Source organism: Kitasatospora sp. NPDC054939 (assembly GCF_053610105.1).
Map to the genome: position 1 here is coordinate 1 of NZ_JBSGXP010000066.1, position 42,250 is coordinate 42,250.

A 42,250-nucleotide genomic window follows, 5' to 3' on the forward strand; every position below is an offset into this window, starting at 1 on the left:
GGTGTCCCCGCGCGGCGGTGGGGCGCCCCGGGGGGGGCGGGTCAGGCGGCGGGCCGGCCGACGCCGGCCGGGACGCGCGGTTCGGCGGTGTCCTCCAGCGGTTCGGGGCCGCGGCCGCGGGCCGGTCCGGCGCCGCGGCGTCCGGTGGGCCGCGGGCCGTCCCGGCGGGCGTCGAGCAGCCGGTCGGCCTCGGCCTGGATGGCGTCCTTGTCGCCGATCTCGGCGTCGGGCAGGGCGTCGGGCAGCAGGTCCTCCAGCAGCCGCAGCGGGCGGTAGGCGAGGCCGAGCAGGCCCCAGACGGCGAGGACGCCGCCGGTGAGGACGAGCAGCAGTCCGGCGCCGCGGCCGGGTCCGGTGCCGAGGACGAGGCCGGCCGAGTCGGCGAGCGCCCCGCCGGGCCGCATCAGCGGTTCGAAGACCCGGTCGGAGAGCGGCCCTGCGGTGAGGAAGCCGAGCGGCATCATCGACATGGCGAGCATCTGGTTGGTGGCGAGCACCCGGCCCTGGAGCTCCATCCCGACCTTGGTCTGGATGAGGGCCATCCAGTGCGAGTTGAGGATCATCAGGGCGGCCCAGAGCAGGAAGAGGCCGCCGGCGACCACCGCGGGCTGCGGGCGGCTGCCGGCCAGCACGGCGGCGACGCCGACCACCGAGGTGAAGCCGATCATGCCGACGGTGCGTCGCCGGGTGCCGCCCCACAGGGCCATCACCAGGGCGCCGGCCATCGCGCCCAGGCCGCCGAGCGCGGTGACGGCGCCGAGCTGCACGGCGCTGCCGCTCGCCAGCACCATCGGGGTGACGAGGACGGTGGCCACCGCGAAGAGGTAGTTGAACACGGCGAAGAAGACCACCATGGCGACCAGGCTGTGCCGGCGGGCGATGTAGCGCCAGCCGGTGACGACCTCGCGCAGCAGCGGCTCCTCCTGCCGGTCGAACATGGCGTCGGGGAAGCGCACCGCCAGCAGCGCGGTGACGCCGATCAGGAAGGTCGCGGTGTCGAACAGCACCACGCCGTGCAGGCCGACCAGCGAGACCAGCACGCCGCCGCCGAGGACGGCCAGCATGTCCCCTGCCCCGGTGCCGAGTTGGGCGAGGCCGTTGGCCTGGCCGAGGTAGCGTTTCGGTACCAGCTGGGTGATCGCGGCGAGGTAGGCGGGGCGCTGGAAGGCGGAGCAGACCGCGCCGACCGCGGCGACCACGTAGATGTGCCAGACCTGGAGGCCACCGGCCCAGTGCAGGGCACCGACGGCCAGCATGCCCACCGCGGCGGTGCTGTCCGTGACGATCATGATCCGGCGCCGGTCGACCCGGTCGGCGAGCGCCCCGGCGATCGGCAGCAGCAGCACCGCGGGCAGCACCGCGACCATCGAGATCAGCGCGAAGTCGAGGGCGGAGCCGGTCCGTTGGTACACCCAGACGCCCAGGGCGAAGGTGGACAGGCTGGTCCCGATCATCGACACGAACTGCCCGACGGCCACCGTGCCGAAGGTGGCGAGGTCTGCGCCGGCCGCCTGCCGCTTGTCGGCGACCTCCGCGGCGACCGCCCCGGTGGCGGCGAACTCGGTGATGATGCCCGCGAGTTCGCCCGCCTGGTGCTTGAGGAAGTAGTGCCCGGCGCGCGGGACGACGGCGAGGTCGACCCGGTCGCCGAAGTGCTGCCACTCCGCGTGGCGCTCCTGGTAGAGCTGGGTGGCGCGGTCCTTCTCCCCGACCACGCAGAGGATCGGCGCGGCCAGCGGTGCGGGGCGCGCGTCGCCGTACGCGCGGGTGTAGAAGTCCTCGGCCTGCCGGACGTCGTGGCGCAGCGCCCGGACCAGGAAGTCCTGCTCCTGCGGGTCGTAGACGTCGGTGAAGCCGCCCATGGCGCGCAGGTAGTCGAGGTAGGAGCGGTCGGAGAGCATCCGGTCGCCGGGCAGGCGCCGGGCGAGCCAGTCGGCGAACCGTCCGGGCAGCCGGGCGGCGGGGAAGGTGCCGCCGAGGGCGACGCCGCGCAGGTCGGCGCCGGCCGCCTCCAGCCGCGAGCCGAGGGCGGTGGCGAGCGCGCCGCCGAGACAGTGCCCGTACAGCAGCACGGGTCCTTCGATGCGGGCGGTGATCTCCTCGGTGAGGCGGTCGGCGAGCGCGTCGAGTCCGGCGAGTTCGTCGTCGGGCCGGCTCGGGTCGTGGCCGGGCAGTTCGACGGCGTAGAGCCGGTGGCCGGCCGGCAGGGCGTCGGCGAGCGGCTGGAAGGTGATCGGGCTGCCGCCGCCGTACGGGACGCAGACCACGCTGACCTCGGCGGGGGCGCTGACGCGGGTGAGCCGGTGCAGCAGCCGGCGCGGGCCGTCCTCGGGGGCGGCGCCGGCCCGGGCGTCGATCAGGGCCGCGAGGTCGCGGACGGTGGGCCGCTGGAACAGGTCGATCACCGAGAGGCCGCGGCCGATCAGGCGAACGGTGTGCACGGCGGAGAAGGAGTCCCCGCCGAGGGCGAAGAAGTCGTCGGCGGCGCCGACCCCGCCGAGGCCCAGGACCTGCCGGTAGGCGGCGGCCACCGCCTCCTCGGTGGGGCCGGTCGGGTCGCCGCCGCCGGTGGCCGGCCGGTCGGCGGGTTCGGGCAGGGCGGCCCGGTCGACCTTGCCGTTGGCGTTCAGCGGCAGCGCGTCCAGGACGACCAGCGCGGCGGGCACCAGGTAGTCGGGCAGCCGCTCGCGCAGGGCGGCCCGCAGTGCGGCCGGGTCGACCGGTCCGGCCGCGGGCACCACGTAGCCGACCAGGCTGCGGGCGGCGCCCTCGCCGCGGGTGGTCACCACGGCCTCGCGGATGTCCGGGCGGTTGGTCAGCTCGGCCTCGATCTCGCCGGTCTCGACCCGGAACCCGCGGATCTTGACCTGGTGGTCGATCCGGCCGAGGAACTCCAGGGCGCCGTCGGGGCGCCGGCGCACCAGGTCGCCGGTGCGGTAGGCGCGCCGCCCGGCCACCGTGGTGAAGCGCTCGGCGGTGAGGTCCTCGCGGCCGAGGTAGCCGCGGGCGACGCCGCCCCCGGAGACGTACAGCTCGCCGGGCACGCCGACCGGGACGGGCCGGCGCCGGGCGTCCAGGACGTGGGCGCCGACGTTGCCGAAGGGCAGGCCGAGCGGGGCGGTGGCGGCGTCGCCGAGGTCGGCGGGGACCTCCGCGCCGAGCATCGAGACGGTGGTCTCGGTGGGCCCGTAATGGTTGTGCAGCAGCAGGTCGGGGCGGGCGGCGCGGATCCGGGCCACCAGGTCGGGCCGGAGCGCCTCGCCGGCGCAGATCAGCAGGTGCCGGGGCAGGACCGCCGCCAGTCGGCCGCCGTGCGCGGCCAGGCCCTCCAGGTGGCTGGGCACCAGCTTGACCGCGTCGATGCGGTGCGCGGCGAGGTACCCGGCGAACGCCTCCGGGTCGGTCGCCGCGTCGCGGGTGAGCAGGTGCAGGCAGCCGCCGCCGGTGAGCGCGGCGAACACGTTGGTGGTGCCGAGGTCGGCGGCGAAGGTGGAGACCAGCGCCCAGTTCCAGCCGTCCCGGCCGGGGCCCAGGCGTTCGCCCAGGCCGTGCAGATAGTTGCGGTAGTTGCGGTGCTCCACGGCGACGGCCTTGGGCGCGCCGGTGGAGCCGGACGTGAAGAGGACGTAGCAGAGGTGCTCGGGCCGGACGTCGACGGCGGGCGGCTCGGCGGCGGTGGCGTCGGTGACGAGCACCGCGGGCGGGCCGTCGACCCGTCCGGCCAGGTCGGCGGTGGTGACCACGGCGGCGGCCCCGGCCGCGGCGAGCAGGGCGCGGACCCGGTCGTCGGGGTAGGCCGGGTCGAGCGGCAGGTAGGCCCCGCCGGCCTTGAGGATGCCGAGCATGCCGACGACGAGGGCGGCCGAGCGCTCGGCCAGCAGGCCGACCGGCCGGTCCGGGCCGACCCCGAGCGCCCGCAGCCGGTGGGCCAGGGCGTTGGCCCGGTGGTCGAGTTCGGCGTAGCTCAGGACGGCGTCGGGGCCGTGGACGGCCGGCGCGTCGGGGGTGCGCCGGGCCTGCTCCTCGACCAGGCCGTGCAGGGTGCCGCCGAGGTCCCAGTCGCGGGCGCTCCCGGTCCGGGCGGCGAGCTCGGCCTCCTCGGCCGCGGTGAGCAGCGGGAGGTCGGCGAGCGGGCGGTCGGGGTCGGCGGCCATCGCGTCCAGCACGGTGGTGAGGTGGCCGAACAGCCGCCGTACGGTGGCCTCGTCGTAGAGGTCGGCGCGCCGGACCAGGTCGGCGGTCAGCTCGCCGCCCTGGTCGACCACGGTGACCGACAGGTCGAACTTGGCGGCGACCGCCCCGCCGGGCCGGTAGTCCACGGCCAGCCCGGCCAGCGCGGGGGCCGCCGCGGCCTGGTTCTGGACGTTCAGCATGACCTGGAAGAGCGGGGTGTGGGCGAGTTCGCGCTCGAGGCCGAGGGCGTCGATCAGCCGCTCGAACGGCAGGTCCTGGTGGGCGAACGCCCCGAGCGCGGTGTCCCGCACCCGGTCCAGTAGCCGGCGGACCGTCGGGTCGCCGGACAGGTCGGTGCGCATCGCCAGGGTGTTGACGAAGCAGCCGACCAGCGGCTCGGTCTCGGTGCGGGTCCGCCCGGCGACCGGGGTGCCGACGACCACGTCCGCGGAGCCGGTGTACCGGGCGAGCACGGTCTGCAGGGCGGCGAGCAGCACCATGTAGACGGTGCTGCCGGCGGTCTCGGCGAGGGCGCGGATCCGGCGGCTGCGCCCCTCGCCCAGCCCGAGGGTGATCCGCTCGCCGCGGGTGGCGGCCACCGCGGGCCTGGGCCGGTCGGCGGGCACGGTGACGGTGGCGGCGGCACCCCGCAGCCGCTCCTGCCACCACGCCTCCTGGCGGTCGAGCTCCGCGGCGAGCGCGGTCTGCTGCCAGTGGGCGACGTCCGCGTACTGGACGGCGAGCGGCGGGTACTGCGGCGCCCGGCCCTCCCGGCGGGCCGCCCAGGCGGTCGCCAGGTCGTCGAAGAGCACGCCGATCGACGAGCCGTCGGCGGCGATGTGGTGCAGGACCAGGCTGAGGACGGCGGTGTCCTCACCGGTGCGCAGCAGGGCGGCGCGCAGCGGCGGCTCGGTGGCGAGGTCGAACGGCCGGCGGGCCTCCCGGTCGAGCCATTCCTCGGCCTCCGCGGGTGCCGCGGCGGCGGTGGCGAGGGCGGTCGGCGGCCCGTCGAGCAGGGTGGGGCGGACCTCGCCGTCCACGGTCGGGTAGGCGGTGCGCAGCACCTCGTGGCGTTCGGCCACGTCGGCGAGCGCGGCCGCCAGGACGGCCGGGTCGAGCGCGCCGCGCAGGTGCAGGGCGAGCGGTATGTGGTAGGCGGCGCTGTCGGGTTCGTACTGGGCGAGGAACCACATCCGGCGCTGGGCGGAGGAGAGCGGCGCCGGGGTGCCGGCGGGGCGGGGTGCGACGGCGTGCGCGGCGGGTGCGGCGGTGGTCCGGGCGTCCTTGGCGGCGCGGGCCTGGGCGAGGCGGCGGCGCAGCAGCTCCTGCCGTCTCGCCGCCGGGTCGGGTGCCGTGCCGCCGTCGGCGGCGGGTCGGTCGGTCATGCGGTTTCCCCCGTGAGTGCGTCGTCCGCCAGGTCGGCGGTGTCGTCGAGTGCGTCGAGTTCGGCGAGCAGGCGGTCCTCGATGCGGCGGGCCATGGCGGCCAGGGTGCGCGCCTCGAAGACCGTCCGCATCGGCAGGTCGAGGGCGAAGGTGTCGCGGATGCGCGCGCCGAGCCGGGTGGCCAGCAGGGACTGGCCGCCGAGTGCGAAGAAGTCGTCGTGCCGGGAGACCTGCGGCCGGCCGAGGACCTCCTGCCAGAGTTCGGCGAGCAGTTCCTCGCAGTCGCCCTCGGGCGGGGCGCCGGCGCCGCCGCTGCGCGGGGCGGGCAGGGCGGCGCGGTCGACCTTCCCGGCGGGTGTCAGCGGCAGCGCGTCCAGCGGGACGAGGGTGGCGGGCACCATCCAGTCGGGCAGCCGCGCGGCGAGGTGGGCGCGCAGCCCGTCCTCGCCGGCCGGGCCGACGGTGTAGCCGGCGAGGACGGGCCCGGCCGGGGTCTCGACGAGCCGGGCGGCGGCCGCGGTGACGCCGGGTGCGGCGGCCAGGGCGGCCTCGACCTCGCCGAGTTCGATCCGGAAGCCGCGCAGTTTGACCTGGGCGTCGGTCCGGCCGTGGTACTCCAGCCGGCCGTCGCGGCGGCGGCAGGCGAGGTCGCCGGTGCGGTACATGGGCGCGCCGTCGGGGCGGCCGGGCTCGGGGACGAACCGTTCGGCGGTGAGGTCGGGCCGCCCGTGGTAGCCGAGCGCGACGCCCGCGCCGGCGATGCACAGTTCGCCGATGCCGTTGACCGGGACGGGCTGCCCGGAGGCGTCCAGCAGGTGGAGGCGGGTGTTGGCGATCGGGGTGCCGAGGGCGACCACCCCGCCGAGGGCGGCCAGTTCGGCGTCGACCCGCTGGGCGGTGGACCAGACGGTGGTCTCGGTGGGGCCGTAGAGGTTCCACAGCTGCCCGGTGCGGTCGAGCAGGGCCCGGGCGAGGTCGGCGGTCAGGGCCTCGCCGCCGCACAGGGCGGTCAGTCCCGGGAGCCCCGGCCAGTCGGCCTCCAGCAGCATCCGCCAGGTGGCGGGGGTGGCCTGGAGGACGGTCACGGCGCGCTCGGCGAGCCAGTCGGCGAGGGCGCGGCCGTCGGTGGCGGTGGCCCGGTCGGCGATCTCCACCCGGGCGCCGGTGACCAGCGGCAGCCAGAGTTCCAGGCCTGCGATGTCGAAGGTGACGGTGGTGACCGCGGCCACCACGTCGCGTTCGGTGAGGCCGGGTTCGCGGCCCATCGAGGTGAGGAAGTTGACGATCGCCCGGTGCGGCACGGCGACGCCCTTGGGGCGGCCGGTGGAGCCGGAGGTGTAGAGCAGGTAGGCCGGGTCCTCCGGGCCGACCGCGACCGGCCCGTCCTCGCCCACCGGTTCGGCGGCGGTGCCGGGTCCGTCGACCAGGACGGCGGTACGGCCGTGGAACAGGTCCGTCCCGGCGGTGGCGCGGTCGCCGACCAGCAGGGCGGCGCCGGCGTCGTCCAGCACGTCCCGGTTGCGGGCGGTCGGCTGGTCGGGGTCGACCGGCAGGTAGCCGGCGCCGCTGTGCAGCACGCCGAGCAGGGCGACGGGCAGCAGTCGGCCGCGCCGGACGGCCACTCCGACCAGGCGGCCGGGGCCGGCCCCGCGGGCGCGTAGTTCCCGGGCCAACCGGCGCGCGGCGGCGTCGAGTTCGGCGTAGCTCAGGGTGCCGTCGGCGGCCGAGACGGCGACCGCCTGCGGGGTGCGGGCGGCCTGCGCGGCGACCAGTTCGTGCAGCCGGGCGTCGGGCAGCTCGGCCTCCGGGCCGGTGGCCGGTCCGGTGGCCGGGAGCATCGCCAACTCGGCCAGCGGGCGGTCGGGTTCGGCGACGGCGCGGGCGAGCAGGGCGAGCAGCTGGTCGAGGACGGCCCGGACGGACTCCTCGTCGTAGCGGGCGGTGCGGTACTCGGCGGAGAGCAGCGGCCCGTCGGCCGGGAACTCGACGAACAGCGAGAGGTCGGTCTTGGCCGTGCCGTTGCACGCCTCGGCGACGAACTCCAGGGTGAGTCCGGGGAGTTCGACGGCGGCGGCGGGGTGGTTCTGGACCGCCAGCAGGACCTGGGAGACCGGCGAGGCGGTCAGTCCGGGAGGCGTCCCGAGCCGGCGGACGTGTTCCAGGAACGGCAGTCCGGCGTGCTCGGCCGCCTCCAGCACCAGGGGCCTGACCCGGGCGACCAGTGCGCGGAAGGTGTCGCCGCCGGCCACCTCCCACCGCAGGGCGACGGTGTTGATCAGCGCCCCGAGGACCTGCTCCAGCGCGGGGTCCGGGCGGACCGCGAAGGGGCTGACCACGGCGAGGTCGGTGCGCCCGGTGCAGCGGTGCAGCACCCCGCCGAGTGCGGCCAGCACCGCCATGTAGAGGCTGGCGCCCTCCTGGGCGGCCCAGCGCTCGACGGTGCGGACCAGGTCCGGGTCGAGCGGGCGGGCGATCCGCCGGCCGGTCACGTCGTGCGGGTCCGGGTGCGGGCGGTCGCCGGGCAGGTGCTGGTCGAGGTCGAGGCCGCGCAGCCGCTCGCCCCAGCGCAGCGCGTCCGCGCGGGCGGCGGTGTTGGCGCGCTGCTCCCAGCGTGCGACGTCGGAGAACTGCAGCTCCGGGGCGGGGAGTTCGTCGCCCCGGTAGGCGGCGGCGAGTTCGCCGAGGAACAGCCCGGTGGCCCAGCCGTCGATCGCGGCGTGGTGGACGGTGATCAGCAGCTCGTGCCGCCGGGGCCCGGTGCGCAGGGCCAGCGCACGGACCAGCCGGCCGGCGGCGAGGTCCAGCGGGCGGGCGGCCTCGGTGCGCAGCACGGCGTCCGGGCGCGGCCCGTCGGCGCCCGCGCCGGGCCCGGTGAGGTCGACCACCGGGACGTCCACGGTGTACGGCGGGCGGACCTCGGCGTGCAGGTCGCCGTCGCGGCCGGTCAGCGCGGTGCGCAGCACCTCGTGGCGGGCGACCACCGCGGTGAGGGCGCGGCCGAGCGCGGCGGGGTCGAGCGCGCCGGTGGCCCGGATGTGCAGCGGCACGTTGTAGAGCGCGGTGCCGGGGTGGACGGTCTCGTGCAGCCACAGTTCGCGCTGGAACTCGCTCGCCAGCGCGGGCAGGGCGGGCTCGCGGCGGGGCGGCTCGACGGAGCGGCGGCCCCCGCCGCCGTCGGCGACCCGGCGGGCCAGCGCGGCGACGGTCGGTGCGGCGAAGAACTCGCCGAGCGGCACCCGGGTGGCGAACTCGCGCTCGATCCGGGCGAGTACCGCCCCGGCCAGCAGGGAGTGGCCGCCGAGGTCGAGGAAGACGTCGTGCACGCCGACCCGCTCGACGCCGAGCACCTGGCGCCAGAGCCCGGCGATCCGCTCCTCGACGGGGGTGCGCGGCGCGGTGTACACCTCGCCGGCGGCCCGGCTGCGGGCGACCGGCGGCAGCGCCTTGCGGTCGGTCTTGCCGTTCGGGGTGAGCGGCAGCCGCTCCAGCACGCCGACGGCGAGCGGCACCATGTACCCGGGCAGGGCGGTGGCGCAGTGGGCGCGCAGTTCGGCCGGGTCCGGGGTGCCGGCGCCGGCCGCGGGCTGGACGAAGGCGGCGAGGTAGTCGCCGGCGGCGTCCTGCTGGACGACCGCGGCGGCCGACTCGACGGCCGGGTGGCCGGCCAGGACGGCCTCGATCTCGCCGAGCTCGACCCGGAAGCCGCGCACCTTCACCTGGTGGTCGACCCGGCCGTGGTACTCCAGCTGCCCGTCGGGCAGCCGGCGCACCAGGTCGCCGGTGCGGTAGCAGCGCTCCCCGGCGACGGTGACGAAGCGTTCGGCGGTGAGGTCGGGCCGCCCGTGGTAGCCGCGGGCCAGCCCCTCGCCGGCCAGGTACAGCTCGCCGATGCCGCCGTCCGGGACGGCGGCCCGGTGCTCGTCCAGCACGTACCCGGTGGTGCCGGCCAGCGGGCGGCCGATCAGCGGCTCGCCGGGTTCGTCGCGGCCGACCAGCGACCAGGTGGAGTAGACGGTGTCCTCGGTGGGCCCGTACAGGTTGTAGAGCCGTTCGACCTGCGGCTGGGCGTACACCTGGTCGGCGAGCCGGCGCGGCAGCGTCTCCCCGGCGAGGTTGACCACCCGGACGCCGCCCGGCAGACCCCCGCCGCCGGGAAGGCCGTCGCCGCGCAGCAGGGCCGCCATGGCGCTGGGCACGGTGTTGACCAGGGTGACCTCGTCGCGGGCCGGCAGGTCGGGCAGGGCCAGGACGTTCTCGGCCACGACCACGGCGCCGCCGACGGCGAGCGGGAGGAACAGCTCGTACACCGAGATGTCGAAGCAGACCGAGGTGCCGAACAGCACCCGCCGCAGGTCGGCCGGCCGGTAGGTCCGCGCGGCCCAGCGGAGCATCGCGTTGACGCCGCGCTGGGTGACGGCGACGCCCTTCGGCCGGCCGGTGGAGCCGGAGGTGTACAGCACGTAGGCGAGCGGGTCGTCGCCGCCCGCGGGCGCCGGGTCGGCGCTCTGGCCCGTCCCGTCGACGTCCAGCAGGGTGGCGGCGGACCCGTCCAGCAGGTGGCGGCGGGCGCGGTCGGTGATCACGACGGGGGCGTCGGCGTCGCCGATCACCAGCTCCAGCCGGTCGCGCGGGTAGGCCGGGTCCAGCGGGACGTACGCGCCGCCCGCGCGCAGCACCGCGAGGACCGCGACCACCAGCTCCGCCGTACGCGGCAGGCAGACGCCGACCAGGGTCTCCGCCCGGACGCCCGCGGCGGCCAGCCGGCCGGCCAGGGCGTCCACGGCCGCGATCAGTTCACGGTAGGTCAGGTGCCGCTGGCCGTCGATCACGGCGGTGCCGTCCGGAGTCCGTCGGGCCTGCGCTGCCACCAGCTGTGCGAGGGGCGCTGCGGGATCCAGCGGAGGAAGTCCGGTCGATGTCATCAACTCTCCTGAGGGATGCCACTTCACCGGCTTGTGGCCGGTGGGGGACGGGGCGGTGTGCCCTCGGAGATGGTGGGGTAAAGACCTTCGAATCGCCAGCACAATTCCACTACACGTTCGATATGCCGGAAAGATCACGCCATGGTGACCGCTCATCGGCACGCTTGCGTGACAATTCGTCGGGGATTTCTCACGGACCGTCAGCAGCAGTGACATTTCGACGGGTCGGCAGTACGTTCAGGGGCACAGCCTGCGGGTCAATCGATGTGTACATGACGAACTGTCATGCGCCGAACAATTCTTGGCGCACATTGTGCCTCCACGTAGTGCGCACACACCGGGGTGAGTACGCACACGGCGGTGGCCGGAAACGTACCTGCACGTCACCGCCGGCGGAATCCGCCCCGGACGGCCTCAGCCGCCGACGGGCACCGCACCGGGCCTCCCCGCGCCCGACCCGACCGCGCCGGCGCCCGCCCGGGCCACCTGCAGCGCGGTCAGCCGACGCACGAGCAGCAGCGCCAGCACGGCCGCGACGACCGTCAGCCCGTCCGCCACCAGATTCGCCAGCACGGCCGCGCGGAAGGCCGGCAGGTCCGCGAGGCCGCGGTCCGAGGCCAGCACACCGCCGCCCACCGACACCGCCTGCGAGCCGACCCACACCACCCACCACCACGTCACCGGGCGCAGCGACAGCACCTGCCGCACACCGTCCGCCCCGAGCGGCGCACTCCCCCGCCAGCAGTCGGCCACCAGCCGCCACGGGAACCACAGGTGCACCACCGGCGTCAGCCACGCCCCCACCACCCAGCCGCGGCGCAGCCGGTGCCTGTCCGGCGCGAACCACTCGGCGTTGCGGCGCACCCGGTGCAGCCAGACCAGGAACCCCACGCCCGTCGCCACCAGGACCGCCACCGCGACCGCACCCAGCACGGCCGACACCATGAAGAAGTCGTCCCCCAGCCCGTACACCGCCGCCACCTGCGCCGGCGGCACGTCACCGTACGCGCGCAGCCCCCACAGACCGGTCAGCAGCTGCGCCACCGCCAGCAGCCCGCACCCCGCCAGCAGCACCGACACCACGGTGGCCGGCGACTCCGGCGACCGGTAGCCGTCGGCACAGGCCGGGCACGGCCCGTCCGCCGCCGCGCTCCACCGCAACCCCGCACACTCCCCACACAGCACCACTGCGCCCCCTCGCACACTCCCGGGCCCGACCCCGGGTCCGCCGCATCCTACGGGCGCACCGGCACCCCGCCACCGCCCGTCCCCACCCCGCCCGTCCATCCGGTCGGGACCGCCCCCGCGGCGGGGGGAGAATGGGCGCATGTCCCGACGCCGCACCCCCGCCGCCCCGACCGCCCCCGCCGTCACCGACGCCTCGCCCTGCCCCTGCGGGCTGCCCGCCGCGTACGGGCAGTGCTGCGCGCGGCTCCACCGGGGCGAGGCGGCGGCCACCACCGCCGAGCAGCTGATGCGCTCCCGGTTCAGCGCCTTCGCCGTCCGGGACGCCGCCTACCTGCTGCGCAGCTGGCACCCGGACACCCGCCCGGCCTCCCTCGACCTCGACCCCGCGCTGCACTGGGTGCGCCTGGAGGTGCTGGGCGCCACCGAGGGCGGTCCGTTCCACAGCGAGGGCACGGTCGCCTTCCGGGCGCACTGGCGCGAGGGGCGCGAGGAGGGCGTCCTCGCCGAGAACAGCCGCTTCCTGCGGGACGGCGGCGCCTGGGTCTACCACGAGGCGATCGGCGGGTAGCCGGGGGCCGGTAGACGAGGGCCGCACGGTACTCGCCGCCGGTGCTCAGAGGTAGTCGTCGAGCCGGGCGAGGGCGAAGCCCTGGGCGGTCACCTCGTCGAGCACCCGGCGCAGCAGGTCCGTCATGGTGCCGTTCCACAGGTCCGGGCCACGGAAGTGGGTGAGGACGATGTCGCCCGGGTGCAGTCGGCGGTCCAGTTGGCGGTAGTCGAGCCGGTCCGGGAACGCCTCCTCGTTCCAGAGCGGCACGGCCTCGATCCCGCAGGAGGCCGCGGCCCGCAGGGTGTCCTCGTTGTACTCGCCGTACGGCGGCCGGAACAGCCGGGGGCGGACGCCGACCGCCCGCTCGATCCGGTCCTGCTGGCCGCAGATCTCCTCGCGCTGCTGCTCGTAGCCGAGCAGCTTGAGGTTGCGGTGGTTGACGCTGTGGTTGTTCACCGCATCGCCGTTGGCGGCCAGGTCGCGGAAGTAGCCGTAGTCGGCGCGGGCCAGGTAGTCGGCGACGAACGAGCTGATCGGGATGCCCAGTTCGTGCACCATGCGGATGAACTCGGGGTCCTTCTCGGCACCGTCGTCGACCGTCAGGAACACCACCTTCTCGTCGGTCGGCACCCGGTACACCACCGGCGGCAGCCCCGGGGTGCGCTTCACGCCCTGGGTGCCCTCCGGGGCCCGCTCCAGCGGCGCCCTGACCGCCGGGCGCGCGGGCGCCGTCAGCGGCACCTGGGCCAGTCCCCACTTCTGCGCCGCGGCCCGGGCCGTCCGCGCGGCCGCCTGCCGGCGGGCGACCGCCTCGCTGCTGCTCTCCTCCTCCAGCCGCGCCAGCCCGGGCAGCGTCAGCGGCACCGCGGGGGGCCGGGGCGCGTCCCGGTCGGCGGCCTCCGCGGTCCGGGCGGCCGAGGTCGCCGCGGCCGGGGTTGCGGCGTTCGGAGTCCCCGCGCCCGGGGTTGCCGCGGTGGCGGCCGGCAGCGCGGACGGCGCCGGGGCGGGCGCGGGGCCGGCGGCACAACCGGAGAGCAGCGCGGAGAGGCCGAGCACCGCCCCGATCCCAGCATTAGTACGACGATCTGATGATGTGGCCATTCCCCACTGCTCCCCCACCCCTCCCCGCACCCAATCCCCCCACCCCCCGCCCCTCACCCGCCCGGCCTACCCCTGCCACCTCGGACGATGCCGAATAATGTGGTGCGCGGGCCGGTCGCGGGGCCGCAGAATGGGGGAATGTCGATCACTGCGCCGCAGGGCGCCCAGCTGTGGCGGGTCGAGGCGGCCGAGGTCGCCTCGGAGGAGGCGGAGGCGCTGCTGCGGGAGTACTTCACCGACGTCGCCAACCGGTGGTACCGGTTGCACCTCGGGCGGGACGGGACCGCCGAGGAGATCGAGACCGGCCTCGCGGATGCGCCGAGTGACGACCTCGCGCCGCCGACCGGGCTGTTCCTGATCGGGCATCACGACGGCCGCCCGCTGTCCTGCGCCGGGCTGCGCCTCCTCGACGCCGACACCGTCGAGCTGACCCGGGTCTTCGTGCGGCCCGCCGCCCGGGGCACCGGCGGCGGCGGGCAGCTGATGGCCGCCGTCGAGGCCGCCGCGCGCGGGCTGGGTGCCCGGCGGATCGTCCTCGACACCCGGCTCGACCTGGTCGAGGCCCGTGCCCTGTACGTCCGCCACGGCTACCGGGAGATCCCCGCCTACGGCCGGAGCCCGTACGCCGAGATCTGGTACGGCAAGTCGCTCTGACGGCGGCGGCCCGCGGTCCGGCTTATCGTGGGACTGCGGGAGGTGATCACCGTGACGCTCCGTACGGACCCTGCACGCGGCCCGCGAGGACGGCCGGCCGGCCTCGCACTCGCCTCGGCCGTCGCGCTCGCGGCCCTCGCGGTCTCCTGCGGGGAGGACGACGGCTCCGCCACCGGCACGCCCTCCCCGGCCGCCACCTCCCCGGCCGCCCCCACTGCCTCCGCCTCCCCCGGGTCGCCCGGGTCGCCCGAGGGGAGCTTCGTCGGCACCGCCAACGCCTCCGGCTTCTACGCCCGGGTCGTCCCGGCCGGCGCCGACCGGTACCAGGTGATCTGGACCGAGCAGGAGGCCCGCGGCACCGATCCGGCCGGGTGCGCGCACGAGTACGGTCCGGACGTCCCCGCCGCGTCCGTCGTGGTGAGCGGCGCCGGCCCGCGCTACGAGGGGCAGATCCTCTCCCTCGCGCTCACCGGCGGCAAGTGCTTCTACGGCGTCCAGGCGGGCAGCATCGAGGTCGGCGCCGCCGGGGAGAGCCTGCAGATGTGCTTCCCGGACGCCGAACGCTGCCTGCCCTACACCCGTGCGGCCGGATGACCGGGGCCGGCGGGAGCAGCCGCCGCCAGGGCCGCCCGGAGTTCGGCGGCGTCCGGCGGGTTGGCACCGGCCCGGGCGACGGTGAGGGCGGCGGCGGTGGCGGCCTCGGCCAGGGCCTGCCCCAGTTGCTGCGGGTCGGTCGGGCAGGCCCGCACCGGCCCGTCCGCGTGGAGCGCCCGCAGCAGGGCCGCCATGAAGGCGTCCCCGGCGCCGACGGTGTCGGCCACGTCCGCCGGTACGGCCGGCACCGCGGTCCGCCCCTCGGGGGTGACCGCGAAGGCGCCGTCCGCGCCGCGGGTGACGACCACGGCGCGGGCGCCGAGGTCCAGCCAGCGTTCGGCGACCGCCTCCGGGGCCTGCCCGGTGTGTAGCCAGGCGCAGTCCTCGTCGCTGGCCTTGACCAGGTCGCTGAGCGCCACGCACCGCTCGACGCGGCGCACGGCCTCGGCCCGCTCGCCCATCAGCGCGGGCCGGACGTTGGGGTCGTAGCTGATCAGGGCGCTGCCGCGGAGCCGTTCGGCCAGGGCGAGGACGGCCGCCGCGCCGGGCTCGGTGACGGCGCCGATCGAGCCGAGGTGCAGGTGGTCCGGCCGGCCGGCCGCGCGGAGGGCGCCGGCCGCGGCGCCGCCGGTCAGCGTCCAGGCGATGTCGAAGGCGTACCTGGCGCGGCCGTGCTCGTCGAGCCGTACCCGGGCGGAGGGCGTCCGCTGCACCGGTTCGGCGTTCACGACGACGCCGGGCCGCTCCAGGTGAGCCCGGACGAGCCGCCCGTACGGGTCGCCGCCGAGCTGGGTGAGCAGCGTGGTGGGCAGGCCGAGCCGTGCCAGCCCGTACGCGACGTTGGCGGGGCTGCCGCCGGGGTGCGCCCGTTCCGTGCCGTCCGCGCCGGGGAGGATGTCGGCCACGCACTCGCCGACCACCAGGATCCGGGCCGGGCCGCCCGCCGGCCGGTGCACCACGGCGCTCACGGGCGGAGCTCCGCAGCCGCGCAGCGGTCGGCGGGTACATCCGCGAAGCGGTCCTCGGGCACGGCGGCTCCCCCGGGTCGGTGGCCAGGAGGTCCCAGCCTAGAACGCCCCCGCCGGCAGCCGCGTGCGGGCATGAGTACGGCCGCCGGACCTGGCCAGGTTCTCCGACGGCCGTGTGCCCGCCCGTCAGGGGGCGAGGCGCTTCCGACGTTATGGCAGCCCGCGGCCGGTGCGCCACCACCGTGGGCCGTCCGGGGGAGGCCCCGCGTGTCGCCGGACGCGGCACCGTCCGGGCCCGGATCGCCCGGGGCTTCGGCTACGATCCGTGCCCGGACGGTCACAGAAACGTAGCCGCCGCATGCACGGAAGTGGTGATCCCCCTGCCCAGGCCCTGTTCCAGCCCCGCCCTCGCGCTCTCCTCGGTGCTGCTCTGCCTCACCGCGCTGACGCCGCCCGCCACCGCAGCCGCCCCGGTCGGTCTGGGCGACCCGGTGTACCCCGCGCTCGGCAGCCCGGACTACGACGCGGTCTCCTACGACCTCTCCTTCACCTACCGGCCCGATTCGCGGACGGTCGACGCCACCACCGTGCTCACCGCCCGGGCGCTGACCGAGCTGGACGCGGTGGAGCTGGACGCGGCCGGGCTCGCCGTGCACCGGGTGGAGGTGGACGGGCGGCCGGCCCGGTTCGAGGAGCACGGGGAGAAGCTGCGGGTCGTCCCGGCCGCGCGGGTGCCGCGGGGCGCGCCGCTGGTGGTGTCGGTGGGCTACACCGCGGACCCGGCGGCCGCCCCGGGCCGGGCGGGCTGGGTGCCGACCCCGGACGGCTTCGCGGTGGCCGCCCAGCCGGACGGCGCGCACCGGGTCTTCCCGTGCAACGACCACCCGAGCGACAAGGCCAGGTTCACCGTCGCGGTGACGGCGCCGGACGCCCTGCACGGGGTCGCCAACGGCACGCTCACCTCGACGGACCGCGACGCGGGCGGGCTGACCACCCGCCGGTACGGTGCGGCCGAGCCGATGGCGACGGAGCTGGTGCAGGTGTCGGTCGGCTCGTACACCGTGCGGGAGCGCACCGGCCCGCACGGGCTGCGGCTGCGCGACGTCGTCCCGGTCGCGCGCGCCGAGGCCCTGGAGCCGGCCCTCGCCCTGACGCCCGGCCAACTGGAGTGGGCGGAGCAGCGGCTCGGCCCGTACCCGTTCGAGACGTACGGGCTGATGCCGGCCGACACCGACGATCCGCAGGCCTTCGACTTCACGGGGCTGGAGACGCAGACCCTGACGATCTACAAGCCGAACTTCCTGCTGAAGCCGGAGTCGCAGATCGGCTCGCACATGATGCACGAGCTGGTGCACTCGTGGTTCGGCAACAGCGTCACGCCCGCCGCCTGGGCGGACCTCTGGCTGAACGAGGGCCACGCCGACTACTACGGCCTGCTGTACCGCTACGAGCGCGGCTGGGCGGACTCGGCGGGATTCACCACGATGGAGCAGCGGATGCGCGACGTGTACGCCAAGGGCGACCAGTGGCGGCGCAGCTCCGGCCCGGTCGCCCTGCCGACCGCGGCCACCCTCTTCGACACCCAGCGCTACACGGGCGGGGCGCTGGTGCTGTACGCGCTGCGCGAGCGGGTCGGGGCGGCGGCCTTCGAGCGGATCGAGCGGGCGTTCCTGCGGCTGCACCGGCACGACACCGCCTCCACCGCCGACTTCGTGCGGATCGCCTCGGCGGAGTCCGGCGAGGACCTGCACGGGTTCCTGACGGACTGGCTGTACGGCGAGCGGACCCCGGCGATGCCGGGCCACCCGGACTGGACGGTCGACGCCGTGCCGCCGGCCGCGCAGGTCGGCCGCGGAACGGGCAGCGCACCGCGCGGCAGCGGCACGCTCTGACACCGGCGGGGCCGCCGACGTCCCCGCGGGCCCGTCGGCTGCCCCGACCACCCGTACGCCCCGGCCCCGACCGCCCGTACGCCCCGGCGCGCCCCGACCGTGCGCCGGGGCGCCGCCGACGCGCCGCTGCGCGGCCGGGCCGGGCGGGGGGATCGTGGTCCCCACGGCCCGCCCGCCGCCCGGCCGAGTCCCGGCCGGCTCGCGGGCCGTCCACTCTCCCGGACCCGTTTCTCCGGAACCTCGCGGTCCTCCCCGTTCGCCCCGGCCCCGCCGCACCGCCGTCCGCGCCGCCTGGGAGAATTCCCTCCCGTCGGCAGGCAACCCGTTCGGTCTCCCATCGCGTTCAGCTGCCGTGAGAACGACACGACCGACGGGAACACCATGGCGGGGGCGGCAGGATGAGGGACGCGACACCGGACTTCGAGGAGTTCGTCGCCGCCCGCAGCCCGCGCCTGCTGCGCATGGCCTGGCTGCTGACCGGCGACCCGCACCTCGCCGAGGACCTGCTGCAGACGGCGCTGGCCAAGGTCTGGCCGAAGTGGGACCGGATCTCGATCGACCGGCCCGAGGCGTACGTCCGCAAGGTCCTGGTGAACTCCCACGTCTCCTGGTGGCGCCGGCGGTGGAGCGGGGAACTGCCGCACGGCGAGCTGCCGGAGCAGGCCTCGCCCTCGGACCCGTTCGAGGAACTGGTGGTGGGACAGGTGGTGGCCGACGCCGTGCGCTCCCTGCCGCCCCGTCAGCGGGCCGTGGTGGTGCTGCGCTTCTTCGAGGACCTCAGCGTCGAGGAGACGGCGGAGACCCTCGGCTGCAGCAGCGGGACGGTCAAGAGCCAGACCTTCCGGGCCTTGCAGACCCTGCGCGGCAGGCTGCCCGCCCCGGAACCGGCCTACGGCGGTGGACACCGTGACCGGTGACCCCTTCGACGACCGGCCGTGGGCCGACGACGGCGGGCTGGAGCAGGAGCTGCGCGTCCTGCTGCACCGCGCCGCCCCCGAACTGCCCGCGCCCGACGACCGGATGGACCGCGTCCTGGCCCGCGCCGACCGCACCCGCCGGCGCCGCCGGACCGCGGCCCTGACCGGCGGGCTCACCGCCGGCCTGGCCGCGGCGGTGCTCGCCTCGGCCCCGGCGACCGCTCCGGGGCCTCCCCCGGGTGCGCTCCGCTCGGTCCCGGCCGCGGCACCCTCCGCGACCGAGACCGCCGTCCCGCCGACGCCCACCCGGTCCATCCGGTTCCCCGACCTGAACCTGACGGTCGCCGTGCCCGTCGACTGGTACCGGACGCTGCGGGCGGGGTGGGACGACTCGCGCACCACCCTCTACCTCGCCAGCCAGCCGCTCTCGGACAAAGCCGCCTGCTCGCCACCGCTCGACGCACTCTGCGCCTCGGCCGCGCCGCTGGCCGAGAGCGGCGCCGGGCCGCTGGCCGAGGACGGCGTCCTGGTCTCCGTCCGCGTCGACCCCGGCCGGATCATCGGGGACACCCCGGCGCCCCTCCGACCGGGGGTGATGACCGAGCTGCCGGTCGACAAGAGCTGCGCCCTGCACCGCGGCACCCGCTTCCTGCGGGGCGAGCGCACCGACCTCCCGGTCAAGGCGCCCGTCCGGGTGGAGGCCTGCCTGAACGACCCGAGCCCGGCGACCGTGGCCCAGGTCCAGGCACTGCTGGACTCGCTGCTACCCGCCTCCGAGCCGGAGGTCGCCACGCCGTCCCCGACGGACCCGACCGGCCCCGGCGCCCCCAGCAGCGGGCCCTGAGCCGCCGCGGAGGAGCACACCTGCGACGCGGCGGCGGTCAGCCCTCCTCCGGGCGGGCCTGCCGGAAGGTGCGCGCCGCCATCGCGGCCCGGCGCACCTCGTCGTCGAAGAGGTCCGGCCCGACCGGCGTCCCCCGGGCCGCCCAGCTCCGGTCGACCCCCCGCGCCGCCGCGAGGCCCTCCCAGGCGGCGCGGTCGCCCGGGCCCCACGGCTGGAGGGCGACCACCCAGCCGGGCAGGTCCTGCCCGAGTTCCCGGAGCAGGGCCTGCCCGCGCTCGTCCAGCAGTGCGAAGCCGTCCAGAAGCAGCAGGGCGGGCGCGTCCTGTGGCCCGCCGCCGTCCGCGCCCAGTTCCTCGACCGTCGGCCGGTAGCCGAGCGAGCGGACCGCCCACGCCACCCGGTCGGCCAGCGAGCCGGTCGCGGCCGGGCCGAACGGGTTCCAGTCGGTGCGGCGCTCGCCGTAGTGCCGGGGGTCCCGGCCGGACGGCAGCTCCGCCCGCCGACAGGACAGCACCAGGATGCGCAGCTCGTTGTGCGGCCGGGGCGCCGGGAAGGCGCTCGGCAGGTCGGCGAGGTCCAGGCTCCGGCCGACCGGGACGACCGTGCTCTCGGCCACCTCGACGATCCGCCGGGCCAGCCGGTGCAGGGCGACCTCGTACGAGGGGCGGTAGTAGCTGAGCCGCATCAGGGCGTTCATGCCCTCGGTGCCGTAGTCCGGGCCGAAGCCGACGTGGCTGAGCTGGAGGGCGGAGGCGACCGGCGGCAGGCGGAGGCGAGCGGGCGGCGCCCACAGCACCGGCACGATCGCACTGGTGCGCTCCGCGCCCACGCTCGACGGGTACACCGGCCGCCGGGCGAACGCCTGCCACTCCTTGCCGCACAGCTCGCTGCCGAAGTAGCGCGGCGAGAACAGCGGCACGAACACCCGGCAGGTGGCCAGCTCCCGGGCCCGCTCCCGCCACCGCTCGCCGAGCTCCGGCGAGTCGTCCATGACCCCGACCGGTGCCCCGGCGGGCACCGTGGTGAGCTGCAGGATCTCCTCGCAGAGGTCCAGGAAGAGCCGGCGCTCCCAGTGCACCGAGCCCTCGCCGGTGCGGGGGGTGTGCGCGTACGAGAGGTAGAAGTACGGCCGGGCCGAGCCGTCCTCGCGGTCGGCGGAGCCCGTCCGGGCGAGCCTGGTCCGGCGGCGCCGGGCCGCAGTCAGGGCGTCGGCGTGCCGCCCGAGGCCGCGGCGGCCGGCCTCCGCGGCCAGCGTCGGCAGGTACCCGGGCTCGGCGGACTTGGCCAGCGCCTGCCAGAGCTGGTCCGGCGGGTCGACCGGTTCGCGGGCCGGCCCCCACCAGGCCAGGACCGCCGGGTGCAGGGTGCACAGGGCGTCGCCGACGCCGGCCGTGCCGACCACGGTCAGCAGCCCGGGGCTCCCGGCCACCGGCGCCGCGGCGTACCCGACGGCCGTCTCGAACCAGTCCGCGGGCCGGTCGGCCAGCTCCGCGTCGGGCACGTAGCCCAGCGAGCCGCTCCGCAGCAGGGCCAGCGGCAGCGGCTGGCCGTGGCCGAGCCGGACCGCGTCCACGGCCGCGGTCAGCACGGCCCGGGCGGCCGAGGGCGCCCGCTCCAGGCTGCGGCGCAGCAGCGGGACCGCCGCAAGCAGCGGGAAGACCTCGCCGCCCCGGGCCGACCCGGGCCGGTCGGCCAGCGCGGCGGCCTCGGCGAGCCGGGGGTCGAGCTGCGCCGCCGCCGCGGCATCGGCCCGGGTGAGGTCCGCCGTGAGGTGCACCAGGTGGTGGCGGTCGAAGCCCGGCAGCTCCGTCCGGCGGTCCTCGCCGGCGGTGGTGCGGGCGGTCGCCAGGATCAGGCGGGGGGCCGCCGGGCCGGGAGCGGCCAACTCCTCCAGGGCGGTCACGGCCTCCTCGAACCGCGGGTCGTCGGGGTCGAGCAGGGCATCGACGTCGTCGAGCCAGACGACGGTGGCGGGGTCGAGGTCCGGCGGCGCGGCGAGTTCGGCGGTGGTCGCGGGGCACCACAGCAGCCGGTCGTCCGGGAGCCGGCGCAGTGCCTCGAGGCAGGCCCGGGTCTTCCCCGCTCCCGCCGGTCCGGTGACCAGCACCGGCACGAACTCGCCGGTCCGCGCGGCCTCGACGGCCCGGCCCAGCGCCCCGTCGGGGGCCCGCTCCAGGTAGGGCGTCAGCTCCGGGAGCCCGGGCAGTTGTTCCGGCAGCAGCACGCCCAGGGCCGACGGGTCGGCGAGCGCCGAACGGAGCGGGAGCAGCGCCCCCGGGTCGGGCTCGGCCGGGGCCTGCGGCGCGGCCGGGTGCTGTTGCGCGGCCGGGGACTGCGACTCGGTCGGGGACTGCGGCGCGGTCGGGCCGGATTCGGCGAAGGGCAGCGCGGCGCCGTCCACCTCGCGGTCGCCGACCGCGTCCGGGCCGGTGCGGGCGGCCGGGAAGTCGGCCAGCGCGTGCCGGTGGGCCGCCAGGTACGCCCCGACCTCGCGCCGGACGAGCTGCTGCAGCTCGGCGAAGTCGGCGCGGCGCTGCGACCCGAGCAGGGCCTCCCGCACGCCGGGCAGGAACTCGAACTTCAGCAGGTCGGGGTCGGTGCCGGGGGCGGGTGCCGACCAGGGCCGCAGGAGGCCGCCGAGCAGCACCTCGGCGAGGTGCCCGTGGTCGGCCCCGGGCAGCATCGCCCGCCGGACGAGCGTCATGGCCGGCAGCACGAGCGGAACGGCGGCGAGGTGCCCGGCCAGCTGCTGGGCGAGCGGGGAGGCGGTCTCGCGGAAGGACTTGAGCGCGAGTTCGGCCGCGGGCGGTTCGGCCCCCGCCGAGCCGGACGGTTCTGCCCCCGCGGAGACAGGCGGTTCGGCCCCCGCGGAGCCGGGCGGACGGGCGGCGGCTACCGGACCCGGGGCCGGCTCCCCGGCCAGCAGGCAGCTGAGCCGGCTGCGCCTGCCGCCGCCCGCGACCAGCCCGGCGAGCAGCGCGAGCGACTGCGGCGAGGTGTCGACGACCGGCACGGGCATCGGACGGCCCGCGCCCGTGCCCGTGGCGGTGTCCGGGCCGGCCTCGCGCCGGCGGCGGCTGCGCGAACGGCCGGCGGCCGCCTCCGCCTCCCAGGCCGTGTTGGGCACGGCTGCCCCGGTGGCGCGCAGGTGCAGCGGCACCGGACGGACGGCGCCCCGCGACCACAGGCGCTCGGGCAGCACGTTGAGCAGGGCCACCGAGCCGTGCCGCCCCCAGGCGCGCAGCACGCCGTCGAGGGCCGAGCCGCCCCAGCCGCCGGCGACGGTGTCGGTGACCACCAGGACGAGGCGGCGGCCGGAGGGGTCGGCGATCTCCTGCGGACGGCGCGGGGTGCCGCCGGGCCGCCCGGCCAGGGCGGGGGTGCCGCCCGCCTCGGTGCCGCTGAGGTACCAGACCCGCAGGTCGCGGAAGACCCCGGTCTGGGCGATCACCCGGCGCAGTTCGGCGACCAGGTCGTGCCAGAGGGCCATCGAGCGGTGGGTGTCGATGACCAGGGCGAGGTCGAGCCAGCGGCCCGGGGCGGGGCGCAGCACGGGGACGATCAGGCGCTGGTCGGCGCCGGCGCCGGCGGTGGCCTCCTCGTCGAGTTCGGGGGTGCCGCGGCTGTCGGCGAGGGTGCGGCGGCCGAGCGGGCGCAGGGCGCGCATGACGGCGAGCGGGTCGGCGAGGGCGGCGGCCCGGGGGACGCGGACGAGTTCGCCCCGGCGTCCGGCGGGTGCGTCGCCGGTCCCGTCCGCGGGCGGGTCCTGGGACGGCGGGTCGGCGGGCCGGCCGGCTGGGGTGGCCAGGTCGGCGGTGGCGTAGTGCTGCTCGCGCGGGCCGGCCTCCGGGGCAGCGGCGGCCTCGGCCGCCTGCTCGTCCGCCGCCCCGGCCCCGGCGGGGCCCGCGGGGGTGCGGGCGGAGCCGGAGTCGAGGCAGGCGGCCAGCCAGAGGATGTCGGCGAGCTCCTCGGGGCCGGGGTCCGCCGTGGGGGCGGGCCCGGCCTCGACGAGGGCGCGCAGCAGCCGCTCGATCACGGCGCGGCCGGTCCGGAGAGCTTCTGCAGCACGGTGCGCAGGAACCCCTCGCGTTCGCCGTCGCCGGACCAGGCGCCGCTGAGCCGCAGTTGGACGGCGTTGAGGAGCTGGTCGGTGGCGAGGTCGCCCTCGACGCGGCGCCGGTCGAAGGCGGTGACCAGGTCGCGGACGAGTTCGCGGCGCTCGTCGTCGAGGTCGTCGGGCAGTCCCAGCCGGCGGCGGACGATCTGTTCCAGCTTGTCGGTGGTGGGCGGTTGGACGTGCAGCCGGATGCAGCGGCGCAGGAACGGCGGCGGGAAGTCCCGCTCGTTGTTGCTGGTGAGCACGACGACCGGGAACGCCCGGCACTGGACGCGACCGTGCTCGACGCCGACGGTGTGCTCGACGCCGACGGCGTGTCCGGCGTCCCGGGGCGCCGCCGAGCCGTCCGGGGCGGGCCCCGCCACGGGGGCGTCGTCGGTGCCGATCCGCACGCGGCGTTCGCGGGCCGCGATCCGGGCCAGCTCGGGGATCTCGTAGCCGCCGTCCTCGAAGACCGTCAGGAGGTCGCCGGGCAGGTCGATGTCGCTCTTGTCGATCTCGTCGACGAGCAGAACCCGGGGCGCGGCCTGCGGGAGCAGGGCGGTGCCGAGCGGGCCGAGGCGCAGGTAGGGGGCGATGGAGTGGTCGGCCGCCTCCGCCCGGGCGGGGTCCTCGGCCCGGGCGGGGTCGTCGCCGCGCAGGTGGCGCAGGTTGGCGTCCTGGAGGCGGCTGATCGCGTCGTAGCGGTAGAGGCCGTCGCGCAGGGTGCTGCGGCTGGTGATCGGCCAGTGCAGCACCGGGCCGAGTCCGAGGTCGGCGGCGATGCTGTGGGCCAGGGTGGACTTGCCGACGCCGGGCTTGCCGGTGACCAGCAGGGGCCGGCGCAGGTAGAGGGCGGTGTTGACGGCGTCGATCTCCTCCTCGTCGGGGACGTAGCCGGCGCCGCGCCGCAGGGTGCGCTCCCAGGCGGGTCCAGTGCGGCCGGGGGGGCGGTAGCCGGGGTCGGGCGTGCCGTCGAAGTCCCGCCAGGGCGGCTGCTTGCCGTCCAGCCGGGCGAGGCGCTCCTCGGGGGCGCCGGGGCCCCGGTAGATCCACCAGTCCTTCATGGACTCGCTTCTTCCCTCTCTCGGTGCGGTCGGCACCCGGTCGGTCGACCGGGGCGGGCGGGCCGTGGCCTCCGGGGCACGTTTCCGGTGGCGGGGGGCGCGTGGCCGGTCAGGACAGCGACCGGGTCTGCGGCCGGTGCTCGGGGTCGTCCCAGAGCAGGACCAGCGGGCGGGGCGGGGCGCCCGGGCCGCCGGTGCGCAGGCGGCGGACGGTGGCGGGCAGCCGGTCCAGGTCGGGTCCGGCGGGCGGGACGGCCCCCGGTGCCCGTGCCCGTCCGGCGCCGGGGCGGGCGTCGGGGTCGGGGCGGTCGTCGGGACGGGGGCGGTCGTCGGGGTCGGGGTGGGCGTCCGCATGGGCGTCGGGGTCGGTCAGGTCGAGCGGGTCGTCGTCCCCCTCGCGGCGCCAGACCGCGATCGGCAGTCCGGCGTCGAGCAGGGCGGCCAGGGTGGCGGGCAGGTCGTCCCGGGGGACGTCGGCGAGCGCGCAGACCGGATGGTCCTCGGCGGCGAGCCGGTCCACCCGGGAGTCGTCGGGCACGGCGCCACCGAGCGCCAGTACTCCGGCCGGGTCGCGCCCCCCGTACGCGCGGAACCAGGCCCACTTGCGCAGCCAGGAGGTCTCGGCGAGGCCGGTGCGCTCGTCCGGGCAGCGGACCACCACCTCGAAGCGGCGGCCCAGTTCGGTGGGCCGGCCGCGGCGGCCGATCGGCAGCCGCCAGCGGTCGAAGTCCTCGTCCAGCAGGGCCTCGGGGACGTGGAACTCGATCCGGTCGACGCAGAGCCGGGCCGCGTCGCCGAGCAGTTGGCGGGTGAGCGCCTCGCGCAGTTCGGCGCGGCCGATCGGGCCGGCGGACTCCCAGAGCTGCTCGAAGCCGTCGCGGTGCAGCCAGATCCGGACGAGGTGGGCCCCGCTCCCGCTCGACTCGGTGAGCCGGACGTGGAGTGCGCCCCGGCCGTCGCCCTCGGGCGCCTCCGGGGCCGGCAGCGCATCGGCGGCGATCCGTCCGGCGGTCCGGCGCACCCAGTCGGCGAGGGCGGCGGCGCGGTCCGGGTCGGGTTCGCGGGCGGCGAGGAAGCGGACGTACAGCAGCGGGAGCGGCAGCCGGCCCACGGTGCCGAGCCGGTCGTCGAGGTCGCGCAGGACGGCCATCGGGTCGCGGGCGGGCAGCGCGGGGCCGGGCGGGGCGCAGCCGGCCACCTCGAAGGCCCAGCGGTAGGCGCGGTAGGCGTGCCGGGGCAGCCGGGGGCCGGCGAAGAGCCGGTGCAGTTCGTCCCAGGCGGTCTGGTCGAGCCTGGGGGCTCCGGTGACGGCGGGTGCTCCGGCAAGGGCTGGTACTCCGGCGAGGGCGGCGGGGCCGGGCGCGTCCCAGCCGGTGGCGGCCAGCGGGTTGCCGTCCCAGTCGCTGATCTGCCACTGGATCCGCTGCCAGGCGCGGCCCTCGGCGGCGAGTGCGGCGAGGTCGTCCCGCACCTGGGCGGCGATCTCGGGCAGTCGGCGCACGCTCTCGTCGAGGCTCCGGCCGTCCAGGCGGGCCAGCAGGGTGTCGGTGAGGCGGCCGGCGCCGTCGACGTTCTGCGCCGGCATGCCGGGTCGGGAGGCGTAGAGGACGAAGTCCCGCCGTCCGGGCACCCGGCTGCCCCGGCCGTAGTCGACGCTGCCGAAGCGGGTGCGGGCGTTGGGCGCCAGGTCGAGCCGGCAGGCGTCGCCGATGGAGACCACGCGCGGGAACCGGTCCTTGGCGACGCTGGTGGAGCGCCAGAACCGCAGGGCGGAGCCGAGGTCGAGGTGCCGGATCGGCTGCTCCGCGGTGTCGGCGAACGGCAGCAGCAGGCGGTCGTCGTCGCCGGCCCAGCCGTGGCCCGCCCAGTAGATCCAGAGCAGGTCGCCGTCGCAGGCGGGCAGGTCGTGCAGCAGGGCGTCCTCGATCTCGGTGCTGACGGCCGGACGGTGGCCGGGCAGACGGGCACCGGGCAGAGGGGCGCCGGCGGGCGGCCGAGCGGGTTCGGGCCGGTCGCACGGCTCCGGCGGTCCGAACGGCGCCTGCGGTGCGAGCGGCGTCGGCCGTTCGAACTGCTCCAGCGGCTCCAGCGGGGAGAGGAAGAGCCGGACGTTCGCGGCGGGCACCCCGGCCGGGCCGGTCAGCCAGGCGGCCATCCGCAGCGCGTCCCGGGCCGGTCCGCGCAGGTTCCACGCGCTGCCCGCGCGGTACGACTCGATACCGACCACGAGCGCGAAGACCCGCTCGGGTGCCAGCGGCCGCAGGCCCGGCGCCGCGGCAGCGGTCACCCGGCGGCTCCGGCGGCCGGTCCGGTCGCGGTCCCGGCAGCGGTTCCCCCGGCCGGGCGCAGCGCCCCGGCGATGGCCTCGTACACCGCGTCCAGCTTGAAGTAGGCGCTGTGGCACTGCGGGAAGGGCTGGCGGCTGCTCACCTCGCGGTCGGTGACCCGGGGGTCGCCGGGGAAGACCGGGGCCGCCCGGTAGCCGAGCAGGTCGCGGGGGTCGTAGACGTTCAGCCAGGCGGGGAAGCCCGCGGGCAGGCCGGCGCCGGGTTCGAGCCCGTGCAGCGCGCCGAGTTCGTGCAGGAAGGGGGCCTGCGAGCCGACGGTGACCAGCAGTTCGAGGCCGGGCAGGGCGGCGCCGTCGGCGGCGGCGAGGGCCAGGCAGTCGACCAGGGCGATGCCGCCGAGGCTGTGGCCGATCACCACGGTCGGGCCGGGAGCGGCGGTGATCCGTTCGGTGAGGAAGGCGCGCAGCGGGCCGCCGCGTGCCTGGTAGCGCAGGATGTCGCCGAGGGCGGGGGCGGCGCCGACGGTGAGCGCGCCGCGCTTGCGGTCCAGCAGCCGCTGGCCGGCGATCCGCATGCCGAGGGTGCCGAGCACGGCGGCGGCCCGCCCGAGCGGTCCCCGGGCGGCGCCGCCGAGGCGGTCGGCGAGGAGTTCGGTGATCCGGTCGCGCTCGTCGCCGGTGCAGAGCGCGTCGGCCCCGGCGGCGGCGAGCAACTGGGCGGTGAGGGCGCGGGCGGTGGCGGCGGTGAGTTCGGCGCCGGCCACCGGGTCGGCGGCCTGCTCGCAGGCGCGGACGAACTCCTCGGCGCTGTCGATGCGGTGGAGCGCGGCGGGCAGGTGTCCGGCGAGGACGGTGGCGTCCAGGAGGGCGGCGAGTTCGGCGGCGGTCTCCTCGCCCGTGCCGGACGGGGCGGCGAGGCCGGCCAGCCGCTCGGCGACGTCCGATCCGGCGTGCCGGGTCCCGGGGAACGCGAACCCGTCGTCACCGCCGGTGAGTTCGGCGAGCACCCGGAGTTCGCAGAGCGGGTCGGCGATCAGCAGCGTCCAGTCGTCCGCCCCGTCCGCCCCGTCCGCAGGTCCGCTGGACGGGGCGGACGGGCCCGGCTGGGCGGGCAGGCCGGGGAAGCCCGGGACGGAGGCACCGCCCGCGCCGAGGGTCGCGCCGTGGTCGTCGCCCCAGTAGCAGGGCACCACGTCGGCGCCCGGGAAGCGTTCGCCGAGTCTGCGGGCGACGAGGGCGAACAGCGGGTCGTACCCCTCGCGCCGTACCCCGGTGCCGTGCACGAAGAGGAACCGCATCCCCGCCCCCGTCCCCCGGGCCCCTGCCGGCAGGGGCCGTCACAAGCCGAACAAGCCGACGAGCAGCCTAACCCGCGCGTCCGGCCGCCACAGCGGGTCGGCGGCAACCGGGCCTTCCCGCCGCCGGACTGAGGCGGAATCAGGACCGGCTCGGCACATCCCGTCCGACATCCCGTCCACCCCGGGCGGGTGAACTCCCCCGGACGGCCGTAACCCGGGCGGGGCGGTCTCGTTGGGCCCGGCATGAAGAAGCGCAGCATCCTTGCCGTGGCCTCGCTCGCCGTGGGCGTGGTGGCCTCCCTGACCGCCCCGAGCGCGCACGCGGGTGCGCTCGGCGGGCAGGAGGACCTCACCGGTCCGCTGAACCGCACCGACCTGCTGGTCGGCACCCCCGACGCGGTGGAGGGCCAGGTCTCGGGCGCGACCACGCACATGACGGGGACCGCCGAGGGCCTGCTCGGCTGAGCCCGGCGGTTCGCGTCCCGATCGGCCGCCGGCCCGGTCCCGGTGCCCGCCCGTCAGCCGGCAGGGGTGCCGAGGTCCTGGGTCCAGAGCAGCCCGGACGGCCCGTTGGCGATGCCGATGCCGACGTCCTTGAAGGCGCAGTCGAGCATGTTGGACTGGTGGATGCCGCCGTCCATCCAGCGCGAGAAGACCACGGGGGCCGCGGTCGGGCCGCGGTCGAGGTTCTCGCCCCACTGGGACCAGCGGTACCCGGCGGCGTTCAGCCGGGCGTCGGCGCGGACGCCCTCCGGGCTGGAGTGGTCGAAGTAGTTCCGGGCCGCCATGTCCTCGGCGTGCTTCTGCGCGGCGGCCCGCAGTTTGGGCTCGATCCGCAGCGGGCCGCACCCGACCTTGGCCCGTTCGGCGTTGACCAGGTCCACGACCTGCCGCTCCAGGCTCGGGGGGGCGCTGCGGGTGGGCGTCGGGGTCGGCGAGGGCGTCGCGGTGGGCGTGGGGGCCGGGGCGGCGCTGACGGTCGGCTCGGCCGTCGGGCTCGGTGCGGCGCTGGGCGTCTGCACCACCGGCACGGGCTCGGGCACGACGGGCGCGAGGTCGGGGGCGGCGGCCGGCGGCGCGGTCGGCTCGGGCGCCGGGGCGGCGCGCTCCGGGGCCTGCCCGCCGGGCCACACGAAGGCCAGCGTGGCGGCGGCCAGCACCGCCGCTCCGCCGACCGCGACCGCCTTGCTCCGGAGCAGGCCGTGGGCGGTCCTGCCCACCGCGTCGGAACCCGCGGGCGGCGGGGTGGTCCCCGCGGTGGCCGACGCCCCGGCGCCGCCGTCGGAACCGCCGCCACCGGTCGTCGCACCACCGCCCGCCGTACCGCCGTCCCCCGGGCCGCCGGTGCCGGTCCCGGTGCCGTTCGCGGCGGCAGCGACGGCGTGCGGGTCGAACGGCAGCGGCACGGCCTCCAGCGGCACCGGCACCAGCGCGAGACCGGCCAGCAGCCCCTCGGCCGGGAAGAGGTCGCGGCCGAGCCGGTCGCAGGGCGAGCAGCCGCGGATGTGGCGGGCGATGCGCTTGCGCCAGACGGAGTTCGGCGTGCCGTCCCAGCCGCCGGTGAGCTCGGTGAGCTCCGGGCAGCGCGGGTACGCGGTGAGCGCGCGCACCACCACGCGGCCCGCCTCCAGCTGCTTCTTCATCCGCTGGACCCGGACGGCGGTGTGCTGGGGGGTGAGGTCGAGGGCCTCGGCGAGCTCGGCGCGGGTGAGTTCGCCGCTGGCCTCCAGCCACCAGAGGGAGAGCAGTTCGCGGTCGTCCGGGTCGAGCCAGCGGGTGGCCTCGGCGACCTCCCGGCGCTGCCCGGACAGGCCGAGCCGCAGGATCGTGAGGTCGGTGAAGTCGGCGCCGGGGTCGGCGAGTTCCCAGGTCTCGTCGAGGCCGCCGACGGCCGCCTGCTGCTGGCCGGTGAAGCGGCGGCGGACCTGGTTCATGGTGATGGCGACCAGCCAGGAGCGGAACGACGAGGGGTCGCGCAGCCCGTCCAGGCCGTCGAGGGCCCGGATCATGGTCTCCTGGGCTATGTCGTCGACGTCGGCGTGGCCGTCGAGGGCACGGCCGGCCACGTTGTAGACCAGCGGGAGCCAGGCGGCGACCAGGGCCTCCTGGGCCTGCCGGTCGCCCGACTGCGCGGCGAGTACGAGGGTGGTGCCGCCGGTGCCGTGGCCGGTCCTGCGCTTTACGTCAACGTTCATGGTCCGCACTCCGTGTTGCCGTTCTTCTCCGCCGCTGACTCCTCGGAGACCTCGGCGGAGAGCTCAGATAACAACAATTCGCGCGGATTCGGAAAACGGGGTCGCCACCGGACCGGCCCGCGGATCGGGTCGGATGCGGAGGAACGGGGCGCGGGCGGCTCCCGGCGGTTCGGGGCGGGGCGGACGGGACGCGTCAGGACGGGGAGGCGAAGACCTGGGTCCACCAGGGTCCGTTGGTGCCGGTACGGACGCCGACCCCGATCTGCTTGAACGAGCAGTTCAGGATGTTGGCGCGGTGGCCCGGGCTGTTCATCCAGGAGTTCATCACGGCCGCCGGGTCCTTCTGGCCGCGCGCGATGTTCTCGCCCCAGCTGCTCCAGCGGTAGCCGGCCGCCTCGATCCGGTGGTCGGCGTGCCGGCCCTCGGGGCTGGCGTGGTCGAAGTAGCCGCGGTTGGCCATGTCGTCGCTGTGGTTCTGCGCGGCGGTGGTGAGCCGGGCCTCGACGGTGAGCGGGCTACAGCCGTTCTTGGCGCGCTCCTGGTTGACCAGGTCGGCGACCTGCTGGGCGAACTGCGAGGAGGGGCCGCCGCCCGCCGGGGTGGTGGGCTTCGTGGTGGCCGTCGGGGCCGGGGAGCTGCCGGTGGAGGTCGCGGTCGGCTTGGCGGTCGCCGTGGGCTTGGCGGTGGCCGAGGCGGTCGCGGTGGGCGTCGGCGAGGCGGACGGGTCCGCGGTGGCCGTCGCGGTCGGCTCGGCGGTGGCCGTACGGGCCGTGTCGGTGGCACTCGGGTCGGCGCTCGGCCGGACCAGCAGCGTCGGGTCGCCGCCTCCGGCGCCCGGCACCTGTATACCGTTGCGGTCGCCGTACTCGGCCTTGATCTCGGGCCCGGCGCCGGGGGCGATGCCGTCCAGGGCGACCGCGTGCCGGTCGTCGCCGCCCTCCGCACCCGTGAACGCCGCGACCCCGCCGCCGGCCACCACGCCGAACACGCCGGTGCCGGCCACCGCGGCGGCCACCGCCAGCACCGGGAGGCTCGCCCGGCGCCCGCGTCGCCGGCCACCGCCGCCCCCCCGGGCGGCCCGGCGGGCTGCCCGTCCGCCGGGGGCGGAGGCCGGGGCGGACGCGTCGACGGTCGGCAGGATGCTGGTCTCGACTTCGCTGTTCACTCGGGCGCGCTCTCTGTCTCGGGTGGTGGCCGGTGGTGCTGTCCGGGCGGTCCCGACCGGGGCCGGTCGGGGTGCCGTTGCTTGGGAGACCTCCTGGCAGCGGGCCGATAACAGAAAGTGCGAACGAATTTCCGTCGTGTCCGATCGCAGCCCGATCAGCGCCGATCGTTCGTGTCCGGTTCGATGTCGTTCGTGCCCGGGCTCAGGCCGGTCGCGTCCGGGCCCGTACGGTCGCGCCCCGGGTCATGCACCCGCGCCCGGGGCCATGTCGTAGGTGACGAACATGGTCCGCGTGGCGACCTGATCGTACTTGGAGCGCGCCCGGTGGTTGTCGTCGGCCGTGATCCAGCGGACGGTGCTCCAGCCGCGCTCGGCGCCGATCTCCCGCAGCCGGGCGAGCAGCAGGTCCACCGCGCCGCCGCCGCGCACCTCCGGGCTGACGAACAGGTCGTCCAGGAAGCCGGCCACGTTGCCGTACAGCGGGCGGACGAACGGCCGGAAGTGCGCCAGGCCCACCGGGGTGCCGTCGGCGTCGCGGACCAGCAGGCACTCCAGCTCGTGCGCGGGGTCGGTCAGCCAGGACCAGACCAGCTCGGCCTTCTCGTCCGCGATCGGCACCCGGTAGAAGGTGGTGTACCCGCGGAACAGCTCGCGCCAGACGGGGAAGTCCGCGGGCTCGGGGCCGGTCACCGTCCAGCGGGCGGCGGCGGGGGTGGCGGGCGTAGCGGCGGGCCCGCCGGCACGGGTGGCGGTGGGCGCGGCAGCGGTGGCGGGGCTGGTCATCTCGGTCTCCCGGGGTAGGGGTGCGGTGCGCGTGCGCGCCGGGCCGGTGCACCGGTCGGGCGCCCCCGGCCGCGGCATCCGCGGTTCGGTGCGGCCAGCATGACGGCCCGTCGGCTCGGCGCCGATCGACAACCCGGCCAACCGCACGGCCCCGGTGCGCCGCCGCGGCGGCTCGACAACCGATCGCGCCTCCGCTGGACCGTACCCGCCCGTCCGCCCATCCTGAAGGGGCCGCCGCCCCGCCCCCGGAGGGATCCGCCGCCATGCTGCTCCGCCGTCTCGCCCTGACCTCGCGCGCCGTGGCCGCCGAGCCCGGACGCCGGGCCAAGACCGAGCTGCTCGCCGACTGCCTGCGCGCACTCGGTCCGGAGGAGGCCCCGGCGGCCGTCGCCCTGCTCTCCGGGGAGTCCCAGCGACTGCGGACCGGTGTCGGGCCGGCCGCCCTGCGGGCCCTGCCGCCGCCCGCCGCGGAGCCGGTGCTCGGCGTCCGGGAGACCGAACGCGCCCTGGAGGAGATCGCCGGCGTGCACGGCGCCGGCGCACAGGCAGAGCGCCGACGGCTGCTGGACGGGCTGTTCGGCCGGGCCACCGAGCCGGAGCAGGCGTTCCTGCGGGCCGTCCTGGTCGGCGAACTCCGCCAGGGGGCACTGGACGCGGTGGTCGCCGACGCACTCGCCCGGGCCGCCGGGGTGCCCGCGACGGCGGTCCGCCGGGCCCTGATGTTCCGCGGGTCGGCCCGCGCGGTGGCCGGGGCCGCGCTGACCGGCGGGCGGCCCGCCCTGGACGCCTTCGGGCTTGAGGTCGGCCGCCCCGTCCGCCCCATGCTCGCCGCCTCCGCCCCCGATGTGGCCTCGGCGCTGGAGCGGTTCGGCCCCGACGCCCCGGCCGCCCTGGAGTGGAAGCTGGACGGCATCCGGGTGCAGGTCCACCGGGACGGCGACCGGGTGGCGGTGTTCACCCGCAGCCTCGACGACATCACCGCCCGGGTCCCCGAGGTGGTCGCCGCCGCCCGGGCGCTGCCGGTGCGCTCGGCGGTGCTGGACGGCGAGGCGATCGCCCTCGGGCCCGACGGCCGTCCCCGCCCCTTCCAGGTGACCTCCGCGCGCACCGCCTCCCGGCAGGACCCGGACCGGCTGCGCGCCGCGGTCCCGCTCAACGCGTACTTCTTCGACCTGCTGCACCGCGACGGCGAGGACCTGGTGGACCGGCCCGGCCGCGACCGCTGGGCCGCGCTCGCCGAGGCCGTCCCGCCGGAGCTGCGGGTCGCCCGGACGGAGACCGGTGACCGCGACGCCGCCCTGGCCTTCTTCCGCGAGACGCTGGCGCTCGGCCACGAGGGCGTGCTCGCCAAGGACCCGTCCGCCGGCTACGCGGCCGGGCGGCGCGGCGCGGGCTGGATCAAGGTCAAGCCCCGGCACACCCTGGACCTGGTGGTGCTGGCCGCCGAATGGGGCTCCGGACGGCGCAGCGGCTTCCTCAGCAACCTGCACCTCGGCGCCCGCGCGACGGCCTCCGACCCGGGCCTCGGCCCCTGGGTGATGCTCGGCAAGACCTTCAAGGGGCTGACCGACGAGACCCTCGCCTGGCAGACCGGGCAGTTGCTCGCCCGGGAGGTCGAGCGCGACGCCTGGACGGTCCGGGTGCGGCCGGAGCTGGTCGTCGAGATCGCCTTCGACGGCCTCCAGCGCAGCTCCCGCTACCCGGCCGGCCTCGCCCTGCGGTTCGCCCGGGTGCTGCGCTACCGGACCGACAAGCGGGCCGCCGAGGCGGACACCGTGGCCACCGTCCGGGAGATCGCGGCGGGCGAGGGGCTCTGACCGCACCGGGGCGCCCGCCGGGCTGTTTACGGGGCCGTCCACGGGAGCACCGGGGCGGTACACGGGAGCCGTAGGCGGGTGCGGTCAGCCGGGGCCGTCGGCGGGTGGTCCGCGGTCCGACTGGCCCCGGGCCGGGGCGCGGAGGCAGGCTGGAAGGGCGAACGGAACCGGCCCGACCCGTCGCCGCCCCGTGCGGCGGCCCGCCCGGCCGGCCGAGGAGAGGGAGCCTTCGATGACCGACATGAGCGAACGGTCCCAGGTGAGCAGCGACCAGGACGAGGACGTCCGCGCCGCCGACCCCGAGGAGGGCATCACCTCGATGCAGAACGTCCACGCACAGGAGACCTCGCTCGCCGAGGGCGACCCGTACGAGGACCGCGAGCAGCGGGGCTGAGCACCCCCGGAACCCGGTTGAACGAGGAGGCCGCCCCGCAGCGGGCGGCCTCCGCGACCGCCGGTGTCGCTGCCGGGTCGGCAGTGACCGGGCGGGGGAGGATGAGCGCATGAGCGAGCAGCAGCAGGACAAGGAGCAGGACGGCCGACGCACCAGCCCCTGGGCGACCTGGACCACGCAATCGATCATCAGCGGCCCCGGCGGGGTCTCCACGGCGGAGGTCGGACCGATCTCGGGCGACCTGACCGTGCACACCACCTGGGTGGACGGCGAGGCACGGATCACCGTCCAGTACACCGGGGCGCTGGACTGGTACACCGTCGCCGGGAGTCCCGTCCCGGCCCTGGACGAGATCACCGCCCGGGCGATCCACCAGGCCGTCGTCAACGGCGTGAAGACCGGCGGCGGGGCCAGGGCGCCGCAGGTGCCGCTGGTCTGAGCACGGCCCGGAGCCGACGGTCCCGAGCGGACCGGTCCCGAACGGACGGCCCGGGGCCGAGCAGCGGTCCGAGAGGTACGGCGCCACCGGAGGGCCGCCCCCGCAGCGCGGCGGGGGCGGCCCTCCGGATCCGCGCCGCGGCGGGGGCGTACGGGCCGACGGGGCGTACGGGCCGACGGGGGCTACGGCGAGGTCAGGCCCCCGGGCCGCCGCCCAGGGCGGGCCGCTGCCCGTCCGGCAGCGGCGGCCGGGCGCCCGGGGCCGCGGCCAGCCAGTAGGCGGGGTCGACCGGGCGGCGGGGGCGGAGGTCGTCGCGCACCTCCTTGGCCAGCTTGAGGGTGTCACGGCGGTTCACGGTCGCGCCGATCCCCGCGCCGACCAGCAGCGGGGTGAGCGAGGGCAGCCGGCGCAGGGTGCTGCGGGTGAGCCGCTTGCGGACCCGCCCGCGCACCTCCGCGCCCAGCGCCATCGCCGCGAGGCCCGCCGGCTTGGCCAGCACCGTCCGGTCGACCCCCCGGCGGTTCGCCCAGGCGGTCACGTACGCCGCGGCCCGGTCGGGGACGGTGCCGGTGGCCGGCTGGCCGTACACCTCGTGCAGTTCCGCGATGAGCTTGATCTCCACGGCGGCCACGGCCAGCGTCTCGGCGGCGATCTCCACCGGCATCGCCGGCGGCACCGGGAGCATCGCGGCGGCCCCGACCCCGGCGCCGAGCGCGGCGGAGGCCCGGGCGGCACCGGTGACCAGCACCTCGGCCAGCGCCTCGGAGTCGAGCGCCTCCGGGTGCTGGGCGCGCAGGGTGGCCAGGTTGCGGACCGGGATGCGCGGCGCGGCCTGCAGCAGCCGGTCGGTCAGCACCCGCCCGCCGGTGGCCGCCCCCTTGGCGGCGGCCCGGCCGCCCTCGCCGAGCATCCGGCTGACCTGCGCGACCAGCACGGCGCCCCGGCGCCGGCCCCGCTCGCCGCCGTACTCGGCGACCTTCCACTCGGCCTCGCCGGTGCGCGCCGGCGGGGCCCCTTCCGGTGCGGCCCGCTCCGGTGCCGTCCGATCGTCCGGTGCCGTCCGTGCCGGCCCGGCCGGGGGCTGCCCGGTCGAGGGCCCGGCGACGGGCTTCTCCAGCTCCTCGACCAGCTCCGCGAGTTCCTCCGCGACGAGTTCCGGCGTCGGCTCGTCCGGCTCGCCGCGTCCGGGCTTCCTGAAGAGTGCCATGGTGTCCGCCTACCCCCTGTTCCACCGCCGCACGCCCGACGGCTCCGGCACCGCCCGGTCGGCGGTCGCACCGTGCTCGGCCACCGGCCGGACGGGCACCGCCCCGCGCCGGAGCTGTCGCCCCTGTCCACTAGAGTCTCCTTCGCCCGGGTCCGGTTCCGGCCCCGGCGCCGGGGCGGCACCCCGGGATCTGTCACGCCCCGCCCGGCCACACCGGAGGGGCCCTTGGTGGGGGAAAGCCTTCCGATGCGGACCGAACTCCCGGCGCTGCCCGGGTACGAACTCCTCGACGTGCTCGGCCAGGGCGGCTTCGCCACCGTCTACCGGGCGCGGCAGCTCGCTGTCGGCCGGGAGGTCGCGCTCAAGATCGACAGCCGGGTGCTCGGCGCCGACCGCGACCGCCAGCGCTTCCTGCGCGAGGTCACCGCCGCCGGGCAGCTCTCCGGCCACCCGCACGTGGTCACCCTGTACGACGCCGGGGTCCTGCCGGACGGCCGGCCCTTCATGGTGCTGGAACTCTGTCCGAACGGCTCGCTCGCCGACCGCCTGCGCAGCACCGGCCCGCTGTCGGTGGTCGAGGCCCGCAACGTCGGCGTCCGGATCGCCGACGCGCTGGCCGCCGCCCACGCCGCCGGCGTCCTGCACCGGGACGTCAAGCCCGGCAACATCATGATCAACCCGTACGGCGCGGTCGCCCTCGCCGACTTCGGCCTCGCCGCGATGCCCCGGCCCGGCCACGAGCTCTCCGCCACCCGCGAGGCCCTCACCCCCGCGTACGCGCCCCCGGAGGCGTTCCGGCTGGTCGACCCCACCCCGGCCGGCGACGTCTACTCGCTCGCCGCCTCGGTGTACGCGCTGCTGCGCGGGCGCCCGCCGCACTACCCCGACCAGGGCGACCTGAGCCTCGCCGAACTCATCACCCGCCACGAGCAGCCGCTCCCCGACCTGCCAGGGGTGCCGCCCGGCCTGACCGCGGTCCTGCGGCACGCCATGGCCGCCGACCCGGCCCACCGGCTGCCCAGCGCCGCCGCCCTGCGGGACGCCCTGGAGGCCGCGGAGCTGCACACCGTGGTGCTCGCGGCGCCCCCGGTGGCCGGGGCGCACGCGGCGGGCATCGGCGGCCGGTACGCGGGGGGAGTCGCCGGGCCGCTTGCGGCGGTTCCGGCCGCGGGGGTGCCGGCCCCGCTCGCCCAGCCCTCCGCCGCCCCGCTCGCCACGTCGGGCCTGCCGGTGACCGAGGCGGTCGCCCAGAGCGCCCCCACCGGCCCGGTGGCCGTCCGACCGCGGCGCCGGATCCTCGGCCTCGCCCCCGCGGTCCTGCTGACCGTGCTGGCGCTCCCGGCCACGGCCGGGCTCGGCACCGCCGGCTGGTTCGCCCTGAAGAGCACCTCCGACCGGAACGCGGGCCCGCCGGCCGCCTCCGGGGCCCCGGGCGGCTCGGCGTCCTCGGCGGCGTCCGGCGGCCCGGCCGGCGGCCCGTCCGGGCGCACCGCGTCCGCGAGCCCGGCAGCCACCGACCGGGCAGCGGCCTTCCAGGTGCCGGTGACCACGCAGAACTGCCCGGCCGGCGGGGTCGCCGGGGCGGGCGGCGCCTGCACCGAGACCGCCGAGTGCTGGGGCGGCATGGTGGTGATCACCGGGATCGTCCGGGTCACCCGCGCGGACTGCACCTCCGAGCACTCCTGGGAGACCTTCGCCATCGCCCCGCTCCCGGTCGACGGCGACACGAACAACCAGAAGGAGCTGGAGAAGCACCCGCTGGTCCGCCAGGTCTGCTCGCCCGAGGTGCTGGCCGCCTCCCGCACCGGCCGCGCGGCCTCCGTCCCGCTCGACACGTGGCTGATCGAGGTCCTGCCGCCCACCGAGTCGCAGTACGACAAGGGCCTGAAGGTGTACCGCTGCGTGGCCCGGACCACTGAGGAGGGCAGCTACACCGGCACCGCCTTCCGCCCGCGCACCTGACCCCGGCACCGCCGGCGCGCGTGCGCGGCCCCGTTTCCTCCGGAGTCGGGTGCGCGGGCCCGCCGCCACTACGGCAGCGGCTGGGCGTGGATCGGCAGGTGCGGGGTCTGATGGCCCCCGCTGGCCAGCATCCGGACCTCGCCCGCCGCACTGATCTCGGCCCGGACGATGCCGGTGGCGTCCTCGTACACGGGGTAACCGCCCGGACCGGTCGCACTGGTCCGGGTGACCACCACGACGTCCTGCGGGGCCTGGGTCCCCGGGGTGCCCGGGAACGTCAGGGCGAAGCGCTCGGCGGGATTCATCACCGGCCTCCTGGTACTCGGACCGGACTACCCGGCGGCCGCGGCCGCGGCCGCGGGCCGAGGGGTACGGGCTGAGCCACGCACCTCCAGCTCCGCGAGCAGCCGGGCGGTGGCCTCGGTGACGGCGTCCACCGCGCGGTCGAACGCCTCCCGGTTGTGCGCCGCGGGGGCGCGGAACCCGGACACCTTGCGGACGTACTGCAGAGCGGCGGCGTGGATGTCCTCCTCGCCGACCTCGGGCGTGACGGGCGGTCTCAACGTCTTGATGCTGCGGCACATGCCCCCAGTCTCGCGCGGCCCGGCCGACCTGGCGAGCGTCCGCGACGGCGGCCGCCATTAGGATGCCGAACCGACAAATCCCACCCCCTCACCCGGACTGTCCGGGGTCCGGAGCCCGCTCATGCCCCTCGCGCTCGTCGCGCTGGCCGTCACCGCGTTCGCCATCGGCACCACCGAATTCGCCGCCATGGGCCTGCTCCCCCAGGTCGCCGACGGCCTCGACGTCTCCATCCCCCGCGCCGGCTGGCTGATCTCCGCCTACGCGATCGGCGTGGTGATCGGCGCACCGCTGCTCACCGCCGCGGCCGCCCGGCGCCCCCGCAAGGCGGTGCTGGTCGCACTGGCGGGCCTGTTCACCGCCGGCAACCTGCTCTGCGCACTCGCCCCCGACTTCTGGTCGCTCGCCGCGGCCCGGCTGATCACCGGACTCCCGCACGGCGCCTTCTTCGGCGCCGGTGCGGTGGCCGCCGCCGAACTCGTCGCACCGCGGCTGCGGGCCCGGGCGGTCGCGGTGATGTTCGCCGGACTCACGGTCGCCAACATCGTCGGCGTCCCCGCCGCCACCCTGCTCGGCCAGCGGGTCGGCTGGCGGGCCACCATGCTGGTCGTCGTGGTGATCGGCGCGGCCGGCACCCTCGCCATCGCCCGGCTGGTCCCGCAGCTCCCCTCGCCCGCCGGCGGCGGACTGCGCTGCGAGCTGTCCGCCTTCCGCAGCGGACAGCTCTGGCTGGCGCTCGCCACGGTGGTGGTCGGCTGCGGCGGCTTCTTCGCCTGCTACAGCTACATCACGCCGCTGCTCACCGAGGTCTCCGGGTACGCCACCGGGTCGGTGACCCTCGTGCTCGCCCTGTTCGGCGTCGGGATGACCATCGGCAACGTGCTCGGCGGGTACGCCGCCGACCGCGCCCTGCGGCCCACCGTCTGCGTCTCGTTCCTGCTGCTCGCCGCCACCCTGGCCGCCTTCGCGGCGACCGCCCGCACCACCTGGTCGGCGGCCCTCACGGTGGTCCTGATCGGCCTGTTCGGCTTCGCCCTGGTTCCCGCCGTCCAGACCCTCGTCCTGCAGAAGGCGCGCAGCGCGCCGACCCTCGCCTCCGCCACCGTCCAGGGCGCCTTCAACCTGGCCAACGCCCAGGGCGCCTACGCCGGCGGGCTCGCCCTCGACGCGGGCCTCGGCTGGACCTCCCCCACCCTGGTCGGCTCCGGGCTCGCCGCCGCGGGCGCCGCCGTCGCCCTGGCGGCCTGGGCCGCAGACCGGCGCGGGACCGGGCCGGAGGGGGCGGTGCCGGGCGGGGCCGGGGTGGGAGCGCCGGCGGCGGCCGCCGCCCTACCCCGGTGAGCGGCCGCTGCACGGCTGCCACCGGGGCCGCCCAGCCGCTACTGCGCGGTAGGCAGCGGCTCGATGCCCCGGTGGGCATCCGCGAGCAGAAGGTAGCCCTCGCCGTTCGCCTTGATGCCCGCCTTCTCCTCCTCGGTGAGCTCCCGCCGCACCTTGCCGGGCACACCGGCGACCAGCGAACCGGGCGGCACCACCATGCCCTGCGGGACGACGGCGCCCGCCGCGATCAGCGAACCGCTGCCGATCACGGCGCCGTTCAGCACGGTGGCGTTCATGCCGACGAGGACGTCGTCCTCCACCGTGCAGCCGTGCAGGACGGCGTTGTGGCCGACCGAGATCCGCTCGCCGACCCGCAGCGGGAAGCCCGGGTCCGCGTGCAGGGTGCAGTTGTCCTGGATGTTGCTGCCCGCACCGACCGTGATCGACTCGGCGTCCCCGCGCAGCACGGCGCCGTACCAGATGCCGGCTCCGGCGGCGACCGTCACGTCGCCGACCACGACCGCGTTCGGGGCGACGAACGCGGTCGGGTCGACGGCGGGCACCCGGCCTGCGACCGAGGCGATCAGCGGCTCTGCCATGGGTCCTCCTTGTGGTGACTGCTGGGCCGCCATGATCGCACCGCCGCCGACCGGTCCTGGATCGGGGGCCGGTCGCCGGCGGGCTGGCCGGACGGGCGGTGGGCCGGCCGGACGGGCGGTGGGCCGGCCGGACGGGCGGTGGGCCGGCCGGACGGGCCAGGCAGGTCGGCGGAGGGCGGGCCTGCGGCGGGCCGGCCGACCCGGCTCAGCGGCGCGGGCTCCCGGGTGCCTGCGGCAGCAGTCGGCCCTCGGCGGCCTTCGCCGGCTGGGCCCCGCAGAGTCCGACGACGGCCAGGTGGTCGGCCGCCCGGCCCGCGGCCTCCGGGTCCGACTCGTCGTACGGGTTGTGGGAGGACGAGAACTGTCGACGGCCGTCACCGAGCAGCATCGTGCCGTAGCCCGGGATGCCGCCGCCGTGGCCCCAGAACTCACCGCACGGCATCGAGGCCCGCATCAGGCCCAGCCCGTAGTCGAGACCGAACCCGGTGTCGACGGTGCGCTTCATCTCGGCGAGCTGGGCCGGCCGCAACAGTCGGCCGTTCAGCAGGGCATCGTTGAAGCGTGCCAGGTCGGCGTTGGTGGAGATGCCCCCGCCGGCCGCGCCGCCCAGGGAGGGGTTGAGCTTGGTGACGTCCGCCGGACCGGCCGGCAGCTTGTAGTAGCCGTGGGCGTGCGGGCCGGGAATCACCGGCGAGTTGACGGGCATGCTGGTGCCGTGCAGCCCGAGCGGTCGGATGATCCGGCGCTCCACCTCCTCCGACCAGCTGCGGCCGGTGGCCTTCTCGACCAGCAGGCCGGCCAGGATGTAGTTGGTGTTGGAGTAGTGCCAGCCCTGCCCGGGGGCGAAGTACGGGTCGTGCTTGGTGGCCAGCGCCACCAGGTCCTGCGGGCGGTAGGACGTCCAGCGGCCGGACGTCAGCCAGGCCCGCAGCACGGCCGGATCGGCGAGCGGGCCGCCCAGGAAGTCGAACGCGGCGTCCTCGGTGTAGTTGAAGATCCCGCTGGTGTGGTTGAGCAGCTGGCGGACGGTGATCCGGTCGCCGCCCGGCACCGCGCCGGGCAGGTGGCGCTCGATCGGATCGTCCAGGCCGATCCGCTTCTCGGCGACCAGTTGGAGCACCACGGTCGCGACGAAGGTCTTGGTGACGCTGCCGATCCGGAAGCGGCCGTCGGCGTTCACCGCGGCACCCGTGCGCAGATCGGCCTTGCCGGTGGCGCCCTTCCACACCGTGCGCCCGTTCTCGCGGACCAGCCCGAGGGCGGCCGAGGCGCCGCCCTTGTCCACGATGTCGCGCAGGGCCGCGTCCAGTGCCGCCCGCTCACCGGGCCTGCCGTGCCCGACCGCGGACGCGCCCGGCGCGCGGTCGGCCGTCCCCGCCTCCGTCGCCGCCGTCGCGGCCGGGGCGAGCGTGGCCAGCAGACCCGCCCCGGCCACCGCCACCACCGCCGTCCGGACGGCGATGCGCCGCCGCCTCCCCGCATTCGCTGCAGTCGTCCTCGCCATGCCAACCTCCCCTGACAGAAGGGCACTTGCCCCTCCGGGACCACCCCGGCCCCGGCAGTCGAAACGCTGCCAGGCCGGCCGGCGCGGTGTCGTCACCCCAAGGTCCGCGCCCTCTCCGCCCCCGGATTGATCCCCCACTCCCCCTCAGGTCCCAGCCCACCCCGGCACCCGGCGGGGGTCCACAAGGCCCCGCATCCTCCCCAAGAACTCTCCCGTGTAAGCCGGTTGACCGACCACCGGGCCGACCGCCCCGGCAGGCCCAGGCGTTCCGCACACGGTCCACATCGGCCCCGCCCGGGGTCGACGAAAGGGGTCACACCGGTTCCGGGGCCGAGCCGGAAGCACCG

At 77.0% G+C, this 42,250-nt stretch carries 29 protein-coding genes; 12 read left to right on the forward strand and 17 right to left on the reverse strand.

The genetic code is table 11. The features are described 5' to 3' along the window. Positions 1 to 41: 41 nt before the first annotated feature. The 3 genes from ACWGB8_RS20035 to ACWGB8_RS20045 form a co-directional block, all read right to left on the reverse strand. The gene (locus tag ACWGB8_RS20035; protein WP_452214858.1) at positions 42 to 5,558 is read right to left on the reverse strand and encodes an amino acid adenylation domain-containing protein; all 5,517 of its coding nucleotides are present in this window, start codon (positions 5,556 to 5,558) and stop codon (positions 42 to 44) included. Next, on the reverse strand, positions 5,555 to 10,480 hold the full coding sequence (locus ACWGB8_RS20040) for an amino acid adenylation domain-containing protein (RefSeq protein WP_452214859.1): 4,926 nt from the start codon (positions 10,478 to 10,480) through the stop codon (positions 5,555 to 5,557). The genes ACWGB8_RS20035 and ACWGB8_RS20040 overlap by 4 nt, the downstream gene beginning before the upstream one ends. A gap of 414 nt (positions 10,481 to 10,894) precedes the next feature. Then, the gene (locus ACWGB8_RS20045; protein WP_452214860.1) at positions 10,895 to 11,641 is read right to left on the reverse strand and encodes a DUF4328 domain-containing protein; all 747 of its coding nucleotides are present in this window, start codon (positions 11,639 to 11,641) and stop codon (positions 10,895 to 10,897) included. A gap of 166 nt (positions 11,642 to 11,807) precedes the next feature. Here ACWGB8_RS20045 and ACWGB8_RS20050 point away from each other — a divergent pair, with 166 nt between their 5' ends. Then, a complete protein-coding gene (locus tag ACWGB8_RS20050) occupies positions 11,808 to 12,236 on the forward strand; it encodes a YchJ family protein (protein WP_452214861.1) in 429 nt (142 codons plus the stop codon). A 45-nt stretch (positions 12,237 to 12,281) separates the two neighbouring features. Here the strand turns inward: ACWGB8_RS20050 and ACWGB8_RS20055 are convergent, their stop codons facing one another. Next, positions 12,282 to 13,274, reverse strand: coding sequence for a polysaccharide deacetylase family protein (locus ACWGB8_RS20055; protein ID WP_452214862.1), 993 nt, complete (start codon positions 13,272 to 13,274; stop codon positions 12,282 to 12,284). Between the two features lie 183 nt (positions 13,275 to 13,457). Here ACWGB8_RS20055 and ACWGB8_RS20060 point away from each other — a divergent pair, with 183 nt between their 5' ends. Further along, positions 13,458 to 13,973 (forward strand): GNAT family N-acetyltransferase, encoded by a 516-nt coding sequence (locus ACWGB8_RS20060; protein ID WP_452214863.1) that lies wholly within the window; start codon positions 13,458 to 13,460, stop codon positions 13,971 to 13,973. Positions 13,974 to 14,024: 51 nt separating this feature from the next. Continuing rightward, complete coding sequence (locus ACWGB8_RS20065) at positions 14,025 to 14,567, forward strand: hypothetical protein (protein WP_452214864.1); 543 nt, start codon at positions 14,025 to 14,027, stop codon at positions 14,565 to 14,567. Here ACWGB8_RS20065 and ACWGB8_RS20070 read toward each other — a convergent pair. Next, positions 14,546 to 15,535, reverse strand: coding sequence for a carbohydrate kinase family protein (locus tag ACWGB8_RS20070; RefSeq protein WP_452214865.1), 990 nt, complete (start codon positions 15,533 to 15,535; stop codon positions 14,546 to 14,548). The genes ACWGB8_RS20065 and ACWGB8_RS20070 overlap by 22 nt on opposite strands. Before the next feature lie 368 nt (positions 15,536 to 15,903). Between ACWGB8_RS20070 and ACWGB8_RS20075 the strand changes: the two genes are divergently transcribed. The 3 genes from ACWGB8_RS20075 (at position 15,904) to ACWGB8_RS20085 (ending at position 19,188) form a co-directional block, all read left to right on the forward strand. Continuing rightward, positions 15,904 to 17,427, forward strand: coding sequence for a M1 family metallopeptidase (locus ACWGB8_RS20075; protein WP_452214866.1), 1,524 nt, complete (start codon positions 15,904 to 15,906; stop codon positions 17,425 to 17,427). A gap of 398 nt (positions 17,428 to 17,825) precedes the next feature. Further along, positions 17,826 to 18,344, forward strand: coding sequence for a SigE family RNA polymerase sigma factor (locus tag ACWGB8_RS20080; RefSeq protein ID WP_452214867.1), 519 nt, complete (start codon positions 17,826 to 17,828; stop codon positions 18,342 to 18,344). Next, on the forward strand, positions 18,334 to 19,188 hold the full coding sequence (locus ACWGB8_RS20085) for a hypothetical protein (RefSeq protein ID WP_452214868.1): 855 nt from the start codon (positions 18,334 to 18,336) through the stop codon (positions 19,186 to 19,188). Before ACWGB8_RS20080 ends, ACWGB8_RS20085 begins: the two co-directional genes overlap by 11 nt. Positions 19,189 to 19,225: 37 nt before the next feature. Here ACWGB8_RS20085 and ACWGB8_RS20090 read toward each other — a convergent pair whose 3' ends face one another. The 4 genes from ACWGB8_RS20090 to ACWGB8_RS20105 form a co-directional block, all read right to left on the reverse strand. Then, a complete protein-coding gene (locus ACWGB8_RS20090) occupies positions 19,226 to 23,224 on the reverse strand; it encodes a TIR-like protein FxsC (protein WP_452214869.1) in 3,999 nt (1,332 codons plus the stop codon). Beyond that, positions 23,221 to 24,351, reverse strand: a complete 1,131-nt coding sequence (locus ACWGB8_RS20095; RefSeq protein WP_452214870.1) for an AAA family ATPase — start codon at positions 24,349 to 24,351, stop codon at positions 23,221 to 23,223. The genes ACWGB8_RS20090 and ACWGB8_RS20095 overlap by 4 nt, the downstream gene beginning before the upstream one ends. A 109-nt stretch (positions 24,352 to 24,460) precedes the next feature. Then, the gene (locus tag ACWGB8_RS20100) at positions 24,461 to 26,638 is read right to left on the reverse strand and encodes a VMAP-C domain-containing protein (protein WP_452214871.1); all 2,178 of its coding nucleotides are present in this window, start codon (positions 26,636 to 26,638) and stop codon (positions 24,461 to 24,463) included. After that, the gene (locus ACWGB8_RS20105; RefSeq protein ID WP_452214872.1) at positions 26,635 to 27,936 is read right to left on the reverse strand and encodes a hypothetical protein; all 1,302 of its coding nucleotides are present in this window, start codon (positions 27,934 to 27,936) and stop codon (positions 26,635 to 26,637) included. Before ACWGB8_RS20105 ends, ACWGB8_RS20100 begins: the two co-directional genes overlap by 4 nt. Before the next feature lie 243 nt (positions 27,937 to 28,179). Between ACWGB8_RS20105 and ACWGB8_RS20110 the strand changes: the two genes are divergently transcribed. Beyond that, on the forward strand, positions 28,180 to 28,401 hold the full coding sequence (locus ACWGB8_RS20110) for a hypothetical protein (protein ID WP_452214873.1): 222 nt from the start codon (positions 28,180 to 28,182) through the stop codon (positions 28,399 to 28,401). 53 nt (positions 28,402 to 28,454) lie between these two features. Here the strand turns inward: ACWGB8_RS20110 and ACWGB8_RS20115 are convergent, their stop codons facing one another. The 3 genes from ACWGB8_RS20115 to ACWGB8_RS20125 all read right to left on the reverse strand — a co-directional run bounded on the left by ACWGB8_RS20115 (position 28,455) and on the right by ACWGB8_RS20125 (position 32,079). After that, the gene (locus ACWGB8_RS20115; protein ID WP_452214874.1) at positions 28,455 to 30,131 is read right to left on the reverse strand and encodes a sigma-70 family RNA polymerase sigma factor; all 1,677 of its coding nucleotides are present in this window, start codon (positions 30,129 to 30,131) and stop codon (positions 28,455 to 28,457) included. A 193-nt stretch (positions 30,132 to 30,324) separates the two neighbouring features. Then, on the reverse strand, positions 30,325 to 31,296 hold the full coding sequence (locus ACWGB8_RS20120; protein WP_452214875.1) for a CAP domain-containing protein: 972 nt from the start codon (positions 31,294 to 31,296) through the stop codon (positions 30,325 to 30,327). A 243-nt stretch (positions 31,297 to 31,539) separates the two neighbouring features. Further along, on the reverse strand, positions 31,540 to 32,079 hold the full coding sequence (locus ACWGB8_RS20125; RefSeq protein WP_452214876.1) for an N-acetyltransferase family protein: 540 nt from the start codon (positions 32,077 to 32,079) through the stop codon (positions 31,540 to 31,542). Positions 32,080 to 32,342: 263 nt separating this feature from the next. Between ACWGB8_RS20125 and ACWGB8_RS20130 the strand changes: the two genes are divergently transcribed. The 3 genes from ACWGB8_RS20130 (at position 32,343) to ACWGB8_RS20140 (ending at position 34,729) form a co-directional block, all read left to right on the forward strand. Beyond that, entirely contained in the window at positions 32,343 to 33,896 is a 1,554-nt protein-coding gene (locus ACWGB8_RS20130; RefSeq protein ID WP_452214877.1) for an ATP-dependent DNA ligase, read from the forward strand. A 232-nt stretch (positions 33,897 to 34,128) separates the two neighbouring features. Further along, positions 34,129 to 34,290: a hypothetical protein gene (locus tag ACWGB8_RS20135; RefSeq protein ID WP_452214878.1), complete on the forward strand. Its 162-nt coding sequence runs from the start codon at positions 34,129 to 34,131 to the stop codon at positions 34,288 to 34,290. A 109-nt stretch (positions 34,291 to 34,399) separates the two neighbouring features. Then, entirely contained in the window at positions 34,400 to 34,729 is a 330-nt protein-coding gene (locus tag ACWGB8_RS20140) for a hypothetical protein (RefSeq protein ID WP_452214879.1), read from the forward strand. A 193-nt stretch (positions 34,730 to 34,922) separates the two neighbouring features. On the opposite strand, the gene ACWGB8_RS20145 is transcribed toward ACWGB8_RS20140, so the two are convergent. After that, positions 34,923 to 35,936 carry a hypothetical protein gene (locus ACWGB8_RS20145; protein WP_452214880.1) on the reverse strand — a complete coding sequence of 338 codons (1,014 nt, stop codon included), beginning with the start codon at positions 35,934 to 35,936 and terminating at the stop codon, positions 34,923 to 34,925. Positions 35,937 to 36,182: 246 nt separating this feature from the next. Between ACWGB8_RS20145 and ACWGB8_RS20150 the strand changes: the two genes are divergently transcribed. Further along, complete coding sequence (locus tag ACWGB8_RS20150; protein ID WP_452214881.1) at positions 36,183 to 37,898, forward strand: serine/threonine-protein kinase; 1,716 nt, start codon at positions 36,183 to 36,185, stop codon at positions 37,896 to 37,898. Positions 37,899 to 37,966: 68 nt separating this feature from the next. Here the strand turns inward: ACWGB8_RS20150 and ACWGB8_RS20155 are convergent, their stop codons facing one another. Further along, positions 37,967 to 38,203: a DUF6296 family protein gene (locus ACWGB8_RS20155; protein ID WP_452214882.1), complete on the reverse strand. Its 237-nt coding sequence runs from the start codon at positions 38,201 to 38,203 to the stop codon at positions 37,967 to 37,969. Between the two features lie 27 nt (positions 38,204 to 38,230). Further along, complete coding sequence (locus ACWGB8_RS20160) at positions 38,231 to 38,482, reverse strand: DUF2277 domain-containing protein (RefSeq protein WP_452214883.1); 252 nt, start codon at positions 38,480 to 38,482, stop codon at positions 38,231 to 38,233. Positions 38,483 to 38,603: 121 nt separating this feature from the next. On the opposite strand from ACWGB8_RS20160, the gene ACWGB8_RS20165 reads away from it, so the two are divergent. Next, on the forward strand, positions 38,604 to 39,821 hold the full coding sequence (locus tag ACWGB8_RS20165; protein WP_452214884.1) for an MFS transporter: 1,218 nt from the start codon (positions 38,604 to 38,606) through the stop codon (positions 39,819 to 39,821). A gap of 38 nt (positions 39,822 to 39,859) precedes the next feature. Here ACWGB8_RS20165 and ACWGB8_RS20170 read toward each other — a convergent pair whose 3' ends face one another. Next, complete coding sequence (locus ACWGB8_RS20170; RefSeq protein WP_452214885.1) at positions 39,860 to 40,399, reverse strand: gamma carbonic anhydrase family protein; 540 nt, start codon at positions 40,397 to 40,399, stop codon at positions 39,860 to 39,862. A gap of 205 nt (positions 40,400 to 40,604) precedes the next feature. Next, positions 40,605 to 41,903 (reverse strand): serine hydrolase domain-containing protein, encoded by a 1,299-nt coding sequence (locus ACWGB8_RS20175; protein ID WP_452214886.1) that lies wholly within the window; start codon positions 41,901 to 41,903, stop codon positions 40,605 to 40,607. Positions 41,904 to 42,250 lie beyond the last annotated feature (347 nt).

Bases quoted from the DNA above. Each gene is read 5' to 3' on its own strand.
- ACWGB8_RS20035 (WP_452214858.1), bottom strand. From the start codon at position 5,558: ATGACCGACCGACCCGCCGCCGACGGCGGCACGGCACCCGACCCGGCG.
- ACWGB8_RS20040 (WP_452214859.1), bottom strand. From the start codon at position 10,480: ATGACATCGACCGGACTTCCTCCGCTGGATCCCGCAGCGCCCCTCGCA.
- ACWGB8_RS20050 (WP_452214861.1), top strand. From the start codon at position 11,808: ATGTCCCGACGCCGCACCCCCGCCGCCCCGACCGCCCCCGCCGTCACC.
- ACWGB8_RS20060 (WP_452214863.1), top strand. From the start codon at position 13,458: ATGTCGATCACTGCGCCGCAGGGCGCCCAGCTGTGGCGGGTCGAGGCG.
- ACWGB8_RS20080 (WP_452214867.1), top strand. From the start codon at position 17,826: ATGAGGGACGCGACACCGGACTTCGAGGAGTTCGTCGCCGCCCGCAGC.
- ACWGB8_RS20095 (WP_452214870.1), bottom strand. From the start codon at position 24,351: ATGAAGGACTGGTGGATCTACCGGGGCCCCGGCGCCCCCGAGGAGCGC.
- ACWGB8_RS20105 (WP_452214872.1), bottom strand. From the start codon at position 27,936: ATGCGGTTCCTCTTCGTGCACGGCACCGGGGTACGGCGCGAGGGGTAC.
- ACWGB8_RS20110 (WP_452214873.1), top strand. From the start codon at position 28,180: ATGAAGAAGCGCAGCATCCTTGCCGTGGCCTCGCTCGCCGTGGGCGTG.
- ACWGB8_RS20115 (WP_452214874.1), bottom strand. From the start codon at position 30,131: ATGAACGTTGACGTAAAGCGCAGGACCGGCCACGGCACCGGCGGCACC.
- ACWGB8_RS20125 (WP_452214876.1), bottom strand. From the start codon at position 32,079: ATGACCAGCCCCGCCACCGCTGCCGCGCCCACCGCCACCCGTGCCGGC.
- ACWGB8_RS20130 (WP_452214877.1), top strand. From the start codon at position 32,343: ATGCTGCTCCGCCGTCTCGCCCTGACCTCGCGCGCCGTGGCCGCCGAG.
- ACWGB8_RS20135 (WP_452214878.1), top strand. From the start codon at position 34,129: ATGACCGACATGAGCGAACGGTCCCAGGTGAGCAGCGACCAGGACGAG.
- ACWGB8_RS20140 (WP_452214879.1), top strand. From the start codon at position 34,400: ATGAGCGAGCAGCAGCAGGACAAGGAGCAGGACGGCCGACGCACCAGC.
- ACWGB8_RS20145 (WP_452214880.1), bottom strand. From the start codon at position 35,936: ATGGCACTCTTCAGGAAGCCCGGACGCGGCGAGCCGGACGAGCCGACG.
- ACWGB8_RS20150 (WP_452214881.1), top strand. From the start codon at position 36,183: ATGCGGACCGAACTCCCGGCGCTGCCCGGGTACGAACTCCTCGACGTG.
- ACWGB8_RS20155 (WP_452214882.1), bottom strand. From the start codon at position 38,203: ATGAATCCCGCCGAGCGCTTCGCCCTGACGTTCCCGGGCACCCCGGGG.
- ACWGB8_RS20160 (WP_452214883.1), bottom strand. From the start codon at position 38,482: ATGTGCCGCAGCATCAAGACGTTGAGACCGCCCGTCACGCCCGAGGTC.
- ACWGB8_RS20165 (WP_452214884.1), top strand. From the start codon at position 38,604: ATGCCCCTCGCGCTCGTCGCGCTGGCCGTCACCGCGTTCGCCATCGGC.
- ACWGB8_RS20170 (WP_452214885.1), bottom strand. From the start codon at position 40,399: ATGGCAGAGCCGCTGATCGCCTCGGTCGCAGGCCGGGTGCCCGCCGTC.
- ACWGB8_RS20175 (WP_452214886.1), bottom strand. From the start codon at position 41,903: ATGGCGAGGACGACTGCAGCGAATGCGGGGAGGCGGCGGCGCATCGCC.